Annotated in this window: 37 protein-coding genes; 22 read left to right on the top strand and 15 right to left on the bottom strand. The window is 73.4% G+C overall.

Annotated elements, in window-relative coordinates:
* From AB0J86_RS36315 to AB0J86_RS36300, 4 genes are all read left to right on the top strand, one after another.
* Positions 1-1,717: coagulation factor 5/8 type domain-containing protein (locus AB0J86_RS36315; RefSeq protein ID WP_363862555.1), on the top strand; the 1,717-nt coding region annotated here is incomplete at its 5' end.
* A 221-nt stretch (positions 1,718-1,938) separates the two neighbouring features.
* On the top strand, positions 1,939-3,432 hold the full coding sequence (locus tag AB0J86_RS36310; RefSeq protein ID WP_363862561.1) for an OFA family MFS transporter: 1,494 nt from the start codon (positions 1,939-1,941) through the stop codon (positions 3,430-3,432).
* On the top strand, positions 3,429-3,566 hold the full coding sequence (locus AB0J86_RS36305; protein ID WP_363862552.1) for a hypothetical protein: 138 nt from the start codon (positions 3,429-3,431) through the stop codon (positions 3,564-3,566). Before AB0J86_RS36310 ends, AB0J86_RS36305 begins: the two co-directional genes overlap by 4 nt.
* A 126-nt stretch (positions 3,567-3,692) precedes the next feature.
* A complete protein-coding gene (locus AB0J86_RS36300; protein ID WP_363862549.1) occupies positions 3,693-4,589 on the top strand; it encodes an oxidoreductase in 897 nt (298 codons plus the stop codon).
* A 120-nt stretch (positions 4,590-4,709) separates the two neighbouring features.
* Here the strand turns inward: AB0J86_RS36300 and AB0J86_RS36295 are convergent, their stop codons facing one another.
* The 7 genes from AB0J86_RS36295 to AB0J86_RS36265 form a co-directional block, all read right to left on the bottom strand.
* Complete coding sequence (locus tag AB0J86_RS36295) at positions 4,710-7,016, bottom strand: FdhF/YdeP family oxidoreductase (RefSeq protein WP_363862546.1); 2,307 nt, start codon at positions 7,014-7,016, stop codon at positions 4,710-4,712.
* A gap of 54 nt (positions 7,017-7,070) precedes the next feature.
* The gene (locus AB0J86_RS36290; protein ID WP_363862543.1) at positions 7,071-7,859 is read right to left on the bottom strand and encodes an SGNH/GDSL hydrolase family protein; all 789 of its coding nucleotides are present in this window, start codon (positions 7,857-7,859) and stop codon (positions 7,071-7,073) included.
* A 194-nt stretch (positions 7,860-8,053) separates the two neighbouring features.
* Positions 8,054-8,968 (bottom strand): oxygenase MpaB family protein, encoded by a 915-nt coding sequence (locus AB0J86_RS36285; protein ID WP_363862540.1) that lies wholly within the window; start codon positions 8,966-8,968, stop codon positions 8,054-8,056.
* Positions 8,965-10,203 carry an MAB_1171c family putative transporter gene (locus AB0J86_RS36280; protein ID WP_363862537.1) on the bottom strand — a complete coding sequence of 413 codons (1,239 nt, stop codon included), beginning with the start codon at positions 10,201-10,203 and terminating at the stop codon, positions 8,965-8,967. Before AB0J86_RS36280 ends, AB0J86_RS36285 begins: the two co-directional genes overlap by 4 nt.
* Positions 10,204-10,252: 49 nt before the next feature.
* On the bottom strand, positions 10,253-10,795 hold the full coding sequence (locus tag AB0J86_RS36275) for an ImmA/IrrE family metallo-endopeptidase (RefSeq protein ID WP_363862534.1): 543 nt from the start codon (positions 10,793-10,795) through the stop codon (positions 10,253-10,255).
* Positions 10,796-10,842: 47 nt separating this feature from the next.
* Complete coding sequence (locus tag AB0J86_RS36270; RefSeq protein WP_363862531.1) at positions 10,843-11,298, bottom strand: helix-turn-helix domain-containing protein; 456 nt, start codon at positions 11,296-11,298, stop codon at positions 10,843-10,845.
* Positions 11,299-11,503: 205 nt separating this feature from the next.
* Complete coding sequence (locus AB0J86_RS36265; protein WP_363862528.1) at positions 11,504-12,241, bottom strand: FCD domain-containing protein; 738 nt, start codon at positions 12,239-12,241, stop codon at positions 11,504-11,506.
* A gap of 320 nt (positions 12,242-12,561) precedes the next feature.
* Here AB0J86_RS36265 and AB0J86_RS36260 point away from each other — a divergent pair, with 320 nt between their 5' ends.
* The 5 genes from AB0J86_RS36260 to AB0J86_RS36240 all read left to right on the top strand — a co-directional run bounded on the left by AB0J86_RS36260 (position 12,562) and on the right by AB0J86_RS36240 (position 19,375).
* Positions 12,562-14,181: an ABC transporter substrate-binding protein gene (locus tag AB0J86_RS36260; RefSeq protein ID WP_363862525.1), complete on the top strand. Its 1,620-nt coding sequence runs from the start codon at positions 12,562-12,564 to the stop codon at positions 14,179-14,181.
* Positions 14,182-14,368: 187 nt separating this feature from the next.
* Positions 14,369-15,328, top strand: coding sequence for an ABC transporter permease (locus AB0J86_RS36255; RefSeq protein ID WP_363862522.1), 960 nt, complete (start codon positions 14,369-14,371; stop codon positions 15,326-15,328).
* A complete protein-coding gene (locus tag AB0J86_RS36250; protein WP_363862558.1) occupies positions 15,328-17,313 on the top strand; it encodes a dipeptide/oligopeptide/nickel ABC transporter permease/ATP-binding protein in 1,986 nt (661 codons plus the stop codon). Before AB0J86_RS36255 ends, AB0J86_RS36250 begins: the two co-directional genes overlap by 1 nt.
* Positions 17,310-18,386: an ABC transporter ATP-binding protein gene (locus AB0J86_RS36245; RefSeq protein WP_363862519.1), complete on the top strand. Its 1,077-nt coding sequence runs from the start codon at positions 17,310-17,312 to the stop codon at positions 18,384-18,386. Before AB0J86_RS36250 ends, AB0J86_RS36245 begins: the two co-directional genes overlap by 4 nt.
* The gene (locus AB0J86_RS36240) at positions 18,383-19,375 is read left to right on the top strand and encodes a dihydrodipicolinate synthase family protein (protein WP_363862516.1); all 993 of its coding nucleotides are present in this window, start codon (positions 18,383-18,385) and stop codon (positions 19,373-19,375) included. The genes AB0J86_RS36245 and AB0J86_RS36240 overlap by 4 nt, the downstream gene beginning before the upstream one ends.
* Positions 19,376-19,496: 121 nt before the next feature.
* On the opposite strand, the gene AB0J86_RS36235 is transcribed toward AB0J86_RS36240, so the two are convergent.
* Positions 19,497-20,477: an acetylxylan esterase gene (locus AB0J86_RS36235; protein WP_363862513.1), complete on the bottom strand. Its 981-nt coding sequence runs from the start codon at positions 20,475-20,477 to the stop codon at positions 19,497-19,499.
* A 226-nt stretch (positions 20,478-20,703) separates the two neighbouring features.
* A complete protein-coding gene (locus AB0J86_RS36230) occupies positions 20,704-22,668 on the bottom strand; it encodes a sialidase family protein (RefSeq protein ID WP_363862510.1) in 1,965 nt (654 codons plus the stop codon).
* Between the two features lie 314 nt (positions 22,669-22,982).
* Here AB0J86_RS36230 and metH point away from each other — a divergent pair, with 314 nt between their 5' ends.
* On the top strand, positions 22,983-26,600 hold the full coding sequence (metH, locus tag AB0J86_RS36225; RefSeq protein ID WP_363862507.1) for a methionine synthase: 3,618 nt from the start codon (positions 22,983-22,985) through the stop codon (positions 26,598-26,600).
* A gap of 282 nt (positions 26,601-26,882) precedes the next feature.
* Positions 26,883-28,286: a glycoside hydrolase family 6 protein gene (locus AB0J86_RS36220; RefSeq protein WP_363862504.1), complete on the top strand. Its 1,404-nt coding sequence runs from the start codon at positions 26,883-26,885 to the stop codon at positions 28,284-28,286.
* A 168-nt stretch (positions 28,287-28,454) separates the two neighbouring features.
* On the opposite strand, the gene AB0J86_RS36215 is transcribed toward AB0J86_RS36220, so the two are convergent.
* A complete protein-coding gene (locus tag AB0J86_RS36215; protein ID WP_363862501.1) occupies positions 28,455-29,708 on the bottom strand; it encodes a glycosyltransferase in 1,254 nt (417 codons plus the stop codon).
* A 116-nt stretch (positions 29,709-29,824) separates the two neighbouring features.
* Here AB0J86_RS36215 and AB0J86_RS36210 point away from each other — a divergent pair, with 116 nt between their 5' ends.
* The 9 genes from AB0J86_RS36210 (at position 29,825) to hpnH (ending at position 41,469) form a co-directional block, all read left to right on the top strand.
* Entirely contained in the window at positions 29,825-31,216 is a 1,392-nt protein-coding gene (locus AB0J86_RS36210) for a glycosyltransferase (protein ID WP_363862498.1), read from the top strand.
* 11 nt (positions 31,217-31,227) lie between these two features.
* A complete protein-coding gene (locus AB0J86_RS36205; protein ID WP_363862495.1) occupies positions 31,228-32,064 on the top strand; it encodes a DMT family transporter in 837 nt (278 codons plus the stop codon).
* Between the two features lie 229 nt (positions 32,065-32,293).
* Positions 32,294-33,265: a squalene synthase HpnC gene (gene hpnC, locus AB0J86_RS36200; protein WP_363862492.1), complete on the top strand. Its 972-nt coding sequence runs from the start codon at positions 32,294-32,296 to the stop codon at positions 33,263-33,265.
* Positions 33,262-34,140: a presqualene diphosphate synthase HpnD gene (hpnD, locus tag AB0J86_RS36195; RefSeq protein WP_363862489.1), complete on the top strand. Its 879-nt coding sequence runs from the start codon at positions 33,262-33,264 to the stop codon at positions 34,138-34,140. The genes hpnC and hpnD overlap by 4 nt, the downstream gene beginning before the upstream one ends.
* A complete protein-coding gene (gene hpnE, locus AB0J86_RS36190; RefSeq protein ID WP_363862486.1) occupies positions 34,137-35,486 on the top strand; it encodes a hydroxysqualene dehydroxylase HpnE in 1,350 nt (449 codons plus the stop codon). The genes hpnD and hpnE overlap by 4 nt, the downstream gene beginning before the upstream one ends.
* Positions 35,483-36,523 (top strand): polyprenyl synthetase family protein, encoded by a 1,041-nt coding sequence (locus AB0J86_RS36185; RefSeq protein ID WP_363862483.1) that lies wholly within the window; start codon positions 35,483-35,485, stop codon positions 36,521-36,523. The genes hpnE and AB0J86_RS36185 overlap by 4 nt, the downstream gene beginning before the upstream one ends.
* Positions 36,523-38,925, top strand: a complete 2,403-nt coding sequence (shc, locus tag AB0J86_RS36180; protein WP_363862480.1) for a squalene--hopene cyclase — start codon at positions 36,523-36,525, stop codon at positions 38,923-38,925. Before AB0J86_RS36185 ends, shc begins: the two co-directional genes overlap by 1 nt.
* Positions 38,922-40,427: a 4-hydroxy-3-methylbut-2-enyl diphosphate reductase gene (gene ispH, locus AB0J86_RS36175; protein WP_363862477.1), complete on the top strand. Its 1,506-nt coding sequence runs from the start codon at positions 38,922-38,924 to the stop codon at positions 40,425-40,427. The genes shc and ispH overlap by 4 nt, the downstream gene beginning before the upstream one ends.
* Positions 40,428-40,464: 37 nt before the next feature.
* Entirely contained in the window at positions 40,465-41,469 is a 1,005-nt protein-coding gene (gene hpnH / locus AB0J86_RS36170) for an adenosyl-hopene transferase HpnH (protein WP_363862474.1), read from the top strand.
* A gap of 57 nt (positions 41,470-41,526) precedes the next feature.
* Here hpnH and AB0J86_RS36165 read toward each other — a convergent pair whose 3' ends face one another.
* Positions 41,527-42,288 (bottom strand): SDR family NAD(P)-dependent oxidoreductase, encoded by a 762-nt coding sequence (locus AB0J86_RS36165; protein ID WP_363862472.1) that lies wholly within the window; start codon positions 42,286-42,288, stop codon positions 41,527-41,529.
* A gap of 266 nt (positions 42,289-42,554) precedes the next feature.
* Here AB0J86_RS36165 and AB0J86_RS36160 point away from each other — a divergent pair, with 266 nt between their 5' ends.
* Entirely contained in the window at positions 42,555-43,370 is an 816-nt protein-coding gene (locus AB0J86_RS36160; RefSeq protein WP_363862469.1) for an SDR family oxidoreductase, read from the top strand.
* A 10-nt stretch (positions 43,371-43,380) separates the two neighbouring features.
* On the opposite strand, the gene AB0J86_RS36155 is transcribed toward AB0J86_RS36160, so the two are convergent.
* From AB0J86_RS36155 to AB0J86_RS36145, 3 genes are all read right to left on the bottom strand, one after another.
* Positions 43,381-44,610 carry an epoxide hydrolase gene (locus tag AB0J86_RS36155; protein WP_363862466.1) on the bottom strand — a complete coding sequence of 410 codons (1,230 nt, stop codon included), beginning with the start codon at positions 44,608-44,610 and terminating at the stop codon, positions 43,381-43,383.
* Positions 44,611-44,686: 76 nt separating this feature from the next.
* A complete protein-coding gene (locus AB0J86_RS36150) occupies positions 44,687-45,175 on the bottom strand; it encodes a MarR family transcriptional regulator (RefSeq protein WP_363862463.1) in 489 nt (162 codons plus the stop codon).
* A gap of 133 nt (positions 45,176-45,308) precedes the next feature.
* Entirely contained in the window at positions 45,309-45,869 is a 561-nt protein-coding gene (locus AB0J86_RS36145) for a MarR family transcriptional regulator (RefSeq protein ID WP_363862460.1), read from the bottom strand.
* A 71-nt stretch (positions 45,870-45,940) separates the two neighbouring features.
* On the opposite strand from AB0J86_RS36145, the gene AB0J86_RS36140 reads away from it, so the two are divergent.
* A complete protein-coding gene (locus AB0J86_RS36140) occupies positions 45,941-46,666 on the top strand; it encodes an SDR family oxidoreductase (RefSeq protein ID WP_363862457.1) in 726 nt (241 codons plus the stop codon).
* A gap of 153 nt (positions 46,667-46,819) precedes the next feature.
* Here AB0J86_RS36140 and AB0J86_RS36135 read toward each other — a convergent pair.
* The coding region (locus tag AB0J86_RS36135; protein WP_363862454.1) for a chitinase at positions 46,820-47,762 on the bottom strand (943 nt) is incomplete at its 5' end.

The raw sequence follows: 47,762 nt of genomic DNA, 5'->3' as shown, positions 1-47,762 counted from the left end.
GAGCAACCAGAAGTGGACCGCCCCCGCGCCCGGAGGAGGGACCCCGCCCACCGTGCCCCCGCCCACCAACCCGCCCGGCACCCCGGACCTCGGGCCGAACGTCTTCGTCTTCGACCCGTCGATGTCGTCCTCGGCCATCCAGAGCCGCCTGAACAGCGTCTTCGCCACCCAGGAGAGCGGCGAGTTCAACAACAACCGGTACGCGCTGCTGTTCAAGCCGGGCACCTACAACGCCGACGTCAACGTCGGGTTCTACACCCAGGTTCTCGGGCTCGGCGCGTCGCCGGACGACGTCACCATCAACGGCGCGGTGCACGTCGAGGCCGACTGGTTCCCGCCGAACAACGCCACCCACAACTTCTGGCGGGCCGCCGAGAACATGTCGGTCAACCCCAGCTCCGGTACCGACCGCTGGGCGGTCTCGCAGGCCGCGCCGTACCGCCGCATGCACGTACGGGGCAACCTGCAACTGGACGACGGCGGCTGGTCCAGCGGCGGGTTCATCGCCGACTCGAAGATCGACGGCCAGGTGCGCTCCGGCTCGCAGCAGCAGTGGCTGTCGCGCAACGCCCAGTGGGGCAGCTGGACCGGCTCGAACTGGAACATGGTCTTCGTCGGTACCGTCAACGCCCCGGCGAACACCTTCCCGAACCCGCCCTACACCACGGTCAACCAGACCCCGGTGGTACGCGAGAAGCCGTTCCTCTACATCGACCAGGCCGGCGGTTACCAGGTCTTCGTACCGGCGCTGCGGTCGAACTCGACCGGCACCACCTGGGCCAACGGGGCGGCGGCCGGCAGCTCCCTGCCGCTGAGCCAGTTCTACATCGCCAAGCCGGGCGTCTCGGCCGCCACCATCAACGCGGCGCTCGCCCAGGGCCTCAACCTGCTCTTCACCCCGGGCATCTACCACCTGGGCGAGGCGATCCGGGTGACCCGGCCCGACACCGTGGTGCTCGGCCTCGGCCTGGCCACCCTGATGCCGGACAACGGCAACGCCGCCATCACGGTCGCCGACGTCGACGGCGTGAAGGTCGCCGGGCTGCTCATCGACGCGGGCCCGACCAACTCGCCGCTGCTGATGGAGGTCGGGCCGACCGGCTCCTCCGCGAACCACGCGGCCAACCCGACCTCGCTGCACGACGTCTTCTTCCGCATCGGCGGGGCCGCGGTGGGCCGGGCCACGGTGAGCCTGCGGGTCAACAGCAACAACGTGATCGGCGACCACATGTGGCTCTGGCGCGGCGACCACACCAACGGGGTCGGCTGGACCGTCAACACCGCCGACACGGGCCTGATCGTCAACGGCAACAACGTGACGATGTACGGCCTCTTCGTGGAGCACTACCAGAAGTACCAGACCATCTGGAACGGCAACGGCGGGCGGACGTACTTCTACCAGAACGAGATCCCGTACGACGTGCCGAACCAGGCCGCCTGGATGAACGGCGGCACCCAGGGGTACGCGGCGTACAAGGTGGCCGACTCGGTCACCAGCCACGAGGCGTGGGGCCTGGGCAGCTACTGCTTCTTCAACACCAACCCGAGCGTGGTGCTGGCGCACTCCTTCGAGGCGCCGACGAACGCCGGCGTCCGGTTCCACAGCCTCACCACGGTCTCGCTCGGCGGCACCGGGACGATCAGCCACATCATCAACAACACCGGCGGGCCGAGCAACTCCGCCACCAACGTGGCCACCTGGACCAACTACCCGTGACCGACCGAGGGTGATGGCGGTCCCGCCGGGATCCGGGCAGTGGAACCCGGTCCCGGCGGGAGCGCCGCTCGTCTCAGCCGATCGACCGCCGAGCGCCCGAGAGTGGATCAACCCTTCCGGCCACGCTAGGTTCCCTTCCGCTGGAAAACCGTCACGACGGGCAAACCGCTCGCCGCGACGGGGCCACCCCCGGCCAGCCAGAAGGAGGGCGCATCGTGCCGTTGCTGTCAGCGCTGGACCACCAGCACACCGTCGCTCCTCCGGGGTACAGCCGTTGGCTGATCCCGCCGGCCGCCCTCTCGGTGCACCTCTGCATCGGACAGGCGTACGCCACGAGCGTCTACAAGAACTCCCTGATCGCGCACTTCGGCGCCAGCCAGACCGCGATCGGCATCATCTTCAGCATCGCCATCGTCATGCTGGGGCTCTCCGCCGCGGTGGGCGGCACCTGGGTCGAGAAGAACGGGCCGCGCAAGGCCATGTTCGTCTCGGCCGTCTTCTGGGCCGCCGGCTTCCTGGTCGGGGCGCTCGGCATCGCGACCAAGCAGCTCTGGCTGGTCTACCTGGGTTACGGCTTCCTCGGCGGCATCGGCCTGGGCATCGGCTACATCTCCCCGGTCTCCACCCTGATCAAGTGGTTCCCGGACCGGCCGGGTCTCGCCACCGGCCTGGCCATCATGGGTTTCGGCGGCGGCGCGATGCTCGCGAGCCCGCTCTCGCGGCAGCTGCTCTCCTTCTACGACCCCGACTACAACTCGGCCGACGCCAGCTCGGTCGCCTCCGGCAGCGCGCTGGTGTGGCTCTTCGTCACCCTCGGCATCGGCTACTTCGTCGTCATGATGTTCGGCGTCGCGAACGTCCGGGTGCCGGCGCCCGGCTGGCGGCCGGCCGGCTTCGACCCGGCCACCGTCGCGGCGAAGCCGCTGGTCACCACGGCGAGCGTGGCCGCCTCCAACGCGATCCGCACTCGGTCGTTCTGGCTGCTCTGGACGGTGCTGTTCTGCAACGTCACCGCCGGCATCGGCATCCTCGAACAGGCCAGCCCGATGATCCAGGACTTCTTCCGGGACAACGGCGTCTCCGGCGTGGGGGTCGCCGCGGCGGGCGGCTTCGTCGGCCTGCTGTCGCTGTTCAACATGGCCGGCCGTTTCGTCTGGTCCTCGACCTCCGACGTCATCGGCCGCAAGCCGATCTACATGGTCTACCTCGGCGTCGGCATGGTGCTCTACGCGCTGCTGGCCCTGGTCGGGCACGCCGCGACGGCGCTCTTCGTGCTGCTCGCCTGCGTGATCCTCTCCTTCTACGGTGGCGGGTTCGCCACCGTGCCGGCGTACCTGCGGGACCTGTTCGGCACCTACCAGGTCGGCGCGATCCACGGCCGGCTGCTCACCGCCTGGTCCGCGGCCGGCGTGGCGGGTCCGCTGATCGTCAACGGCTTCCTCGACGCGCAGGGCAAGCCCGGCACGCTCACCGCGTCGGCGTACCGGCCGGCGTTGTTCACCATGGTCGGCGTGCTCGCCGTCGGGTTCGTGGCCAATCTGCTCATCCGCCCGGTGCCGGAGCGCTACCACGAGCCGGTCGCCGCCACCGACGGTGTACCGGTGCAGCCGGTCGCCGCCACCGACGGTGTACCGGCGCAGCCGACCGCCGCCACCGCCACGTCCGGTACCACCGCGTCCGGCGCTCCGGACGGCACCGAGGGGAGCACCCGATGACCGAGCAACCGACCGACGAGCACCCGCGCGGCCAGACCGGCCGGCTCTGGATCTCCTGGCTGCTGGTGGCGGTGCTGCTCGGCTACGGCGTCGTGCAGACCGCCATCACCGCCGCGAAGCTCTTCACGCACTGAGCCTCGCCGCTGCCGTGGGCACGACCGCCCGGGTGGGCCCGCACGGGCCCACCCGGGCCGGGAAACACCGGCGAGCAGCCGTCCGCCCACCCCGAAACGAGACGAGACCGACCATTGACTTCACGCATGATCGACGCCGCCTCCGCCGGTACCTGGCAGCTCGGTGAGCTGACGGTCAACCGGATCGGGTTCGGCGCGATGCGACTGCCCCAGTACGGTGAGGCGTTCGCCCCCGACGCCGCACCACGCGACCGCGACCAGGCCATCGCGGTGTTGCGCCGAGCGGTCGAACTCGGCGTCAACCACATCGACACGGCCGCCTTCTACTTTTCCCGGCTCCGATCCGCCAACGAGCTGATCAACAGGGCCCTGGCCCCGTACCCGGACGACCTGGTCATCGCCACCAAGGTCGGACCCCGCCGCGCTCCCTCCGGCGACTGGCTGCCCCTGGCCACCCCGGACCAGCTGCGCGGCGACGTCGAGGAGAACCTGCGACAGCTCGGCCGGGACCACCTCGACCTGGTCAACCTACGGGTCGGCGGGGAGGACTCGGTCGCGGAGCACTTCGCCGCCCTGGCCGAGCTGCGCGACGCCGGCCTGATCCGGCACCTCGGCCTGTCCAACGTACGCCCGCACCACCTGGCCCAGGCCCTGGCCATCGCACCGGTGGTCTGCGTGCAGAACCCGTACGGCCTGGGCTACCGGCCCGAACAGGACGACCTCGTACGCGCCTGCGGCGAACGAGGCATCGCGTTCGTGCCGTTCTTCGCCCTCGCCGGCGCCGGGCGCGAGGCGGGCGCCGGCGGGGGCGAACACGACGACGTGTCCGCCATCGCCCGGGCGCACCAGGTCACGACCGCCCAGGTCCGCCTGGCCTGGACCCTGCGGCGCGGACCGCACGTGCTCGTGATCCCCGGCACCGGCGATCCCGACCACCAGACCGACAACGTCGCCGCCGGCGCGCTGCGGCTCTCCCCGGAGGAGCTGGCCCGCCTCGACGCGGTCCACCGGGGCGACAGCTGAACCCGGTTCCGGGACGGCCCGGTCGCCGGCCACGTGACCGGCGCCTCCCGGTCGCCGGCCGCGTGACCAGCGACTCCCGGCCCGGGGCCGCGGGACCGGCGTGCCGGGCCGGGCGGCGACCTACGCCCGTTCGAGGCGTACCACCACGGACTTCGAGGTGGGGGTGTTGCTGATCTCGGCGGTCGAGTCGAGCGGCACCAGGACGTTGGTCTCCGGGAAGTACGCCGCCACGCAGCCCCGGGCGGTCGGGTACGCGACCAGCCGGAACCGCTCCGCGCGCCGCTCCTCGACGGCGCCGGTGCCGGTCGGCCACTCGCTCACGATGTCGACGTGCTCGCCGTCGGCCAGGCCGCGCTCGGCCAGGTCGTCGGGGTGCACGAAGAGCACCCGCCGGCCGCCGGTGACGCCCCGGTAGCGGTCGTCCAGCCCGTACACGGTGGTGTTGTACTGGTCGTGCGAGCGCACCGTCTGCAGCAGCAGCCGGCCCGGCGGTACCCGCAGCACCTCCAGCCGGTTCTCGGTGAAGTTCGCCCGGCCGGTCGCGGTCGGGAAGGTGCGGCTGTCCCGCGGCCCGTGTGGCAGCGTGAACCCGTCGGCCCGCCGGATCCGGGCGTTGAAGTCCGCGAAGCCCGGCACGACCCGGGCGATCCGGTCCCGGATCAGGTCGTAGTCGCCGGCGAACTCGCGCCACGGGACCGCGGCGGCGGCCGGGCCGGCCAGCCGTTCGGCGACGGCGCAGAGGATCTCGACCTCGGAGCGGAGTTCGGGGTGCGCCGGCGCCAGCCGTCCCCGGGACGGGTGCACCCGGCTCATCGAGTCCTCGACCGTGACGAACTGTTCCCGTCCGCCCCGCACGTCGCGCTCGGTACGGCCGAGCGTCGGCAGGATCAGCGCGGTCTCGCCGGTCACCGCGTGCGAGCGGTTCAGCTTGGTGGAGACCTGTACCGTCAGCGCGCACCGGCGCAGCGCCGCCTCGGTGACCGCCGAGTCGGGGGTGGCCCGGACGAAGTTGCCGCCGACGGCGAAGAAGACCGAGGCGCGCCCGTCGCGCATGGCCCGGATCGACTCGACCACGTCGTAGCCGTGCGCGCGCGGCGGCGCGAAGCCGAACTCGCGCTCGATCGCGTCGAGGAACGCGGGCGCGGGCCGCTCGAAGATGCCCATGGTGCGGTCGCCCTGCACGTTGCTGTGCCCGCGCACCGGGCAGACGCCGGCGCCGGGGCGGCCGATGTTGCCGCGCAGCAGCAGGAAGTTCACCACCTCGCGGATCGTCGGTACCGAGTTGCGGTGCTGCGTCAGCCCCATCGCCCAGCAGACCACGATCCGCTTCGCGCCGAGCACCAGCTCGTGCACCCGCTCGATCAGCTCCCGGCTCAGTCCGGTCGACTCGGTGACCTCGTCCCAGTCCAGCTTGCCCAGGTGCGTGGCGTACTCCTCGAAGCCGGCGCAGTGCGCGGCGATGAAGTCGTGGTCGAGCACCGTACCGGGGGCGGCCTCCTCGGCGTCGAGCAGCAACCGCCCGAGCGCCTGGAAGAACGCCAGGTCGCCGCCGAGGCGGATCTGGCAGTAGAGGTCGGCCAGGGTGGTGCCCCGACCGAGCAGGCCGCTGGCGCGCTGCGGGTTCTTGAACCGGATCAGCCCCGCCTCGGGCAGCGGGTTCACCGCGACGATCCGGGCGCCGTGCCGCTTGGCCTCCTCCAGCGCCGAGAGCATGCGGGGGTGGTTGGTGCCGGGGTTCTGGCCGACCACCAGGATCAGGTCGGCGGCGTGCAGGTCGTCGAGGGAGACGCTGCCCTTGCCGATCCCGATCGTCTCCTGCAGGGCCGAGCCGCTGGACTCGTGGCACATGTTCGAGCAGTCGGGCAGGTTGTTGGTGCCCAGCGCCCGGACCAGGAGCTGGTAGACGAAGGCGGCCTCGTTGCTGGTCCGCCCGGAGGTGTAGAAGACGGCCTCGTCGGGCGAGTCGAGTCCGTTCAGCGCGCCGGCGACCAGGTCGTACGCGGCTTCCCAGCCGATCGGCTCGTAGTGGTCGCGGCCGGGGCGCTTCACCATCGGCTCGGTGAGCCGGCCCTGCTGCCCGAGCCAGTAGTCGCTGCGGGTGGCGAGGTCGTCGACCGCGTGTCGGGCGAAGAACTCGCGGGTGACCCGGCGCACCGTCGCCTCCTCGGCGACCGCCTTGGCACCGTTCTCGCAGAACTCCGCGACGTGCCGGTGCGCCGCGGGCTCGGGCCAGGCGCACCCCGGGCAGTCGAAGCCCTTGGCCTGGTTGACGCGGAGCAGGGTGAGCGCGGTGCGCCTGACCCCCATCTGGTCCACGCCGTGGCGCAGCGACGAGAGCACCGCGGGTACGCCGGCGGCGTGGTCGGTCGGCGGTTCGACCCGCAGGTGTGTGTCGAGCGGATCCGCGACCGGGGGCTTACGTGTCATAAGATCATTTTGGTACCGGCCCCGGCGGAGACCTCCGCCGGGGCCGTTCATCGATCAACTCCGCAGCGCGGGCTCCACCAGGTTGGCGTAGCCGACGTGACCGGCCCGGTTCGGGTGGTACGACTCGCTGAGCGGGTTCGACGTGCCGTTGAGCCACTCGACGTCGTCGCAGACCGCGTGCCCGGTGAACGGTCCCCGGGCGTCGACGAAGCGGAAGCCGTGCGCGGCGGCGCGCGCCTGGGTGGTGGTGGCGAGCAGGTCGGCCGCGGCGTTGAGTTCCGCCTGCTCACCGGGGGAGATGCGGGCGATGATGTTGCATTCCTCGCCGTTGAAGAGCCGCGGGTACCCGACCACGACGACCTTGGCGTTCGGCGCGAGGCTGCGGATCCGGGCGTAGAGCTGGTCCAGCGAGGCCGGCAGGGTGTTGCGGATCTTGTTCTCGGCGGCGTCGATCTCCGCCCAGCAGGTGTACGGCCAGGGCTTGGCGCACTGGGTGATCACCGAGGCCCAGCCGATGTCGTTGCCGCCGGCGGAGACGGTGACGTAGGTGGTGTTGGCGTTCAGGCTGCCGAGCTGGCCGCTCAGCACGTTCGAGACGGTGGCGCCGGAGCAGGCGGCGAAGCTGAGCGTGGCGCCGAGCCGGGCCGCGTCGAGCACCGGATAGGCGTAGTTGGAGCGCTGGCACGAGCTGCTGTCGTACGCGTACTCGCGGGTGCCGGTACCGGAGGAGTACGAGTCGCCGAGCGCGGTGTAGCTGGCGGCGGCGGCGTGACCGGGGGCGGCGGTCAGGAACACGGCCGCCAGGGCGGCCACGAGGGGGACGGTGAGGCGGCGCAACAACATGAGGGCCTCCTGGCACGGGGGTGGTGCGCGCGAGGGGTCGAGCGCGGGGTGAGGCCAGGCTGGCAGAAAGCTGCGGCAATTTGAAGTGATGAGGGCAAATATTTTCGTGCTGGTCCGCCGACCGACATCAATGCCCAAGCCGCGTCCCGTCGACGACGGGGCAGGCCGGCGACGATCGGCAGGACCCGGCCCGGTCAGGCCGGGGAGTCGGCCTCCGCCGGCGCCGTCGGGGACGGGTTCCCGTCCGGGCCGAGCCGCGAGATGTGGTAACCGTCCGGGTAGGTCCGCGTCCTGACCCCGTCGGCGAAGAGCGGCACCGCGCGGGGCCGACCGAACCGGCGCAGCAGCAGGGCGCGGGCCCGCAGGCCCAGGTGCAGCCCGGCGCGGACCGCCGCCGGTGGCCGGGCCACCCCGGTGGCGCGGCGCAGCCGCTCGTCGTACATCGCGCTGACCAGGGCGTTACCGAGCGGGGCGAGGGGGCGGGGGATGCGCCCGAGCATCAGCGAGCGGCTGCCCCGCTCGATCGCGGCCGCCTCGTCGCTGTACCGCAGGTGTGCGTCGTCGTATGCGTCGAACCACGCCTCGAAGGCCGGATAGGAGTCGGGAATCTCCCTGATACCCATCCGGGCGCCCAGTTCGCGGTAGTAGCGGCAGACCGCGCGCCGCTCGTGCTCGCTCGGGCGGCGCCAGGCGTACCGGTCCAGCCAGCGGAGCGGTACGACCACCAGCGCGGCGAGGATGTAGAGGTACTCGTCGTTGGGGATGTCGTACGGCCGATGCAGCTGGTTCACCCGCCGTACCGCCGCGCGGCCGCGCGGGTGCTCGAAGCCGTTGAGCACCATCTCGTACATCAGCAGGCCGGTGTCGTCGATGCGCTTGCGGGTGCGCCCGGTCAGCTCGCCGGTCGAGACCAGCAGCGCGGCCACGGCGGGGATCGAGAAGGCGCGGTTGAAGGCCAGGTTCAGGCCGAGCCTGGCGTCCCACGGGAACTCCTGGCGCAGCATGATCTGGTAGATCTCCAGGTAGTCCCGCTCCGGGTCGAGGGAGCGGATCCGGCGCAGGTTCGCGTACCGCGCGCTCGTCTCCTGCCTGCGACCACCTGGGCTCACTGCCGACCTCCGGTCTCGACGGCGGGCTCGTTCGGCGGCGGTCCGCCGGCACGGGCCCGGTCGAGGGCGCGCACCACCAGCGGGGACCGCCGGTAGGCCGTCGCCACTCGGGTCAGCCACGCGATCTCGCCCCGGTAACCGCCGTCCGGATCGTACGGGTTGCGGTAGTCCGGCTCCTCGGCGGTCGTACCGGCGCGGGCGCCCCGGATCCCGGCGGCGAGCATCGCGGCCTCGACCACGGCGGCGCGGGCCGGCCCGTCCGGTACGCCGGCGGCGGCCAGCTCGGTCGCCGCCGCGCTCACCCGCCGGTCGATGTACGGGCGCAGCGCCAGCCGGCCGTCGCGGATCTCGGTGATCCGCCGGTGCAGCGCGTAGTCGACGTCCCGCAGCGCCACGGTCGGGCGGTGCGCCTGCTCGTCCAGGACCAGGTGCGGCTGGGCCGCCGTGACGTCGCGCCACAGCGGTCGCAGCCGGTACCAGGCGCGCTGCCGCTCGACCCAGGTCAGCGTGGTCTCCAGCGCCGGCCCCCAGGTCGGCAGCGTCAACCCCACGATCATCAGCAGCGAGGCGACGGTGACCAGCACCGCGGCGACCCGTGCCTCGCCGCCCGGGGCGTGACCGAACCGGTACGCCACGAGGTAGCCGGCCTTGCTGGCGCAGTAGCAGAGCGCGAAGGTGGCCCCGAGCGCGGTGACCCGCAGCCCGCGGCGCAGCCACGGGCGGGGGCTGACCCGTGCGAAGCGCCAGCAGAGCCGGGCCACGTCGGCGGTGTAGCCGATGAAGATCAGCAAGTAGACGATGAGGTACGCGGCGACCGCGGGGTGCCGGGCGTACTCCACGGTGAGCCGGACCGGCGGGTCGAGCGGCAGGGTGCTCAGCCAGAGCGCCACCAGCACGCCGAACCCGACCGAGGCGGCGAGGACCCGCCGGCGCGCCCGGGGTGCGGCCTGGTCCGGCGCCAGCGCGAGGAAGAAGAGCAGCACCTCGGCCTGCGCCGCGATCCCCATCACCCCGGCGTGCGCCAGCACCTTGCCGAGGTTCGGCAGGCCGGTGAGGTCGTCCACCCCGGCGCCGACCGCCGGTACGGCGAAGGTGACCCCGAAGGCGAACCAGCCGAAGGAGTAGACCAGCGCCCGCAGCACCCGGTTGCCCCGGTCGCGCCGCAGGTCGCGCAGCTTGTAACCGCAGGCGACCCAGCCGGCGGCGGCACAGAACGCGTACAGCGCCGTCTCCATGGCGCTCCCTCCCGTGGCGGCTCACCTCGACCGCGGCCCGGCGCTCCCGTCAGGGATGCGGATGTTCCAACCCCTGTCGCAGCCGAGCGTAGAGCGCCGCGTCGGTGGGGGAGAGGTCGGCGGCGGGGGCGGCCGGGGCCGGGCGGCTCGCCTCCTCCAGCAGCACGGTCGCCATCATCTCCGCCTCCTGCTCCTCACGGCGGCTGTACGCGCCCGTGCGGCCGAGCACCCGGTGCACGAGGGTGGGGCGCAGGCTCGGCAGGAGCAGCTGGCTGGCCGCGTCGTCGTCGATGGCGAACGAGCGGTGGTCGAGCAGGACGTGTCCCAGCTCGTGGGCGATGATGTGGTCCTGGTGCACCCGGCTGGTGCGCTCCTCGTACGCGATGATGTGCCCGGCGTCGGTGAAGAAGGTGAGCCCGAACGGCGCGCCGGTCGGCATCGGTACGGCCACCAGGTTGATCGGTTGGCGCAGCGCGTCGCCGACCCGCTGGCAGAGCAGGGCCGCGTCGAACGGCTGAGGCACCGCACACCCCCGCGCGCGCAGCTCGTCCAGGCGCTCCAGGCACGCCTGGCGCAGCTCGGAGGGGTTCATCTCATCGCTCTCCCGCGTTGGGTCCGCCCGCCGCCACTCCGCGACGATCACCACTGCGTACGTCCGCCCGGCTCGCCGCCGGTCTCACCGCGTTGGATCTGCAACGCCCGTACCACCCGGTCGAGGATCTCTCCGACCGCGTCCAGCTGCTCCTCCGGGAGGGTGCTGAGCCGGGTCGCCACCGCCCGCACCTTGAGGTTGCGCATGGCGTGCAGGGCCAGCAGGTCCCGCTCGATCTCCTCGGCCCGCCGGCGGTCGAAGAAGTACGCCGGGTCGACGTCGAAGAAGTCGGCGAGCGCCTCCAGGTGCTCCTTCGTGGGGTTGGTCCGCCGTCCGGTGCGCAGTTGCCAGATGTAGACGTCCGAGATCGAGCGCCCCTGGTCGCGGATCGCGTCGGAGACCTCACGGTTGGTGTACGGCTCCCGCTCCGCCGGGTGCACGGTCTGGAACAGCAGGTTGAGCTTGTCCGCCAACGTGGACCCCCCGGGACCGTCGCCGGTCATGCCCACCTCCGTCTGCTCTCCGACAGCCAGCTTTAGCGAAAACCGGAAAGTCAATTAACTTCGGTTGACGCGAGCGCGTTGCGTCAGTCTAGGATCGCATGTCGGACTGATCAACTGGCGTTAGCTCCACCGGCGGGATGGCAAACGACTGTTAACGGGACCGGCGGCGGTACGCCGGGGGAGGGGCGGCAAACGGGGGCGTCTCTCACCCGGCTGCCGCATCGGTACCGCTGGTCAGGCGGGCCAGCCGCGCGCGTACGCCGGCGAAGTGGGCATGCATCGCGGCGGTGGCCGCGGCCCGGTCCCCCTCGGTGACGGCGGTGTAGATGTCCCGGTGTCGCCGGGCCACGTCGGCCGGCGGCTCGGCCGGCTCGCCCAGCTCGTCGCGGAGCTGGTGGTAGACCTCCCAGAACGCGCCGAGCAGCTGGCCGACCAGCGGGTTGTCCAGCGGGCGGTAGAGCACGTCGTGGAAGAGCCGGTCGGTCTCCGGCGAGACGATGCCGACCTCCGCCTCGGCCTCCATCCGGGCCATCACCTCGGCGGCCTGCGCCAGGTCGGCCTCGTGGTGCCGGTCGATGAGGCGCTGCACCAGCCCGGACTCCAGGATCTCCCGCACCTCCATCAGGTGCCCGAGGTGGTTGGGCCGGTCGGCGAGGGTGATCCGGCTGTGGAAGGCCAGCTCGTCGACGAGGCCCGTGAAGGACATCCGCCCGACGAACATCCCGAAACCGTGGCGGATGTCCACGATCCCGACCGCCTGCAACGCCTTCAGCGCCTCCCGGACCGAGTTGCGGCTGATTCCCAGCTCCGTCATCAGCTCCGACTCGGTCGGCAGCGGGTCGCCGGCCGCGAGGCCGCGGTCGAGGATCAGGCTCTTCACCGACTCCTGCACCTCCAGGGCGCGGCTGAGTCGCTGGCGTACCCGGCGGTGGGCTGTTGTCATGCTCGTCCCTCGGGGTCGTGGTGGGTCACGCCGCGCCGCGGTCGGCGGCTCCGGCGGGATGGGTTCGAGTGGTGGCCGGACGTCCTACGGCGCCGCGCCGCGCCGGGGGCCGCCGGACCCGCCCCGGGAGGGCGGCCACGGACGAAACATTGTCGTCATCACGCGGTCATCCTCCCTTGACCTAGCCCGGATCGGGCTCTAGCCTCCAGTCTAACGCGCGACATGGGATGTGGGACGTCCAACGTCCCGCTGGATAAATCTTTCTTTCCCTGCCGGATGACACACGCCTGTAGCCGGATGACACGCCTGTAGGAGGCACCGTGAGCGTCCCGGAATCTCGGCCCGCCCTCAGCCGCCGCGATTTCTTGCGGTACAGCGGCCTGGTCGGCGTGGCGGCCACCATCGGGTCCACCCTCTCCGCCTGTGGCAGCGGCCCGGCCTCGACCAGCTCGGTCGGGGCGGGCGGCGACAAGGACCTGCTCACCGCGGTGATCGGGTACGGCAACGACCAGAGCTGGGACCCGACCCAGACCGCCTCCGCCTTCACCATGGCGGCGAACAACCACATCTACGAAGGGCTGGTGGACACCGACCCGGTCACCCGGGAGCCGTACCCGGCGCTCGCCACCGCGCTGCCGGCCGACCCCGCCGCCACCTCGTGGAAGTTCAGCCTGCGCCCCGGGGCGAAGTGGCACGACGGCCAGCCGGTGACCGTCGACGACGTGCTCTTCACCTTCGAGCGGATCCTGGAGCCGGGGAAGACCCTGGTCAACTCGTTCTTCGCGGCCTGGCTCAAGGAGGTCCGCAAGGTCGACGACAGCAACGTCGAACTCGTCTTCAACTTCCCCTTCCCCGACGCGCTGCGGCGGCTCACGATCGCGAAGATCATGCCGAAGCACGTCTACGGGCAGCCCGGCGGCTGGGACGCGGCCAAGGGCGGCAAGGCGATCGGCTCCGGCCCGTACCGCCAGACCGCGCACAACCCGAAGTCGAACACCACCTTCGAGGCGTTCGCGGACTACAACGGCCCGCGCAAGCCGCTGGTGAAGAAGATGAACTGGCTCTCGATCGTGGACGCCGCCGCCCGGGTCGCGAAGATCTCCGGCGGGCACGCCGAGGCGCAGATCGCCGACAACATCCCGTACGCCAACATCGAGCAGCTCAAGGGCTCAGGGCTGACGGTCGAGGGCGCCCGGGGCATGAACCACATGTTCCTGATGTTCAACACCGCCAACAAGCCCTTCGACGACGTACGGGTCCGGCAGGCCCTGCTCTACGCGATCGACACGCCGACCATGGTCGACGTCGCGCTCAAGGGGCACGGCACCCCGGCGACCAGCTTCCTCAACGACCAGAACCCGTCGTACGCGAAGGCCAGGACGGTGTACGGCTACGACCCGGAGAAGGCGAAGCAGCTGCTCGCCGCCGCGGGCGTCGGCAACCTCTCCATCACGCTGATGGCCGTCAACGTCAGCTGGATCGTCGACTGCCTGCCGACGATCGCCAACTCCTGGAACGCCATCGGCGTGAAGACCACGCTCCAGCCGCAGGACACCAGCGCGCTCTTCACCAAGATGGACCAGTCCCAGGACTACCAGGTCGTCGCGGCGGCGTCGAACCCCAACCAGTTCGGCATCGACGCGGACCTGATCCTGCGCTACAACTACACCCGCGGTGGCACCTGGATGAAGTACACCAAGTGGGACGCCAGCGCCGAGGCCAACCAGCTCTTCCAGCTGATGGACCAGGCGACCCGGGAGCCGGACCAGGCCAGGAAGCTGGCGCTGACGCACCAGTACCTCGACCTCGTCGCCGAGCAGGCGGTGCTCTACCCGGTGGTGCACACCGAGCTGATGACCGCCTGGGACCCGAAGAAGCTCTCCGGCGTACGCGCCCAGGGCTACCCGGGCATCAACGTGCTCCAGGCCAAGCGCGGCTGAGCGGCGCCCGCCGGTCGCGCCCGCGTGACCGGCGGGCCTGACCGGCCGTCGGTGCCGCCGGCACGGTCACCCGGGTCCCCTCCGCCACGACCCGGGTGACCGTCCCGGCGGCACCGGCCCGAGCACCCGCGCCGCCGCCGTAGCCGGCCGCGCGGCCGGTACTTCCGTCCATCGAGGAGTCGCACCCGTGGCAGTCGTCGTCAGAATGCTGCTCCGCCGCATCCTGCTGCTGATCCCGCTCCTGCTGGGCGTGATCCTGTTCGTCTTCATCGTGATGCGTTTCTCCAGCAACAAGCCGGAGTACGCGTACTTCCAGGGCGCCAACCCCACGCCCGAGCAGATCCACCAGTTCCAGCTGGAGAACGGCCTGCTGGACCCGCTGCCGGTGCGGTACCTGCGCTTCGTCGGGGACCTGCTGCACGGCGACCTCGGTACCAGCGTGCTGACCAAGGCGCCGGTGCTGGACTCGGTGCTCACGGCGCTGCCGCTGACCCTCCAGCTGACCTTCCTGGGCCTGCTGGTCGCGGTGGTGCTGGCGCTCGTCTTCGGGGTCACCGGCGCGATCTTCCGGGACCGCTGGCCGGACCAGCTGATCCGGGTCGTGTCGCTCGCCGGGGTGGCCGCCCCCTCGTTCTGGCTCGCGCTGCTGATGATCCAGTGGCTCGCGGTGAACCGGGGCATCTTCCCCACCAGCGGCTACATCAACCCGGCCGACTCGTTCACCGGCTGGCTGGAGTCGATGACCCTGCCGGCGCTGTCGCTCTCCCTGCCGGTCGCCGCGCAGCTCACCCGGATCGTGCGCACCGCGATGGTCGAGGAGCTGGACAAGGACTACGTCCGTACCGCCGTCGGCAGCGGCCTGCCGCCGGTCGTGGTGGTCGGCCGCAACGTCCTGCGCAACGCGCTGATCAACCCGTTGACGGTGCTCGGCCTGCGGGTCGGCTACCTGCTCGGCGGCGCCGTGGTGATCGAGACGATCTTCTCGCTCCCCGGCATGGGCAAGCTGATGATCGACGGCGTGATGAACGGCGACCCCGCCGTGGTGCAGGGGGTGGTGCTGACCATCGCGGTCGGCTTCGTCGTGGTCAACCTCGTCGTCGACGTCCTCTACCTGCTGGTCAACCCGAGACTGAGGAGCGCCTCGTGATGCGACGTGGACTGGCCGCCCGCCTGGCCCGCCCCGGGATCCGGTTCGACCGCCTCTCCCCGCTGTCGTGGCTCGCGCTCGGCGTCGTCGTACTGATCGCCCTGGCCGCGCTCCTCGCGCCGGTGCTGGCCCCGCACTCGCCGCTGGAGCAGGCGGCCGTGGGCGGGGGACCCTCGGCCGCGCACTGGATGGGGCTGGACAGCGCCAACCGGGACATCTTCAGCCGGCTGCTCTACGGCGCGCGCTGGTCGCTGGTGATCGGGCTCGGCGCGACCGGGCTGGCCCTGGTCGCCGGCGCGGTGATCGGCGCGGTGGCCGCCACCTCGCGCCGCTGGATCGACGAGACCATCATGCGGTCGCTCGACGTGATCATGGCCTTCCCGGGGATCGCGCTCGCGGCGGTGCTGGTCGCGGTCTTCGGCGGCGGCATCGGCGTACTGGTGGTCGCGATCGGCTTCCTCTACATGCCCTCGGTGACCCGGGTGGTACGGGCGAACGTGCTGGCCCAGTACGGCGAGGACTACGTCGCCGCCGAGAAGATCATCGGTGCGCGGACGGCGTACATCGTGCTCCGGCACGTCGCCATCAACTGCGCCGCGCCCGTGCTGGTCTTCTGCACGGTCATGGTCGCCGACGCGATCGTCTTCGAGGCGTCGCTCTCCTTCATCGGCGCCGGGGTACGGCCGCCCGACCCCTCCTGGGGCAGCGTCATCGCCGACGGCAAGAACATGGTGCTGCTCGGCGGCTGGTGGGCCACCGTCTTCCCGGGCCTGCTGATCCTGGTCACGGTGCTCTCGCTGAACATTCTCGCCGAGGGGATCTCCGACGCCTGGGCGGCCCCGGTGGCGCGTACCGCCGCCCGACGCCCGGGAACGGCGCCCGGCGCCCCCCGGTCCGAGGCCGACGCGTTCGAGCAGGCGGCGCCCGGCTCGGGCGAGATCACCGAGCTGCCGGGGCTGGCGGAGGCGGCCCGGCGGCTCGCCGAGCGGGCCCGGCCGCTGCCGACCGGCGAGCCGATCCTGCGCGTCACCGACCTGCGGATCGGCTTCGAGGGCCGGCACGACGGGGTCGACATCGTGGACGGGATCTCGTTCGACGTCCGGCCGGGCGAGGTGCTCGGGATCGTCGGCGAGTCCGGCTGCGGCAAGTCCCTCACCGCGCTGACGGTCATGGGGCTGCAACCGCGCGGCGCCCGGATCGGCGGCGCGATCCACTTCGCCGGGCGGGACCTGCTGAAGCTCTCCCGAACCGCCCGCCGCCGGCTGCTCGGCCACGACATGGCGATGATCTACCAGGACGCGCTCTCCTCGCTGAACCCGGCGATGACCATCCGCGCCCAGCTCAGGCAGCTCATCCGGCGCGGCGGCCGGCGCAGCGCCACCGAACTGCTGGAACTGGTCGGGCTCGACCCGGCGCGCACGCTCTCGGCGTACCCGCACGAACTCTCCGGCGGGCAGCGCCAGCGGGTACTGATCGCGATGGCGCTCTCCCGCAACCCCCGCCTGATCATCGCGGACGAGCCGACCACCGCGCTGGACGTGACGGTCCAGGCGCAGGTGATCGAGCTGCTGCTGCGGCTGCGGGCCGAGCTGGGCTTCGCCCTGATCCTGGTCTCGCACGACCTCGCGCTGGTCTCCGACGTCACCGACCGGGTGGTGGTGATGTACGGCGGGCAGATCGTCGAGACCGGCGTCACCGCCACCCTGGTCGGCGCCCCCGCGCACCACTACGCCCGGGGCCTGCTGGGCTCGGTGCTGTCGCTGGAGTCGGGGGCGCGACGGCTCACCCAGATCCGGGGCGTGGTGCCCTCCCCGGCGGACTTCCCGGCCGGCTGCCGCTTCGCCGACCGGTGCCCGATGGCGACCGGGGTCTGCCGTACCGAGGCGCCGGTGCTGGCCGGCGCCGACGACCGCCACCGGGTGGCCTGCCACCACCCGGCGATCGACATCGCGACGCCGCTGGTCGCGGGGACGGAGGCCCGATGACGGCGCGGACGGCGGGGGAGACCCTGGGGGACGGAGGCCCGATGATGGCGCGGACGGCGGGGGAGACCCTGCTGGAACTCACCGGCGTGGACGTGGTGCACAAGGCCCGCTCCGGCGGGATCCTCACCCGGGACCGGGTGCACGCCCTCACCGGCGCGGACCTGGTCGTGGCGGCCGGCGAGACGGTCGGCGTGGTGGGCGAGTCCGGCTGCGGCAAGTCCACCCTGGCCCGGGTGATGGTGGGGCTCCAGCGCCCCACGGCCGGTACCGTCAGCTTCCGCGGTCGCGACGTCTGGCGCATGTCCCAGGCCGAGCGCCGCACCGTGATCGGCTCGAACACCGGGATGGTCTTCCAGGACCCGTCCACCGCGCTCAACCGCCGGCTGCCCGTACGGCGGGTGTTGCGCGACCCGCTGGACGTGCACCGGCGCGGCACCGCCCGGGAGCGCGACGAGCGGGTACGCGAGCTGCTCGCCCTGGTCGGCCTGCCGGCCAGCGCCGCCGACCTGCTACCCGGGCAGCTCTCCGGCGGCCAGCGCCAGCGGGTCGCCATCGCCCGGGCCCTCGCGCTGCGCCCGGAGCTGCTGATCGCCGACGAGCCGACCAGCGCGCTGGACGTCTCGGTCCGCGCCCAGGTGCTCAACCTGCTGTTGGAGCTCAAGGAACAGCTGGGGCTGGCGCTGGTCTTCGTCTCGCACGACATCCAGACCGTACGTCGGATGAGCGACCGGGTGGTCACGATGTACCTGGGCCGGATCGTCGAGCAGGCCCCGGCGCGGGCGGTGCCGTACGGCGCGCGGCACCCGTACACCCGGGCCCTCTTCTCGGCCACCCCCGGGCTGCTCTCGCCGATCGAGCCGATCCCGCTGGTCGGCCCGGTCCCGTCCGCGACCCGGCCGCCGAGCGGCTGCCCCTTCCGCACCCGCTGCTGGCGGGCCGACGACGTGTGCGCCGCGCAGCTGCCGCCGGCGCGCGGCGAGGCGTCCGACGGCCATCTGTTCCGTTGCCACCACCCGGTGGCGGACGGGGCCACCGACCGCGAACTGATCAGCCAAGCACAGGAGCGTGAATGACCAGCAACGACAACTCCGGCGCGGTGGCGCCGGCGGGGAGCGCACCGACCGGCGCACGGCCGGCGGCGCGCGGGCTGACCGGCGTCATCCCGCCGGTCTGCACCCCGCTGACCCCCGACTTCGAGGTGGACACCGGGTCGCTGGCCCGGTTGGTGGACCACCTGATCGAGGGCGGGGTGGACGCCCTGTTCGTCCTCGGCTCCACCTCGGAGGTGGCGTACCTGCCGGACCGGCACCGCCGTGCCGTGCTGGAGACGGTGGTGGGACACGTCGCCGGGCAGGTGCCGGTGCTGGCCGGCGCGATCGACATGACCACGCTGCGGGTGCTCGACCACGCCCGGGTCGCCGCGGCGGCCGGCGCGGACGCGATCGTCGCCACGGCGCCGTTCTACACCCGTACCCACCCGGTCGAGATCGACCGGCACTTCCGGGCGGTCGCGGCCGGCGTCGGGCTGCCGCTGTACGCCTACGACCTGCCGGTCTCGGTGCACAGCAAGCTCGGCGCGGAGCTGGTGCTCGGGCTCGCCGCCGACGGCGTGCTCGCCGGGCTGAAGGACTCCAGCGGCGACGAGGGCAACCTGCGCGGGGTGATCCTGGGCCGGCGGGAGCGCAGCGACCTCGGCGGGTTCAGCGTCCTCACCGGCTCGGAGCTGACCGTCGACTCGGCGCTCTGGATGGGCGCGGACGGGGTGGTGCCGGGCCTGGGCAACGTCGATCCGCACGGCTACAGCCGGCTGTACCGCCTCGCGGCGCAGGGGGACTGGGCCGGCGCCCGTACCGAGCAGGAGCGGCTGCTGCGGCTCTTCGAGCTGATCACCGTCGGCGGTACCCGGATGGGGATCAGCTCCTCCGCGCTCGGCGCCTTCAAGGCGGCGCTCTACCTGCGGGGCGTCATCGCGCACCCGACCACGGCCGTGCCCCAGGTGCCGCTGGACGACGACGAGATCGCCCGGGTCGGCAAGTACCTGGAGGCGGCCGGCCTCCGCTGACCGGCCACTCCCGTCCCCGCCCCCGTCCCCGCGCCGTCGATCTAGGGCAAATCCTCGTTAGAGGATCTCTAATCACGACGATTTGCCCTAGATCGACGCGCTGAGGGGGCGGGGCTGCGGGTCAGGCGGCGGGGCCGAGCAGCTTGCGCAGGTAGTGCAGCTGCTCCGTACGCTGGAAGCCGGCACCGCCCTCGTGCCCGTTGTACGGCCAGACGGTGATCTCCTTCTCCGTACCGGCGTAGTGGTTGTAGGCGGCGAAGACGGTCGACGGCGGGCAGATGGCGTCCATCAGCGCCACCGAGAAGAGCGTCGGCGCGGTGGCCCGGGTGGCGAAGTTGACCCCGTCGAAGTAGCTCAGCGTCTCGAAGACCCGGTCGACGTCGTACCGGTGCGTCTTCAGGTACGAGACCAGCTCGCCGTACGGCATCGCGTCGGTGATCTCGGTGGCCCGCCGGTAGTGGCAGAGGAACGGCACGTTCGGCAGGACGGCGGCCAGCCCGTCGACCAGCCCGGCGGCGGCGAGCGTGATCCCGCCGCCCTGGCTGCCCCCGGTCAGGATGATCCGCTCCGGGTCGACCCGCGGGTGCGCGCGGACGGCGTCGACCGCGCGCACCGCGTCGGTGAAGACGCGCCGGTAGTAGTAGTGGTGCGGGTCGCCGATGCCCCGGGTCATGAAGCCCGGGGTCTGCGGGCCGCCGACCGGGTCCGGGTCCGGGGTGTCGCCGACGAGCGAGCCGTTGCTGCCCTGGCCCCGGGTGTCCATCACCAGGTGGGCGTAGCCGGCGGAGCTGAACGGCAACCACTCGTGCGGCAGGCCGCGCCCGCCGCCGTAGCCGATGTACTCGACCACGCAGGGCAGTGGGCCCTCGGCCTGCGCCGGCAGCAGGAACCAGCCCCGTACCGGCTGGCCGGCGTAGCCGGCGAAGGTCACGTCGTAGACCTCGACCGTACGCAGCGCGGCGTCGTACGGCACGAAGCGCGCCTCCCAGCCGGCCTCGCGGGACTCGCGCAGCGTGGCGGCCCAGAACTCGTCGAAGTCGCCCGGCTCCTGCCGTTCCGGCAGGTAGTCGCGAAGCCGCTCCAGTGGCCAGTCGACCAGCATGTGGTCCTCCCCATGTGCCTCGCCGGGACGGCCTTCACCGCCTGGCGGTCCAGATTTTGTTTCATGATCTACCTAGGCGACCGGCCTGCCAACCCGCGCCGGCCCGGCGTCCGGGCCGCTCAGCCGAGCGCCGTCCAGGACGTCGGGCGGTCACGGTGCGGGCGCGGCGAGCAGGGAAGGGGCGTCGACCCGCCGCGGGTGGTGACACCCGCGGCGGGTCGCCGGCTCACCGTACGGTCTCGAACTCCAGCCGCAGGCCGAGCCGGTCGCGTACCGGTGCGTCGTGCTCGCGCACCGCGGTCAGCTCGGCGTCCGACAGGGCCCGCCGGTAGACCCGCACGTCGTCGAGGGCGCCGTGGAACCGCTGGGTGGCGTCCAGCCGCTCGCCGAGGTGGATGCCCTCCACCCCGAACTCCTTGCCGGCGGTCACCGAGCCGGGCGGCGCCGTCGCCGAGGCCACCTCGACCCCGTCCACCAGCAGCCGCAGCCGGCCGGCGGCGCGTTGCAGCGCCACGTGGTGCCAGCGGTCGTCGTTGTAGGCGGCGGTCGAGGCGACCGAGACGTTGAACCGGTCCACGCTGAGCATCGCGATCAGGCGCTTGTTGGCCGGTTCGGCCCGCAGCCAGACCTGCGGGGTGGTGCCGGAGCCCATCCGGTACATCCAGGCGATCGCGTGCGAGCCGCCGGTGTCGGCGTACCGGATCCAGGTGGTCAGGGTGAAGTCGTCCGCGCCGAGGTCGATGGAGCGGTCGAAGGGGACCTCGACCCGGTCGTCCACCCCGTCGAGCGCCAGCCCGGACCCGTACCGGCCGGTGGTGAGCCGGGCGTCGCCGCGCACGTACGCGGTGTTGTGGTGCGCCGAGTCGGGCGTGGTCGGTCCGGGGGCGGGCGGGCCGGGGACACCCGGCGGGGTGCCGTTCGGGGTGGACAGGTACGCCTCGTTGAACCGGGCGTAGCGGATGCTCTCGTACGGGCTGGTGACGCCGGCCTCGTACATCAGCGCGGCCTGGTCGCCGTCGAGCCGCACCAGGTCCGAGTAGGCCGACGGGCCCCACCAGAAGACCTTGCCCTGCCGCCAGTCCTGGAAGCTGCGCGCCTCGTCGAAGGAGGAGCGCACGGCCATCGCCTCGCGCGCGACGGGGTGCGCCGGGGCGGAGAGCAGGATCCGGTCGCGCCGGTCACCGGCGTCCCGAGCGCCGAAGCGCAGCAGGGAGGCCTGCACGTCGGGCAGCTCCAGCTTCGGCAGGGTGGCGAACGGCGCGTCGAAGGTCTCGCCGCCGTCGCTGCTGATCGCGTACGCCCGGCTGCCCGGGTCGGTGCCGCGCTCCCGGGCCAGCGCGTAGACGCGCCCGTCGGTCAGCTCGACGACCGTCACCTCCTGGGCGATCACCGTGCCGTCGTCCCGGCTGGTCTCGGCGCCGATGTGCCAGGTCGCGCCGCTGTCGTCGCTGTAGAGCAGGTGGGTGCCGTAGACGTGCGGTCCGACCCGGTCCCAGGTCTCGAAGCTGGCGCCGACGACCAGCCGCCCGGCGTGCGGGCCGCGCCGCAGCTGGATGCCGTGCATCGGGCCGGTGGCGTACCAGAAGTTCCACTCGGGCCGCTTCGCCTCGGTCAGCTCGCGCGGCGCCGACCAGGTCGCGCCGTCGTCGTCGCTGACCTGCACCCACGGGTCGCGGTCGCAGCCGTTGGGGCAGGGCGCGGGGCCGTTGCGCGTGCTGACCAGCACGATCCGCCCGGTACGCTCGTCAACGATGGGCACCGGGTTGCCGTGGGTCTCGCCGTTGCCCTCGTCGACCAGTTGGAGCGGACCCCAGGTGTGTCCGCCGTCGGTCGAGCGGCGCAGCACGAGGTCGATGTCCTCGTCGTCGCCGCAGTCCTTGACCCGCCCCTCGGCGAAGGCCAGCACCATGCCGTTGGTGGCCCGGACCACCGCGGGGATGCGGAAGCAGGCGTACCCGAAGTCGCCCTGCTTGTAGATCACCTGGTCCTCGATGAACGGCTCGGCCGCGCCCGGCGCGGTGGTCGGGCCGGCCGCCGGCGCGGCATCCGGGCTGGCCTGGGCGGGGCCGGCCGCCGCGCCGAGCAGCAGGCCGGCCAGTACGACGGCGGCGCCGGCCCGGCGCCGCCAGGGGTGGAAGCTGACTTCGCGAGACCACCGGGTGGGACCCGGTCTGGGGGAACGAACTCGCATCTCGTCGCGCCCTTCGTCGGGAGAGTTTGTCGAGTGGAGACCATACGTCCCACGTGGGATGTCTGGCTAGACCGGAACAATCGAGGTGTGAGCGGGCGTTGACCCGCTAAAGATGGGATGTCCCGGGGTGGTGCGGGCCGGACGGGACGCCCGCGACATCCGGGCGGACCTCGACCCGACCTCGACCGGGGACGGGGTAACCTGAGCGATACCTGGAGAGATTTGACGGCAGCTTGGCGACCAGGAAAAAAACGCCTAAAGAGCCCGCGGACCCGGATCGCGCTCTTTTGGCAAGGTGGTAACGGAGGAGTGCGGTGGCGGTAGACGTGCAGGTCCTGAGGGACCGGTTGGATCAGCGGATCCTCGTCCTCGACGGAGCCTGGGGCACGATGCTCCAGCAGGCCGGGCTCACCCCGGAGGACTACCGCGGCGAGCGCTTCCGCGACCACGAGCGGGACGTCACCGGCGACCCCGACCTGCTCAACCTCACCCGACCCGACGTCGTGCTCGACATCCACCGGCAGTACCTCGCCGCGGGCGCCGACATCACCACGACGAACACCTTCACGGCGACGAGCATCGCCCAGGCCGACTACGGCCTGCAGGACGTGGCGCGCGAGATGAACCTGGCCGCCGCGCGCCTGGCCCGCCAGGCCGCCGACGAGGCGGGTGGCCGGCTGGTCGCCGGCTCGGTCGGGCCGCTCAACGTCACGCTCTCGCTCTCGCCCCGCGTCGACGACCCCGCGTACCGGGCCGTGGAGTTCGACGCGGTGCGCGCCGCGTACGCCGAGCAGATCGCGGCCCTCGCCGAGGGCGGCGTCGACCTGCTGCTCATCGAGACCATCTTCGACACGCTCAACGCGAAGGCCGCCCTCGCCGCGGCCATGGAGGTCGCGCCGCAGCTGCCGCTCTGGCTCTCGGTGACCATCGTCGACCTCAGCGCCCGTACCCTCTCGGGGCAGACCGTCGAGGCGTTCTGGACCTCCGTCGCGCACGCCCGCCCGCTGGTGGTCGGGGTGAACTGCTCGCTCGGCGCCAAGGAGATCCGGCCGCACGTGGAGGAGCTGTCCCGGCTCGCCGACACGTACGTGAGCTGCCACCCGAACGCCGGCCTGCCGAACGCGTTCGGCGGCTACGACGAGCAGCCGCACGACACGTCCCAGCTGCTGCGCGGCTTCGCCGAGGCGGGCTACGTGAACGTGGTCGGCGGCTGCTGCGGTACCACCCCGGCGCACATCGAGCGGATCGCGGCGGCCGTGGCCGACCTGGCCCCCCGGCAGCTGCCCGAGCGCCCGGCGCGGACCCGGTTCAGCGGGCTCGAACCGTTCGAGTTCGGCCCCGACACCGGCTTCGTGATGGTCGGCGAGCGGACCAACGTCACCGGCTCGGCCCGGTTCCGCCGCCTGATCGAGGCGAACGACTACCAGGGCGCCGTGGACGTGGCCCTGGAGCAGGTACGCGGCGGGGCGAACCTGCTCGACGTGAACATGGACGCCGACCTGCTCGACGGCGAGCGCGCCATGACCACCTTCCTCAACCTGATCGCCACCGAGCCCGAGGTGGCCCGGATCCCGATCATGATCGACAGCTCCCGGTGGAGCGTGCTCGAGGCCGGGCTCAAGTGCGTGCAGGGCAAGGGCGTGGTCAACTCGATCAGCCTCAAGGAGGGCGAGGAGAGCTTCCTCGACCAGGCCCGCCGGATCCGCGACTACGGGGCCGGCGTGGTGGTGATGGCCTTCGACGAGCGCGGCCAGGCCGACACGGTCGAGCGGAAGGTCGAGATCTGCGCCCGCGCGTACGACCTGCTCACCCGGCGGGCCGGCTTCGCGCCCGAGGACATCGTCTTCGACCCCAACGTCCTGGCGGTCGCCACCGGGATCGAGGAGCACAACGGCTACGCGAAGGCCTTCATCGACGCGCTGCCGCTGATCAAGGAACGCTGCCCCGGGGCCCGCACCAGCGGCGGCATCTCCAACCTGTCCTTCTCCTTCCGCGGCAACGACGTGGTCCGCGAGGCGATGCACTCGGCGTTCCTGTTCCACGCCATCCGCGCCGGGCTCGACATGGGCATCGTCAACGCCGGCCAGCTCGTGGTCTACCAGGACATCCCGGCCGACCTGCTGGAGCTGGTCGAGGACGTGATCTTCAACCGCCGGCCGGACGCCACCGACCGGCTGGTCACCTTCGCCGAGACCGTCAAGGGCAAGGGCACCCAACGCGAGCGGGACCTCTCCTGGCGCGAGGCGCCGGTCGACCAGCGGCTCGCGTACGCGCTGGTGCACGGCATCGTCGACTTCATCGAGGAGGACACCGAGGAGGCGCGCCAGCAGGCGGCCCGGCCGCTCGACGTGATCGAGGGGCCGTTGATGGACGGCATGAAGGTCGTCGGCGACCTATTCGGCGCCGGGAAGATGTTCCTGCCCCAGGTGGTCAAGAGCGCGCGGGCGATGAAGCGCTCGGTCGCGTACCTGGAGCCGTTCATGGAGGCCGAGAAGGAGCGGGCGCTGCGCGAGGGCCGGGTCGACGGCCGGCGCGCCCAGGGCAAGGTCGTGCTCGCCACCGTCAAGGGCGACGTGCACGACATCGGCAAGAACATCGTCGGCGTGGTGCTGGGCTGCAACAATTACGAGGTCGTCGACCTGGGCGTGATGGTGCCGGCGGCGAAGATCCTGGACACCGCGGTCGCCGAGGGGGCGAGCGTGATCGGGCTCTCCGGTCTGATCACCCCGTCCCTGGACGAGATGGTCAACGTGGCCCAGGAGATGCAGCGGCGCGGGCTGGAGATCCCGCTGCTGATCGGCGGGGCCACCACCTCCAAGCAGCACACGGCGGTACGGATCGCCCCGGCGTACGAGCGCCCGACCCTGCACGTGCTCGACGCCTCGCGCGTGGTCGGCGTCGTCTCCGACCTGCTCGACCCGGTCCGGTCCGAGACGCTGGACCAGCGCAACCGCGAGGAGCAGGAGCGGCTGCGCGAGCAGCACGCCGACAAGGAGCGCCGGCCGCTGTTGTCGCTCGCCGCCGCGCGGGCGAACCGGGAGCAGGTCTCCTTCGACGACCTGCCGACCCCGCCGTTCACCGGCCGCCGGGTCGTCGCGCCGACGCTCGAGGCGCTCCGCGAAATGATCGACTGGCAGTTCTTCTTCACCGCCTGGGAGCTGCGGGGCAAGTTCCCGGCGATCCTGGAGCAGCCGGCGGCGCGGGAGCTGTACGACGACGCGACCGCGCTGCTCGACGAGATCGTGGCCGGCGGGCTGCTCACCGCGCGCGGCGCGTACGGCTTCTGGCCGGCGCACGCCGAGGGTGACGACATCGTCCTGGCCGACGGCCCCCGGTTCCCGATGCTGCGGCAGCAGGCGGCGTGGGACGGCGGCCGGCCCAACCGCTGCCTGGCCGACTACGTGGCGCCGGCCGGCGACCACCTCGGCGCCTTCGCGGTCTCGATCCACGGCGCGGACGAGCTGGCCGCCCGGTACGAGGCCGAGCAGGACGACTACCGGGCGATCATGGTGAAGGCGCTCGCCGACCGGCTCGCCGAGGCGTTCGCCGAGTACATCCACCTCCGGGCGCGCCGGGAGTGGTTCGAGCCGGACGCCCAGCCGAGCCTGGCGGAGCTGCACGCCGAGCGGTTCCGGGGCATCCGCCCGGCGTTCGGCTACCCGGCCAGCCCCGACCACAGCGAGAAGGAGAAGCTCTTCGCGCTGCTGGACGCGGGCGAGTTCGGCATGGCGCTGACCGAGTCGTACGCGATGACCCCGGCGGCCAGCGTCAGCGGGCTGATCTTCGCGCACCCGGGTTCGCGCTACTTCGCCGTCGGCCGGGTGGACCGGGACCAGGTCGCGGACTACGCCGAGCGCAAGGGCATGCCCGTGGCCGACGTGGAGCGCTGGATCCGGCCGAACCTCGGCTACGAACCGGAGCAGCCCGCCTGAGCGCTGGTGCCGGGGGCCACCGCTCCCGGCACCACGCCGCCCGGCCGATCCGCGCCGCCTGTCAGATCCCTGCTCGCCCGGCCGGTCCGTGCTCCCGTGCCGCCCGGCCGATCCGTGCTTCCGCGCCACCCGCGCCGCGCCGTCGAGGCATTGTCCAACCTGGATGGACCGGATAGGTTGCCCGGACACCGCGCGGCCCGCGCGGTGCGGCGGGTGACCGCCGGCGCCGTCCGGGTGGGCCAGCCCGGACGGCACGGACATACACGGGGAGGTCTGCGACTGATGCGTCGCTTACTGGTCGGACTGCTCACACTGACTTCGACGGCCCTGCTCGGGACGGTGGTCGGTCTCCACCCCACCCCCGCCGCGGCGGCCCTGCCCGGCGAACTCGTGGTCAACGGCACGTTCGCCGCGGGCACCGCGCCCTGGTGGAACGGCCCGAACACCACGATGCGGGTGAACGCGGGCGTCCTCGAGGTGACCGTCGCCGGCGGTACCGCCAACCCCTGGGACGCGCCGACCGGACAGGACGACATCGTCCTGACCGCCGGTCAGGCGTACACGCTCTCCTTCGACGCCTCGGCCTCGGCCAGTGCGTCGGTACGCGCCACCGTCCAGCTGGAACAGTCGCCGTACACCGCGACGCTGGACAGGACCATCGCGCTCACCACGAGCACGCAGCACTTCTCGTTCCCGTTCACCTCGTCGCTGACCACCACGCTGGGACAGGTCGGCTTCCAGCTCGGTGGGCGGGCGACCGGCTACACGTTCCGGCTGGACAACGTCTCGCTGGCGCCCACGCCGCCCGGCTTCTACGTCGACCCGGACAACAACGCCTTCACCTGGATCGCGCAGAACCCGAACGACTCCCGCGTCCCGTCGATCCGCAACGAGATCGCCAACCGGCCCGGGGCCAGGTGGTTCGGCAACTGGAACGCCAACATCGGCGCGGCCGTCTCGTCGTACGTCGGCGCGGCCCAGGCGGCCGGCAAGACGCCGATCCTGGTCGCGTACAACATCCCGGGCCGCGACTGCGGCGGCCCCTCCAGCGGCGGCGCGGGCGACGCCACGGCGTACCGGGCCTGGATCTCGGCGTTCGCCGTCGCGATCGGCTCCCGGCCGGCGATCGTGGTGATCGAACCCGACGCCGTGGCCCAGATCGACGACGTGTGCATGCCCAAGGCCAGCGACAAGCAGGCCCGCTACGAGATGCTCGGCTACGCCACCCAGCAGTTCCGCGACCTGGCGCCCAACGCGTGGGCCTACCTCGACGCCGGCAACGCGACCTGGGTCCCCGCCGCGACCATGGCGCAGCGGCTGCTCACCGCGGGGGTGCGCGACGTGCGCGGCTTCGCGGTGAACGTGTCGAACTTCTACCCGACCGCGCAGTCCGAGTCATACGGCAGCCAGATCGTGTCGGCCCTCGGCTACCAGGCGAAGTTCCTGGTCGACACGAGCCGCAACGGCAACGGGATCCTCGACGAGAACCACGACGGCGTCAACGACGACTTCTGCAACCCGCGGGGTCGCAAGCTCGGCACGCCGTCGGCGTACGGCACCGGGGCCGCCGAGCTGCTGCTGTGGATCAAGTTCCCGGGCGACTCCGACGGGCCCTGCGGCACCTCGACCGCGCCGGCCGGCACCTTCGACCCCGGCCTCGCCGACCGGCTGATCCGCGGCGTCTGAGCGGACCGACGCCACCCGGGCGGTGGGCCACGCCGGGCTGATCCGGCCCGCCCGCCGCCCGGGTGACGGCGGCATTCCCTGTGACGGCGGCGTCCCGGGCGACGGCGGCATCGGGCGGCGGCGTCGGCTACCCGGCCGGTCGCGCTCCACCGCCCCGGGGCACCGCGGCTACCCGGCCAGCCGCTCCACCGCCCGGAGCACCGCGCCGGCGCCGTCCTCGTCCGCCATCCGTCGCGCCAGCGTCCGCGCCCGGTGGGCGTACCCGGGCTCGGTCACCGCCGCCCGCAGCGCCTCGGCGAGCCGCGCGACGCCGAGCGCCCGGGGCGGAATGCGATCCGGCGCCACCCCGTGCAGGAGCAGCCGGGCGGCCCAGAAGGGCTGGTCGCCCAGCATCGGCACCGGTACCGCCGGCACGCCGGCGCGCAGCCCCGCGGCGGTGGTGCCACCGCCCGCGTGGTGCACCAGCGCTGCCATCCGGGGAAAGAGCCAGTCGTGCGGCGTGTCCCCGATGGTGATCAACTCGTCGTCCACGGTCTGGATCGCGTCCAGCCCGGCCGAGCCGGCCTGGACCACGCCGCGCAGCCCGGCCCGGCGCAGCACGGGGCCGATGAGGCCGATCAGCCGCTCGCTCTCGCCGACCATGCTGCCGAAGCCGAAGTAGACCGGCGGCGGCCCGGCGGCGAGGAAGTCGAGCAGTTCCGGCGGGGGGAACCACGGGTGCCGCGCCGGCCACCAGTACCCGACCACGTCGAGATCGGGGCGCCAGTCGACCGGCCGGGGGACCACGGCGGGGCTGAACCCGTGCAGCACCGGCCAGCGCGCGGCGGCCGAGCGGCGGTCCAGGGCGGCGAGTCGCGTGGGACCGAGGTCCAACCGGGCGCGCAGCCGCCGCGAGGCGCCCGCGTAGATCCCGCGCCCCACCGCCCGGCCGAGCGACCCGGCGGCCAGGTTCCCCCAGCCGCCGAGCGAGCGGGCCCCGAGCAGCAGCGGCGGGAACGCCCGGGTCGGTTCGATCGGTTGCAGGAACACGCCCATGCTCGGGATGCCGAAGCCCTCCGCCACCGAGATCCCCAGCGCCGCGGTGGTCGTGGAGAGCAGCAGGAGGTCCGCGCCGCGCTCGGTGGCGGCGACGATGCCGTCCCCGAGGCCCCGGACGAACCGGCCGCCGAGCCGCAGGAACTCCAGCACCCCGCGCGCGCTCGGTCCGGAGCGGTGCAGCCGGCGGCCGGCGGCGGAGGTCTGCAGCGCGTGCAGGTCGCCGGGGAGCGGCCGGAACTCCAGGCCGCAGCCGGTGACGAGGGCGGCGAAGGGGGGCTGCGCGGCGACCGCGACCCGGTGTCCGGCCGCGCGCAGGCGGACCCCGAGTCCGGTGTACGGCGTGACGTCGCCCCGCGAGCCGGCGGTGACGATCAGCACCCTCATGGGACCTCCGAGCAGCTATCCCATTTTATGCCGGTCCGTCGGGGCGGTCGGGGCGGAAAGAGGCGGGAGCGGGGAACTCGGAGGAATCTTCGTATCCGGTTCGGGTAGTCGGCCGGATGCAGATCATTCGCGGGCGGCGCGGCGCGCCCACGGAGGCGACCCGGGGCGGGGCGGCCGGGGGGTACGCCGGGAACGGCCGGAGCACGGCCCGGGTGGTGATCATCTCGGCCAGCGCGGGCGCCGGGCACGACGGCGCGAGCCGGGAACTGGCCCGCCGGCTGCGCGAACGCGGTCTCCTGGCGGACTGCCTGGACCTGGCCGACATCTTCCCGTGGGGGCTCGGCCGCCTGCTGCGCGGCACCTACCACGGGATGCTCAGCCGGGTGCCGTGGATCTACGGCATGCTCTTCGCCATCGGCAGCCGGTTCCGCCGGGCCGCGCCGATCACCCGTACGCTGCTGCGCCCCGTCTGGCCGCGCGTGCTCGCGGTGCTGCCGCCGGACACCCGCGCGGTCGTCTCCGCGTACCCGGTGGTCAGCCAGATCGTCGGCCCGATGCGCCGGGAGGGGCAGCTGCCGGTACCGGTGATCACGTACCTGACCGACTTCGCGGTGAACCCGATCTGGATCTCTCCGGGCGTCGACCTGCACTGCGCCGGGCACGAGACGAGCCGGGCCGAGGCGCGGGCGCTGGGCGCCGGGGAGGTGCGCGTCGGCGGACGCATGGTCTCGCCCGGCTTCGAACCCGGCGACGCGCGCGACCGGCACCGGGCCCGGGAACGGTTCGGTCTGCCCGCGGGCGAGCGGCTGGCGCTGCTGGTCGCCGGCTCCTGGGGCGTCGGCGAGGTGGCGAAGACCGCCGCCGAGATCGCCGCCAGCGGCGCGGCCGTACCGGTGGTGGTCTGCGGTCGCAACGAGGACCTGTACCGGCGGCTCAGCCGGACCCGGGTCGGGCACGTCTTCGGCTGGGTGGACGACATGCCCGACCTGCTGCGCGCCGCCGACGTGCTGGTGGAGAACGCGGGCGGGCTCACCGCGCTGGAGGCGCTGGCCTGCGGCCTGCCGGTGCTCACGTACCGGCCGATCCCGGGGCACGGCAAGGCGAACGCCGCGACGATGGCCCGCGCCGGCATGGTGACCTGGGTGCGCCGCCGCGCCGACCTGGGGCCCGCGCTGACGGAGCTGACCCAGGGGGAGGCGGGTCGGCGCCAGCGCGAGGCGGGGCTGGCCCTGTTCGCGCTGGACCCGGCCAAGATGATCGCCGAGGTGATCCTGGGGGTCCGCCCGGCCCCGACCACCCGGCCGCCGCGCGGAGGCGCCCGGCCCGAGCCGGCGCCGCCGCACACGGCGCCACCGCCGGGTCCGTTCTCCGCGCAGCCGCCCGCCACCGCTCCGACCGGCCCGCCGAGGCGGCGGCTGTTCCGCCGGGTGGGCGCGGCGACGAGCCTGGACGAACCCCGCGTCGACGGCGTGCACCGGTCCGCCAACCGACCGGAGCGGCAGGGCTGAACATGGCCGTCGTGGCGATCCTGCTGGGGCTCGGTTCGGCGGTCTTCTTCGCACTCAGCTCCGCCATGGAGCAGCACGCGGCCAAGCAGGAGCGGCCGACCCGTACGCTCGACCCCCGGCTGCTGGTACGGCTGCTGCGCCGGCCGCTCTGGCTCTTCGGCTGGGTGCCGGACGCCATCGGTACGGTCCTGCAGGCCATCGCCCTGCGCTTCGGCGCGCTGGCCCTGGTCGAGCCGCTGCTGCTCAGCGGCGTCTTCATGGCGATCCCGCTGGAGGCGGCGCTGGAGCGGCGCCGCCCGCACCGCAAGGACCTCGTCGTGGTCGCGATCGGCGTGATCGGCCTGACCGCGTTCCTCACCGCCGGGCGCCCCAGCCACGGGGTGGCGGTCCCCTCGACCTCGGCCTGGCTCGGCGTCGCTGCCGGCGTCGGGCTGGTCTTCGCGGCCTGCCTGGTCGCCGCGTGGCGGCTCCAGGACGCGCGGCGCGGGATCATGCTGGGACTGGCCACCGGGCTGCTGTACGCCGTCGCGGCGGCCCTGCTCAAGGTGGTCACCACCGAGCTGAGCAGCGAGGGGCTGCGCGGGATCTTCGGCAACTGGCACCTGTACGCGCTGCTGGTGGTCGGCGCGGGTGCGCTGACCCTGAACCAGAACGCGTACCAGGGCGGGCCGATCGCCGCGCCGCTGACCACGATCGCGCTGGTCGATCCGGTGACCAGTGTGGTCATCGGGGTGACCGCGTTCCACGAACAGCTCGCCACGGACGGGCCCCGGCTGCTCATCCAGGTGGTCTCCGCGCTGGTCATGGTCGTCGTACTCGCGCTCGCGAGCACCACCCGGTCACAGTGACCGCCGCCGGGTCGCGCCCGCGCCGTGAACTCGGTGTCCAAACCACCGTGAACGCCGCGCCGATGGATTTTGCGGACCCGACCGTCTGACACCGGGAAGTTGGGTACGCTCAGCCCAAGATTACTTAGCGCAAGCAACGGAATACGCAACCGGCGTGAGGCGACCACTCCCACTGACGCGCCGGAATGGCTCGTCACGCCCAAAACAGACCTCTCGCGAGAGGCAGCATGTGCTTGACTTGACTAACGCCGCCGCCAGCCAACCGTCCCGGGACCGCGCCGCGCAGCGGCGGGATCCGCAGGCCGTGCTGGCCGGTGAGAACTTTCCCGTCGCCGTGCGCATCCTGCCGGCGACGACCCGCCGGCACCTGCTCGCGCTCTACACGTACGCCCGCTACGTCGACGACCTCGGCGACGAGCCGGCCGTGGCCGGGCCCGGCGACCGACTCGGCGGGCCGGCCGTGGCGGGGCCCGGCGGCGCACCCGTGGCCGACGGGAGCGGGACCGACGCGGACGCCGCCGACCGGCTGTCGACCCTGCGCTGGTTCGCCGGCGAGGTGCGCGACCTCTACGACGGGCGCCCGCCCCGGCACCCGGTGCTGGTGCGGTTGGCCCCCACGGTCGCCGCGTGCCGGCTGCCGGCCGACCCGTTGCTGCGGCTGATCGCCGCCAACGAGCGGGACCAGGTCAAGTCCCGGTACGCCGACCACCGGGAGCTGGTCGACTACTGCCACCTCTCCGCCGACCCGGTCGGCGAACTGGTGCTGCACGTCTTCGGCGCGCACTCGCCGGAGCGGGTCGCGCTCTCCGACCGGATCTGCACCGCCCTGCAGATCGTCGAGCACCTCCAGGACGTCGCCGAGGACCGCCGGCGCGGCCGGATCTACCTGCCCGCCGACGAGTTGGCGGCGCACGGCGTGGCCGAGCGGGACCTGGACGCGCCGCGCGCCGGCGGCGCGCTGCGGGAGGTGATCCGGGTCCAGGCCGAACGCGCGGCGGCGGCGTTGGACGCCGGCGCGCCGCTGGTCGGCCAGCTGCGCGGCTGGGCCCGGGTCGCCGTCGCCGGCTACGTGGCCGGCGGCCGGGCCGCCCTCACCGCCCTGGCCCGCAGCGGCTACGACCCGCTTCCGGGCGCGCCCCGACCGGCCCGGCGGGACGTCCTCGGGCACTGGCTCAAGCTGATGTGGGTGCGGGCCGGATGACGGACGCGGAGCGCCTGGAGCGGGCCTACCGGGAGTGCGAGCGGATCACCCGTAGCCAGGCCCGGAACTTCTCGTACGGCATCCGGCTGCTCAGGCCGGACCGGCGCGGCGCGCTCTCGGCCGTGTACGCCGTGGCCCGGCGCATCGACGACATCGGCGACGGTGACCTGCCGGTCGCCGCCAAGGTGGCCCGGCTGGACCAGATCCGGGCCGCTCTGCACCGGCTGCCGGACGTCGGCGACGACCCGGTGCTGATCGCGCTCGCCGACGCGGCGAACCGGCTGCCGATCCCGATCTCCGCGCTGGACGAGCTGGTCGACGGCTGCCTCGCCGACGTGCGCGGCACTCGGTACCACCGCTTCGACGACCTGGTCGGCTACTGCCGGCAGGTGGCCGGCTCCATCGGCCGGCTCTCCCTCGGCGTCTTCGAGCTGCGCCCCGGCGCGCCCCGCTCGCACGCCAACGAACTCGCCGACACGCTCGGCATCGCGCTGCAACTGACCAACATCCTGCGCGACATCGTGGAGGACCGCGGCAACGGGCGGATCTACCTGCCGCTGGAGGACCTGACCCGGTTCGGCTGCACGCTGGAGCCGGGGGCCCGCGGCGGCCTGGCCGACGCGCCGGAGCGGCTGGCCGAGCTGGTCCGCTGGCAGGCCCGGCGCGCCGAGCTCTACTACCACACCGGGCTCGAACTGCTGCCGCTGCTGGACCGGCGCAGCGCCGCCTGCGTCGCGGCCATGGCCGGGATCTACCATCGGCTGCTGGCCCGGATGACCGCCGACCCGGACGCGGTGACCCGCCGCCGGGTGTCGCTGCGCGGCTGGGAGAAGGCGTACGTGGCGGCGCGGGCGATGACCCGGAGCGGCTCGTGACCGGCGGACGGGTTTGCGTGGTCGGCGGCGGGCTGGCCGGCATCGCCGCGGCGGTACGCCTGCTCGACGCCGGCCACGAGGTGACCCTGCTGGAGGCGCGGCCCGCGCTCGGCGGGGCGACGTACTCGTTCCGCCGCGACGATCTCACGGTCGACACCGGACAGCACGTCTTCCTCCGCTGCTACTCCGAGTACCGCCGGCTGCTGGAGCGGCTCGGCACCGCCGGCCGGGCGGCGGTGCAGGACGCGTTCGCGGTACCGATCCTGCGGGTCGGCGCGGCACCGCACCTGCTGGCCCGCAGCCGGCACCTGCCGGCCCCGGCGCACCTGCTGCCCGCCCTGATGGGGTACCGCCCGCTGCGGATCGGGCAGCGGCTGACCGCGATCCGCGGCGCCGCCGCGCTGCGCGCCGTACGGGCCGACGACCCGGCGGCCGACCGGATCAGCTTCGGCGCCTGGCTGGCCGCGCACGGGCAGGACGACGGGACGATCGGCCGGCTCTGGGAGCTGATCTGCACGGCCGCGCTCAACGCCCCGCCCCGGCACGCCTCGCTGGCGCTGGCCGCCCGGGTCTTCCAGACCGGCCTGTTCGACCGGGCCGACGCCGGCGACATCGGCCGGCCGACGGTACCCCTGTCGGAGCTGCACGGCGGGCCGGCCCGCGAGCTGCTGCTGCGGCGCGGCGCGACGGTCCGTACCGGCATCCGGGTCAGGGAGATCACCCGGGAGCGGGGCGGGTTCCGGATCCGCTCCGACGGCGCGGAACTGGACGCCGCCGCCGTGGTGCTCGCGGTGCCGCACCCGCAGGCCGCCCGGCTGGTACCGGCCGAGGCCGCGCCGGAGCGGGCCGCCTGGGCCCGGCTCGGCGCCGCGCCGATCGTGAACGTGCACGTGCGGTACGAGCACCGGGTCACCGGGTTCGAGTTCGCCGCCGGCCTGGACACCCCGGTCCAGTGGGTCTTCGACCGCACCCCGCCCGGCGCGCGAGGACAGTACCTGGTCGTGTCGATCTCCGCGGCCGAGGCGGTGCTGCGTACCCCCGGTGCGGCCCTGGCCCGCACCTACCTGGCGGCGCTGGAGGAGCTGTTCCCACCGGCCCGGCGGGCGCGGGTGCGCGACGTGTTCGTCACCCGGGAGCCGCGCGCGACCTTCCGGCAACAGCCGGGCTCCCGGACCGCGCGGCCGGCGCCGCGCACCCGCCTACCGGGGCTGGCACTCGCCGGCGCGTGGACCGACACGGGCTGGCCGGACACGATGGAGGGTGCGGTGCGCAGCGGTCACGGGGCCGCCGACGTCGTGCTCGCCCATCTCGGGTCGAAATCGAGTACGACGGAGGCGCCCAGATGACCATGACGCTGCCCAGCATCCTCACCGAGGTGGACGAACTCGTCCGGGCCGAGATCCGCGCGGCCCTCGACCGGGTCGACGAGCGTACCCGGCTGACGGCCGGATACCAGCTCGGCTATTGGGACGCCGACGGCACCCCGACCGCGCGCGGCGGCGGTAAGGGGCTGCGCCCGGCGCTGGTGCTGCTCTCCGCCCGGGCCGCCGGCAGCACCGTGCGGGCCGGGCTGCCGGGCGCCGCCGCCGTGGAGCTGGTGCACAACTTCTCCCTGCTGCACGACGACGTGATCGACGGCGACGCCGAGCGCCGGCACCGGCCCACCGCCTGGGCCGCCTTCGGGGTCGGCCCGGCCATCCTCGCCGGGGACGCCCTGCTCAGCCTCGCCGGCGAGGTGCTGGTCGAGGCCGCCGAGCTGGACGGCGCCAGCGGCCTGCGGCACCTGCACGCGGCCACCCGTCGGCTCATCGCCGGGCAGGCCGCCGACATCGCCTTCGAGAGCCGTACCGAGGTGACCCTCGACGAGTGCCTGGCGATGGCGGCGGACAAGACCGCCGCGCTGCTCTCCTGCTCGGCCACGCTCGGCGCGGTGCTCTGCGGCGCGCCCCCGGGGCTGGTCGACGGGCTGGCCGCGTACGGCGAGCGGCTCGGGCTGGCCTTCCAGCTCGTCGACGACCTGCTCGGCATCTGGGGCGAGCCGGCCGTGACCGGAAAACCGGTCCTGTCGGACCTGCGGGCGCGCAAGAAGTCGGTGCCGGTGGTGCGGGCGCTCACCGCCGGCGGACCGGCCAGCGAACAGCTCGCCGAGCTGTACGCCGGCGACGGTGAACTCGGCGCGGCCGAGCTGAACCTGGCCGCGGCGCTGATCGAGGAGACCGGCGCCCGGGACTGGACGGAGAAGCAGGCGGACCGGCTGCTCACCGAGGCCCTGGCCGAGCTGGACCGGCTGACCGAGCTGGCACCGGCCGGTACGACCGGGTTGGCCGAGGTGCACGGCGAACTGGTCGCGATCGCCCGCTTCATGACGGGAAGGGACCACTGATGGCCGATCTGCTCTCCCGCGCCGGGCACGCGTTCGGCGCCGACCAGCCGATGGACGAGTCCGACGAACTGCTCGACCAGGCCCGCGCGGCCCTGCGGCGGGCCCGCGACCACCTGCTCGCCCGGCAGGACCCGGCCGGCTGGTGGCAGGGCGAGCTGGAGACCAACGTGACGATGGAGGCCGAGGACCTGCTGATGCGCCGGTTCCTCGGCATCCTCACCGACGCCGAGACGGTGCCCACCGCCCGTTGGATCCGTGGGCAGCAGCGCGCCGACGGCAGCTGGGCCACCTTCTACGACGGACCCGGCGACCTCTCCACCACGGTGGAGGCGTACGCGGCGCTGCGGCTGGCCGGCGACCCGCCCGAGGCCGAGCACATGCACCGGGCGCGGCGCTTCGTGCTGGCCAACGGGGGCATCGAGCGCACCCGGGTCTTCACCCGGCTCTGGCTGGCCCTGTTCGGCGAGTGGCCGTGGCAGCGGTTGCCGGCCATCCCGCCCGAGGTGGTGCTCCTGCCCGCCTGGTGCCCCCTCAACGTCTACGACTTCGCCTGCTGGGCGCGGCAGACCATCGTGCCGCTGGCCATCGTCCGGTCGCTGCGCCCGGTACGGCCGCTCGGGTTCACCCTCTCCGAGCTGCGTACCGGCCGGTTGCCGGAGCGGGCACCGTCGCTGCGCCGCCGCTCGGGCTGGCTGCACCGGGTCGACGCGGTGCTGCGCGGCTACGAGCGCCGTCCCATCGGCCCGCTGCGGCGCAACGCGATGCGGCGCGCGGCCGAGTGGATCGTGGCCCGGCAGGAGGCGGACGGCTCGTGGGGCGGCATCCAGCCACCCTGGGTCTACTCGATCCTGGCGCTGCACCTGGTCGGTTACCCGCTGGACCACCCGGTGCTGCGTACCGGGCTGGCCGGGTTGGAGCGGTTCACCATCCGGGAGCAGACGCCGGGCGGCGAGGTGCGCCGGTTGGAGGCGTGCCAGTCGCCCGTCTGGGACACCGCGCTGGCCGTGAACGCCCTGGCCGACGCCGGCCTGCCGGCCGAACACCCGGCCCTGGTGCGGGCCCGGGACTGGCTGCTGGACGAGGAGATCACCCGGACCGGGGACTGGGCGGTGCGCCGGCCGACCCTGTCGCCGGGCGGGTGGGCGTTCGAGTTCGACAACGACGGCTACCCGGACACCGACGACACCGCCGAGGTGCTGCTGGCGCTGCTGCGCACGGCCCGGGACGGGCGTACCCGGGGCGCGCTGGAGCGGGGCGCCACCTGGCTGCGCGGCATGCAGTCGCGCGACGGCGGATGGGGCGCGTTCGACGCCGACAACACCCGGACCGTCACCCGCGACCTGCCGTTCTGCGATTTCGGCGAGGTGATCGACCCGCCGACCGCCGACGTCACCGCGCACGTGGTGGAGGCGCTCTGCGCGCTCGGCCGGGCCGACGCGCCGGTGGTGCGGCGCGGGCTCGGCTGGCTGCTGCGGGCCCAGGAACCGGACGGCTCCTGGTTCGGGCGGTGGGGCGCCAACCACGTCTACGGCACCGGTGCGGTGCTGCCGGCGCTGGTGGCGGCGGGCGTACGCCCCGACGACCCGGCGGTCATCCGGGCGGTGGAGTGGCTGGAGCGCCAGCAGAACACCGACGGTGGCTGGGGCGAGGACCTGCGCTCGTACCGGGACCCGAGCTGGCGCGGCCGGGGCCACTCGACGCCGTCGCAGACCGCGTGGGCGCTGCTGGCGCTGCACGCGGCCGGGGCCGGCAGCTCGGTGGCGGCCCGGCGCGGCCTGGAGTGGCTGGTACGCGGCCAGCGGCCGGACGGCGGCTGGGACGAGCCGTACTTCACCGGCACCGGGTTCCCGGGCGACTTCTACATCAACTACCACCTGTACCGGCTGGTCTTCCCGGTCAGCGCCCTCGGCCGGCTGCTCGGCGGCGGGCACCCGACGGCACCGGCCAGCGAGGCGCTGCCCGCCGGCGAGGCGGTACCGGCACCGGGCCTCCCGGGGGTCGAGCCGACGCCGACCACCACCATCGACCCGGCCCCGCCCACCACCATCGCCGAGCCGCCCCCGACCGCTGCCGCGACGGCCGGTGGGGAAGCGACGGCGCCGTCCGATCCGGCGGCCAGCGGCGGGTCGCGGGCCGCGACTCCGTCCGGGATTGCGGACGCGGTGCCGGGCGGCGGGTCGCGGGCCGCGACTCCGTCCGGGATTGCGGACGCGGCGCCGGGCGGCGGGTCGCGGGCCGCGACTCCGGCGGGCGGCGCCGGGCGGAAGTCGCCGCGCGGCGGGGGAGCCAAGTCGCCGGGCGCGGGCGCGCGGGCGTCCGGCGCGGGCAAGCCGGGGGCGGGGAAGAAGCCGGCGGGCGGCGCGGGCACGACTCCGGCCGGCGGCGGGGGAGCGCCGAGTTGAGCGGGGACTGGGTCCTCTTCGCGCCGATGCGGGCCGAGGCGCGGGCCCTGCGCCGGGGGCTGCCCCCGGGCGCGCCGCTGCGGCGTACCGGCCGGGGACTGTCGCGGGCCGGCCGGGCCGCCGCCGCGTACCGGGCCACCGCCGCGCTGGCCGTGGCCGGCATCGGGGGCGGGCTCACCGACCGGCTCCAGCCCGGGGACGTGGTGGTCGCCACCGAGGTCCGCCGCGACGCACCGGACGCCGCGTCGCTGCCCTGCCCGGGCGCGCCGCTGCTCGCCGCGGCGCTGCGCCGGCGCGGGCACACCGTCCACCTCGGACCCGTGGTGAGCACGGATCGGCTGGTCGACGGCGCGGAGCGGGAGCGGCTGGCCGCCACCGGCGCGCTGGCCGTGGACACCGAGTCGGCCGCGCTGCTCGCCGGTGCGGGGCGGCGCCCGGTCGCCTGCGTCCGGGCCGTCGCCGACGTACCGCCGGGTCCGCTCTACCGTCCGGCCACGCTGGCCCGGGTGGCGACCGCGCTGCGGACCCTGAGGTCGGTCGGTCCGGCGCTGGTCGACTGGGCCGCGGCGACCACCGTACGCGGGGTGCTGCTGGCCGCGCCGCGCTCGTTCTGCGCGGGGGTGGAGCGCGCGATCGGCGTGGTCGAGCAGGCACTGCACCGGCACGGCCCGCCGGTGTACGTCCGCAAGCAGATCGTGCACAACGTGCACGTCATCGCCGACCTCCAGCGGCGGGGCGCGGTCTTCGTCGACGAGCTGGACGAGATCCCCGACGGGGCGGTGACCGTCTTCTCCGCGCACGGCGTGGCGCCCGCGGTGCGGGACACGGCCGCGCGGCGGGGACTGCCGCTGATCGACGCGACCTGCCCGCTGGTGGCCAAGGTGCACAGCGAGGCGCGGCGCTTCGTCGGGCGGGGCAACACGGTACTGCTGATCGGGCACGCCGGGCACGAGGAGACCGAGGGGACGCTCGGCGAGGCGCCCGGGCGGATCACCCTGGTGGAGAGCGCCCAGGACGCCGAGCGGATCGAGGTCGCCGACCCGGAGCGGGTGTCGTACCTGGTCCAGACCACCCTCGCGGTGGACGAGGTCTCCGGGGTGCTGGACGTGCTGCGGCGTCGCTTCCCGGCGCTGACCGGCCCGTCCTCGGACGACATCTGCTACGCCACGACCAACCGGCAGGTCGCGCTGCGCGAGGTGGCCGCCCGGGCCGACGTGGTGCTGGTGCTCGGCTCCGCGAACTCCTCGAACTCCCGCCGGCTGGCGGAGGTGAGCGAGCGCGACGGTACGCCCGCCTACCTGGTGGACGACGTGGAGGCGGTCGACCCGCGCTGGCTGGCCGGCGCCCGGACGGTGGGGGTCACCGCCGGCGCGTCGGCGCCGCCGTGGCTGGTCGAGCGGGCGGTCGAGGCGCTGCGCGGGCTCGGCGCCCGGACGGTACGGGAACACACCACGAGCACGGAGGACGTGCACTTCACCCTGCCGAAGGAGGTCCGTACGTGATGACGGGACAAGCCGGACGAGACGGGGTGGTGCGCTGATGGGCATGCCCCTGCGCCAGAGCCTGCGGATGGGACGCTACCTGGTGACCCAGCGGCTGCGCCGCAAGCGGTACTTCCCGCTCATCGTGGAGCTGGAGCCGCTCTTCGCCTGCAACCTGAAGTGCGCCGGCTGCGGCAAGATCCAGCACCCGGCCGACGTGCTGAAACAGCGCATGCCGGTGGAGCAGGCGCTCGCCGCGATAGAGGAGTGCGGCGCGCCGATGGTCTCCATCGCCGGCGGGGAGCCGCTGATGCACCCGCAGATCGACACGCTCGTCGCCGAGTTGGTCAGGCGCCGCAAGTACGTCTTCCTCTGCACCAACGCCGCGTTGCTGACCAAGAAGCTGGACAGGTTCCGGCCCTCGCCGTACTTCTCCTTCGCCGTGCACATCGACGGGTTGCGGGAGCGCCACGACGCCTCGGTCTGCAAGGAGGGCGTCTTCGACGAGGCGGTGGCGGCCGTACGGGAGGCGAAGCGGCGCGGCTTCCGGGTCACCAGCAACACCACGTTCTTCTCCACGGACACGCCGCAGACGGTGATCGAGGTCCTCGACTTCCTCAACGACGAGCTGGCCGTGGACCAGATGATGCTCTCGCCGGCGTACGCGTACGACAAGGCGCCGGACCAGGATCACTTCCTGGGCGTGACGGAGACCCGGGCGATGTTCCGCAAGGCGTTCGCCGACGGGCGGCGCCGGCGCTGGCGGCTCAACCACTCGCCGCTCTTCCTGGACTTCCTGGAGGGGAAGGTCGACTTCCCGTGCACCGCGTGGGCGATCCCGTCGTACTCGCTCTTCGGCTGGCAGCGTCCCTGCTACCTGCTCGGGGACGGGTACGCCAAGACGTACCGCGAGCTGGTGGAGACCACCGACTGGTCCGCGTACGGGCGCGGGCGGGACGACCGCTGCGCCAACTGCATGGCCCACTGCGGGTACGAGCCGACCGCCGTGCTGGCGACCATGTCCTCGCTGCGCGAGTCCCTGCGGGCGCTGCGCGCCGGCTGACCGGCGTGCCGCGCGCCCGTCAGCGTCGCCGCGCCCGGTCCGGCTGGTGGCGCCCGGTCAGCCGAACCGGGCGGCGAGCCGGCGGTAGGTCCGGGGCAGCGTCGCCCGCAGCGCCACCGGCAGGTACATCCATCTGGGCAGGTACGCCTCGTGCCGGCCGCGCAGCATCGCACCGAGCAGCGCGTCGGCGGCCCGGTCGGGCGGTACGGGCTGCGGCGAACTGCGCTGGTACGGGCGTCCCCGGGTGGCGAAGAAGGCGGTGTCGACCACGGCCGGCACCAGCTCGGTGACGACTATCCCGGTGCCGGCGGTCTCCTGGCGCAGGCTGTCGGCGAAGACGGTCAACCCCGCCTTGGCGGCCGAGTAGACGGCCTCCTCCCGCACCCCGAGCCGCCCCGCGATGGAGCCGACGAAGCCGAGGTGGCCGCGCCCGCGCGCCAGCATCCCGGGGAGCACGGCCCGGGTCAGCGAGACCGGCGCGGTCAGGTTCACGGTGATCAGCCGGGTGATGTCGGCGTCGTCCATCGCCGTCAGCGCCCCGGCCCAGCCCTGCCCGGCGTTGTTGACCAGTACGTCGACCCGGCCGGCCGTCTCCAGCACCAGCGCCGCGAGTTCGGTGGCGGCCCCGGGTTCGGTCAGGTCGCAGGTCAGCGCGGTTCCGTTGACGGCGCGGGCGACGGCGCCGAGCCGCTCGGCGTCGCGGCCGGCCACGAAGAGCCGGGCCCCGAGGGCGGCCAGTCGGCGCGCGGCGGCCGCGCCGATGCCGGACGACGCGCCGGTGACCAGGGCGACCGCGCCGTCGAGCCGGGAGGATGCCATAGCGGTAGTTTCGCCCATCCGGGCCGTTTGCGCCGGCAGGACGTCACATCCGGCACCGTGCCCGCCCCGGCATGGTGCCCGCCGCCCGCCGAGCTGGCATGGTGTCCGCCGGCCGCCGCCCCGGCGCGGGGCCGACGCGGCGACGCCCGTCGGCGGGAGACGAGGCCCCGCGTGAGAGCCGGGCCGCCGGCCGGAATTCGCTTGAGGTCGGCGCCCGGGGGCGCGAGACTGCCACCCCGAACCACCGCCGCCCGCCGGGAGAACGAATGCCAGCAGACTCCGCGCCCGCGCACGTCGCCATCGTGACGGGCGCCAACCACGGCATCGGGGCCGCGACCGCCGTCGCGCTGGCCGCCGCGGGCCGCGCGGTGCTCTGCGCGTACTGGCGGGAGGCGGACGAGCCGGACCCGGGCGTGCCCGAGGCGTACCGGGCGAACCGGGCCCGCCACGCCGAGCGCGTGGTCGAGCGGATTCGCCGCGCCGGGGGTCGGGCCGTCGCCGTCGAGGCCGACCTGCGCGACCCCGAGGTGCCGGGGCGGCTCTTCGACACGGCCGAGGCGGAGCTGGGCCCGGTCGACATCCTGGTCAACAACGCGACCGGCTGGGTGCAGGACACCTTCAAGCCCGACGCGGTGGACCGGCACGGACGGCGGCTGCGACCGGTCGCGGCCGGCACCTGGCGGCAGCAGTTCGCCGTCGACGCGATGGCGCCGGCCCTGCTCATCGCCGAACTGGCCCGGCGGCACGCCGCGCGGGGCGCCACCTGGGGCCGGATCGTCGGCCTGACCTCCGGCGGTGACCTGGGCTTTCCGGAGGAGGTCTCGTACGGCGCCGCGAAGGCGGCCCAGGTCAACTACACGATGTCGGCGGCGATGGAGCTGGCACCGCTCGGGATCACCGCCAACGTGGTGCACCCGCCCGTCACCGACACCGGCTGGGTCACCGACTCGGTCCGCGAGTTCGTCGCCGCCAGCGACCAGCTCGTCCACGTCGCCACACCCGAGCAGGTCGCCGAGGTGATCGCCTACCTCGCCTCCGACGCCGCCGGGCTGATCACCGGTAACGTGATCACGCTCCGTTGACGGGCCCCGGTCACCGGCGGCCGCGGAAGGTGCGGCGCAGGTCGTCCACCCACTCGTCGGGTATCTCCCAGGGGATGAAGTGCCCGCCGTGGTCGTACGCGGTGATGTTGACGTGGTGGTACCAGGCGGCGCGGTCGCTGTCGAGGAAGTGCCGCACCCGCTGCTCCGCGGTGGTGACGCCGGGCGGGTTCTCGTGCCCCACGAAGGTGATGCCGGTGGGCGCCTCGACGACGGGCCACCGGTCGTGCGACGGCCGCCACGGGTAGCGGTTGTTGTTCGCGTAGGTGCGGATCGAGGAGCCGATGGCGTCGCACGCCCAGTAGATGGTGGCGTGGGTGAGCAGGTCGTCCTTGGTGAAGACGGTCTCGATGTCGCCGCGGCTGTCCGACCAGGTGGTCCAGCGTTGCAGTATCCAGGCGAGCATGCCGACCGGCGAGTCGGTGAGCCCGTACCCGAGCGTCGCCGGATCCAGCACGTGCGCGGCGAGGTGCACCGCGAACCGTTTCTCCAGCGCCACGAGCCGCGCGCGGAGGTCGGCCGGGAGGTCGTCGGGGATGGGATTGCCGCCCGAGAGGTCCCAGCCCCGGTCGCCGTTGAACATGGTCAGCTTCTGCGCCGAGCCGATGTGGATGCCGTACAGTTCGTCGGCGTACTTGTGCCCCAGCTGTCCGGTGACCAGCGCGCCGACGTCGCAGCCGGCCGCCGCGTACCGCCGGTGGCCGAGGACGCCGGTCATCAGCTCGTGCCAGACCTCGGCGATCTTCCAGAAGTTCATGTCGGGGTGCTCGGTCAACGGGGTGGAGAACCCGAAGCCGGGCAGGGAGGGCACGATGACGTCGAACGCCTCGGCCGGGTCGGCGCCGTACGCGCCGGGATCGGCCAGCGGGTCGACCACCTTGGCCCAGTGCCAGAACGTCCACGGCCAGCCGTGGGAGAGGATCAGCGGGGTGGGGTTCGGGCCGACCCCGGGCCGGCGCATGAAGTGCACCGGTACGCCGCCGACGTCGACCCGGTAGTGCTCGTACGCGTTGATCGCCTTCTCGGCGGCGCGCCAGTCGTACCCGTCGATCCAGTACGCCACGAGTTCCCGCAGGTACGGGCCACGCAGGCCGTAGTAGCCGTCCTCGTTGCCGATCTCCCGGGGCCAGCGGGTGGCCCGCAGCCGGGTGGCCAGGTCGTCGAGCACCGCGTCGGGCACGTGGATCGGCGTCGGCCGCGGGGGGAAGGAGCTGTCTGCCATGGTCGGTCCTCGGTGTCTCGGATGATCGGTCGGACACGCGGCGGCCTCGCCGGGTGGTCTCCCGCGACGCGGGCGGTCAGCCCGGTGGCCGCCGGCCGGCCTCGGCGCTCGGCGGGCCGGCGGCGCCCAGCTCGATGACGCGGCGCAGCGCGGGCATCGCGCGCGCGACGGCGTCGCGCTGCTCGTCGTCCAGACCCGCGATGAGCCGCGCGAGCCCGGCCACCCGGCTCGCGTGCCGCGACCGGACGATCTCCGCCCCGGCCGAGGTCGGTGCCACCAGTACGGCGCGGCCGTCGGCGGGATCGGGCCGGCGCTCGATCAAGCCGTCCCGCTCCAGCCGGGCCACGAGGCTGGTGATCGCCGGCTGCGTGAGCTGTTCCGTCGCGGTCAGCGCGGTCAGCCGCATCGGCCCCCGGCGGGAGAGCGTGTGCAGCACCGACAGCGAGCTGAAGCTGAGCTGCCGCACCGTCGGGAGCCGGATGAACAGGGAGTTGAAGTCCTCGATGAGCGTCGTCAGCTCGTCGACGTCCAGTTCCCGGCCGTGCTCGTCCGCCGTTCGTCCCACGGCCGGGAACATATCCAGAATCTATATAAAAAGTCAATTCATCTGGCCGGGGTGGCGTTCGCGCACGCCGGCCCCGCCGGTCGGGGCCGGCGTCGTGGGCGGGGTCGCGTTCGCGCGTGCCCGGCCCCGCCGGTCAGGGCAGCGTCGTGGGTGGGGGTGGAGGCGCGTTGAGGAGCTGTTCGGTCTTGGCGAGCAGGTCCCTGAGCGTGGTCCGGTCGCTCGCGGTGAGCCCGGCGATCAGGTCGGCCTCGTGTTCGAGCAGCTCGCGCACGGTCCTCTCGATCAGGGTGTGACCGGCTTCCGTCAGCCGGACGGAGACCGCCCGTCGCGACGCGGCCGAGGGGGATCGCTCGACCAGGCCGGCCTGCTCGGCCCGGGCCACGCGCTGCGAGATGGCGCCGGCCGTGACGAGCGTCCTGCGGGTGATCTCGCGGGTGCTGAGCTCGTACGGCGGGCCGGACCGGCGTAGCACGCTGAGCAGGTCGAGCGTGGAGGGATCGATCCCGAGCGCGGCCAGCGTGCGGCGGCGATCGTCCGCGAGCAGCTTCGCGATCCGCCAGATCGGCGTGACGATCTCGATCGACTCGGTACGCACGCCGGGCAGTTCCCGCTGCCAGGACGCGGCGATGTCGGCCGCCGGCCAGGCCGAGGCCGGATCGAGCGGGTACGCCTCGTGGTCGAGGTGGTTGGACATGAGGCACCCTCCGCGCTACGTTTAGCTCTAAACGTAATTCGTTTAGAGCTAAACATAGTAATGGAGCGGCTGTGGATCGGATCGTGCTCGTCACGGGTGGCGGAAGCGGAATCGGCAGGGCGGTGGCCGCGCGGTTCCGGGTCGCGGGCGATACGGTGATCATTACCGGACGTAACGCGGACCGGCTCACCGCCACGGCGGCGGAGATCGACGCCCGACCGATCGTCTGCGACGCGACCGAACCGGGTCAGGTGGAGCGGATGGCCGACGAACTCGGCACCGGCCTCGACGTGTTGGTGAACATGGCCGGTGGGAACACGGACCTCGACCCGCCCGGCCGGCCGGGCACGCCCCTGGAGCAGGTGCTCGCGGCGTGGCGCGCCAACCTGGACGCGAACCTGCTCAGCGCGGTACTCACCACGACCGCGGTGCTCGACAGGCTGCGGCCCGGCGGTTCGATCATCAACGTCGGTTCCATCGGCGCCGAGTACGCCACCACCTCGTACGGGGCGGCGAAGGCCGCCGTTGCCGCGTGGACCGCCGGGCTGTCCTCGGTGGTGGGCCCCCGGGGCGTGACGGCGAACCTGATCTCGCCCGGCTACATCGCCGAGACCGACTTCTTCCGGGGGCAGCTGAGCGAGCAGCGGCGGGCCGCCCTGATCGAGGCGACGCACGACAAGCGCGCCGGGCACCCCGACGACGTCGCCGAGACCGCGTACTTCCTCGCCTCCGAAGGCGCGCGCCACATCACCGGACAGACGCTGCACGTCAACGGGGGAGCCCACACCACCAGGTGACGGAGGGCCTTCGCGCCGCCCGGCCGCGCCGGGCCGGTGACCGGTGCCGGTCGGCGTCGGTCGGTGTGTGGTGGGCGCGAGGGCGGTGCGACGCGACGATGCCCCCGCGCCGGAGGGGGTCCGGCGCGGGGGCATCGCTGGTGGTGGTGCCGGTCAGCCGCCCTGGTACTGGGCGATGATCCGGGTGAAGTCCCAGTTCTGCTGGCTGATGCCGCTGCAGGACGAGGTGGCGTCGCCGCCGCCGGCGCAGGGCCGGTCGCGGTTGAGCGCCCAGTAGGTGAAGCGGGCGAGCTGGTGCTGCTGCACGTAGCCGAGCATGGTGTTGAAGTCGGCCTGGGTCACCGTCTCGGAGTTGTCGGTGATCCCGTTCATCGAGGAGATGCCCATCCGGCGGTACGCGTCCGCGTCCGAGTAGCCGTACGCGCTGCGCAGCGCCGACTTGAGCCCCTCCGAGGCCTGCAGGGTGAGGCTGCCCATGTTCTGGCCGGCGCCGCCGAAGTTGAACGGCATGATGGTCCAGCCGTCGATGGCGAGCCCGCCCGCGGCGGCCCGGTTGATCAGGCCACGGTCCGGGCCGGTCTTCTCGGTACCGATGGTGATGTAGATGACCAGGCCCGGGTTGTTGGCCCGGACGATCTTCAGGGCGTCGACGATCCGCTGCTGCACGGTGGTGTTCGAGTACTCGGTCGCCTCGATGTCGAGGTCGATCGCGCGCAGCCCGTACGCGCTGATCACCCGCTGGTAGGCGGCGGCGAGGGCGCTGGCGCTGGTGCAGGACTCGCCGAGCTTGTTGCCGGACCACCCCCCGAAGGAGACGATCACGTCGCCACCGGCGCCGCGGATGCTGTTGATCAGGCTCTGGTCGCTGCCGCCGGTCAGCGCCCGCGCGCCGTCCCAGGCCGGGTTGCAGCTGCCGTTGGAGAGGATGAAGGCGAGGGTGAACCAGCGGATGCCGGTGGTGGACATGATGCTGGTCGCGCTCGGCGGGCTGCCCCACTGGTAGAGGTAGGGCGCGGCGGCGCGGCCGGCCGGTCCGCCACCGGGCGGGGGAGTGCCACCGCCGCCGGGTGCGGGGGCGGTCCACTTCTGGTTGCTG

It is taken from the genome of Micromonospora sp. NPDC049559 (assembly GCF_040676675.1).
In the GTDB taxonomy this organism is placed as follows: Bacteria; Actinomycetota; Actinomycetes; order Mycobacteriales; family Micromonosporaceae; genus JBFAPK01.
This window is presented reverse-complemented; position numbering and strand designations above follow the sequence as displayed.

Excerpts from the sequence above, each read along its gene's own strand:
- AB0J86_RS36305 (WP_363862552.1), top strand. The coding sequence starts at position 3,429 with ATGACCGAGCAACCGACCGACGAGCACCCGCGCGGCCAGACCGGCCGG.
- AB0J86_RS36300 (WP_363862549.1), top strand. The coding sequence starts at position 3,693 with ATGATCGACGCCGCCTCCGCCGGTACCTGGCAGCTCGGTGAGCTGACG.
- AB0J86_RS36295 (WP_363862546.1), bottom strand. The coding sequence starts at position 7,016 with ATGACACGTAAGCCCCCGGTCGCGGATCCGCTCGACACACACCTGCGG.
- AB0J86_RS36290 (WP_363862543.1), bottom strand. The coding sequence starts at position 7,859 with ATGTTGTTGCGCCGCCTCACCGTCCCCCTCGTGGCCGCCCTGGCGGCC.
- AB0J86_RS36280 (WP_363862537.1), bottom strand. The coding sequence starts at position 10,203 with ATGGAGACGGCGCTGTACGCGTTCTGTGCCGCCGCCGGCTGGGTCGCC.
- AB0J86_RS36275 (WP_363862534.1), bottom strand. The coding sequence starts at position 10,795 with ATGAACCCCTCCGAGCTGCGCCAGGCGTGCCTGGAGCGCCTGGACGAG.
- AB0J86_RS36270 (WP_363862531.1), bottom strand. The coding sequence starts at position 11,298 with ATGACCGGCGACGGTCCCGGGGGGTCCACGTTGGCGGACAAGCTCAAC.
- AB0J86_RS36265 (WP_363862528.1), bottom strand. The coding sequence starts at position 12,241 with ATGACAACAGCCCACCGCCGGGTACGCCAGCGACTCAGCCGCGCCCTG.
- AB0J86_RS36250 (WP_363862558.1), top strand. The coding sequence starts at position 15,328 with ATGCGACGTGGACTGGCCGCCCGCCTGGCCCGCCCCGGGATCCGGTTC.
- AB0J86_RS36245 (WP_363862519.1), top strand. The coding sequence starts at position 17,310 with ATGACGGCGCGGACGGCGGGGGAGACCCTGGGGGACGGAGGCCCGATG.
- AB0J86_RS36240 (WP_363862516.1), top strand. The coding sequence starts at position 18,383 with ATGACCAGCAACGACAACTCCGGCGCGGTGGCGCCGGCGGGGAGCGCA.
- AB0J86_RS36235 (WP_363862513.1), bottom strand. The coding sequence starts at position 20,477 with ATGCTGGTCGACTGGCCACTGGAGCGGCTTCGCGACTACCTGCCGGAA.
- AB0J86_RS36230 (WP_363862510.1), bottom strand. The coding sequence starts at position 22,668 with ATGCGAGTTCGTTCCCCCAGACCGGGTCCCACCCGGTGGTCTCGCGAA.
- AB0J86_RS36220 (WP_363862504.1), top strand. The coding sequence starts at position 26,883 with ATGCGTCGCTTACTGGTCGGACTGCTCACACTGACTTCGACGGCCCTG.
- AB0J86_RS36215 (WP_363862501.1), bottom strand. The coding sequence starts at position 29,708 with ATGAGGGTGCTGATCGTCACCGCCGGCTCGCGGGGCGACGTCACGCCG.
- AB0J86_RS36210 (WP_363862498.1), top strand. The coding sequence starts at position 29,825 with ATGCAGATCATTCGCGGGCGGCGCGGCGCGCCCACGGAGGCGACCCGG.
- hpnD (WP_363862489.1), top strand. The coding sequence starts at position 33,262 with ATGACGGACGCGGAGCGCCTGGAGCGGGCCTACCGGGAGTGCGAGCGG.
- AB0J86_RS36185 (WP_363862483.1), top strand. The coding sequence starts at position 35,483 with ATGACCATGACGCTGCCCAGCATCCTCACCGAGGTGGACGAACTCGTC.
- shc (WP_363862480.1), top strand. The coding sequence starts at position 36,523 with ATGGCCGATCTGCTCTCCCGCGCCGGGCACGCGTTCGGCGCCGACCAG.
- hpnH (WP_363862474.1), top strand. The coding sequence starts at position 40,465 with ATGGGCATGCCCCTGCGCCAGAGCCTGCGGATGGGACGCTACCTGGTG.
- AB0J86_RS36165 (WP_363862472.1), bottom strand. The coding sequence starts at position 42,288 with ATGGCATCCTCCCGGCTCGACGGCGCGGTCGCCCTGGTCACCGGCGCG.
- AB0J86_RS36160 (WP_363862469.1), top strand. The coding sequence starts at position 42,555 with ATGCCAGCAGACTCCGCGCCCGCGCACGTCGCCATCGTGACGGGCGCC.
- AB0J86_RS36155 (WP_363862466.1), bottom strand. The coding sequence starts at position 44,610 with ATGGCAGACAGCTCCTTCCCCCCGCGGCCGACGCCGATCCACGTGCCC.
- AB0J86_RS36145 (WP_363862460.1), bottom strand. The coding sequence starts at position 45,869 with ATGTCCAACCACCTCGACCACGAGGCGTACCCGCTCGATCCGGCCTCG.